Raw genomic sequence first — 57,671 nt, forward strand, 5'->3', positions numbered from 1 at the left:
ATCAGCCAATGACGAAAATAGGCAGCGAATGCTGCCTATTTTCCTGTTTAGTTTGGGTTATTGACCCGCTTTAAGCTTTAGGAAGTACTCTTCATACTTCACGGTTAAATCGCCTACCGAATCTTGCCACTCCACACGGTCCAGATCTTCTTGAGAAGGAAACAGTGGAGCAACATCTTTAAACTTCGCGTTAGATTCTGCTACAGCAGTCAGATAACCAGTATCACGAGAGATTTGCTCTGCAATTTCTGGGCTAAGTAGGAAATCGATCATCTTATGAGCCGCATCTACGTTCTTTGCACCCGAAGAGATGGCAAAGTTGTCAACCCAACCGATACCGCCTTCTTTAGGGAAGACAAGTTTTAGGTTCATACCTTCATTTTGAGCCGCAGCCGCACTGCCGTTCCAAAGCATACCTACGCCAACTTCACCAGACATATATGGAGCGCCTGGGTTGTCAGAGTTAAATACCAATACGTTTGGAATTAGCTTCTGTAGTTCTGCGTACGCTTCGTCGATCTGTTTCGGATCGGTTGAGTTACCAGAGTAACCCAGTTTACGCAAAGCGATGTGGAACACTTCGCGGGTGTCGTCCATCAACATTAGCTGACCTTCAAGTTCTGGGTTCCATAGATCAGCCCAGCTCGTAAAGTCGTTCGGATCGTACATGTCAGCGTTAACGGCAAGGCCAGTAATCGCAACTACGTGAGGAATCGAATAGTCGTTGTTTGGATCGTAAGGCTTGTCCAAGTAGTTCTTATCTAGGTTAGAGAAGTTACTCAGTTTCGACTTATCGATTTTTTGTAGCATTCCTTCATCGCGCATTTTTGCGACGAAGTAAGTTGACGGTACGACAAGATCATAACCTTGATTATGTGTTTTTAGCTTTGCATACAGTGTTTCATTCGACTCGTAAGTCGAGTAAATCACCTTGATGCCAGTTTCTTTTGTAAATTGCTCTAGGATATTACTGTTGATGTAAGGACCCCAGTTCATAAATACAAGTTCTTTGTTTTCGTCCGCTGCAACTGATCCTGAGAACAGAGAAAGCGCACATGCACTACCAGCTAATAAAGTAGCCCATTTTTTCATTGACGTTAGCTCCAAACCAAACGTATCTCCACAATGGAGATTGGATAGAAAAACAGAATGGCGACATGCCATTCTGTTTCGTGTTTTTCGATGCGGATTCTACTTCACTTTTTCTCTGGCTAGCAACTGAGATGTTACAACCAAAATTAGTGAGACAATCAGCATCACGGTTGCGAGGGCATTCACTTCAGGTGAAATGCCGACTTTCACCATTGAATAGATCTTCAACGGTAAGATTTCATATGTTGGGCCTGTCACGAACGAGCTGATAATCACGTCGTCTAGTGATAGGGTGAAACTCAGTAGCCAGCCTGCTGCAACTGCTGGTTTAGCAAGAGGCAAAATAATTTGCTTCAAGATAACCCATTCGCTTGCACCCAAATCTTTGGCCGCTTCGAGCATCTTGACGTCAAAGCCATTTAAGCGGCTGTATACGCTCACGACCACAAACGGCAGACAGAATGTAATGTGAGCAACCAACAAGGTGAAGAATCCTAGTTGCGCTCCCATCACCAAAAACAGCGCGAGCAGCGAAATCGCCATTACGATGTCCGGAGACATCATCACGACAAAAAGCATCCCGTTGACCACACCCTTACCCTTAAAGGTATAACGAAATAGGGCAACAGCCGTTAAGCTACCAATTATGGTTGCTGCTGTTGCTGAAAAAATCGCAACATTTAACGAGTGCCACGCGGCTTGCATCAGGCTGTCGTTGTTGATCAAGGTTTCGTACCACTTTGTGGTAAAACCGCCCCATTTCATGCCAAATTTGTTGGCGTTAAATGAGTTAACAATCAAGACAATAATTGGTAGATACAAAAATGCGTACACCAATGTCATAAAGCTAAATCTAACTGTACGGCCCATCAGTCTAGCTCCACTTTCTTATTCAATAATTTGCCCGCTCTGTAGTAGGCGTAAAGCATGATTGCCATCGCAATGGTTAGGGCGATACTGGTCGCGGCACCAAATGGCCAATCACGTGCGTTCAATACTTGGCTCTTAATGACGTTACCAATCAATAAGTTTTTCGCTCCGCCGAGTAAGTCAGAAATGTAGAACATACCCAGTGCAGGCAGTAGCACCAATAAACAGCCTCCAATAATGCCAGGCATGGTCAGAGGGAGCGTTACTTTGGTAAATATCTGGAACTTGTTTGCCCCTAAGTCTTGCGCCGCTTCCGTGTAGGTATGGTCTAACTTCTCAATCGCTGAGTAGAGCGGAAGTATCATAAACGGCAGCAGAATATAGACCAGACCAATCATTACCGCAGTTTCGGTGTACATCAATCGAATCGGTTTATCGATGATTTCCATCGCCATCAGCGATTTGTTCAAGATGCCCTGAGTACCCAATACGATTTTAAGGCCGTACGTACGAATCAGCGAGTTAGTCCAGAAAGGAACAATTACCAGAAACAGCATGATTGGTCGCCATTTCTCAGGCATTTTTGCCACGATGTAGGCAAATGGATAACCAATGACCAAACAGATCAGCGTCGCGACAATCGCCATGTAGAATGAGTGCCACAGTACCTTGGCGTACAGTGGGTCCATCAAGCGCACATAGTTGTCTAATGTGAACGTCATTTCGATTAGGTTAGCTTCATCACGCGTGAGGAAACTGGTACCAATAATCATGACGTTAGGGATTAGCACAAACAGTGTTAACCAACCAACAATTAGGGCAATGATGGCGTTTTGTAGATTAAGCTTCTTGCTTATCATTGAGTACCACCTCCCAGCTCTCAACCCAAGTGATTGCGACTTTTTGTCCAAGAGAGTGGTCCACATCGGGATCGTCTTCATTGAAGAATTCGCTAACCATCACACGCATACCTGATTCGAGCTCGATGACCGAGTCTAAGGTCATACCTTTGTAGGTTCGTTCAGTAACGTGACCAACAATACCTTTTTGCTCAGACTCTTTGATCTCTTCGATACGTAAGTCTTCAGGGCGAAGAAGCACTTGTAGCTTGTCACCCGATTGCGCGTCTTGATCGTAGTACACAACAGATTCAACACCTTCGATGTCAGCACGAATGCGCTTGTCATCTAAACGCTCGAGCATGGTCGCGTTGAACACATTGATTTCGCCGATAAAGCGAGCGACGAACAAGTTCTTCGGTTCTTCATAGATCTCACGTGGAGAACCATCTTGCTCTATTACACCGTCACGCATAACGATAATGCGGTCAGACATAGAGAGTGCTTCTTCCTGATCATGTGTCACGAAGATGAAGGTAATGCCTAACTGGCGCTGAAGCTGTTTCAATTCGATCTGCATTTGCTTACGCAGTTTGTAATCAAGCGCAGAGAGAGATTCATCCAACAACAGGACTTTAGGTTTGTTCACAACTGCGCGCGCGATAGCGATACGTTGTTGCTGGCCACCAGATAGCTGATGGGGTTTACGCTGCGCCATTTTCTCTAGGCGAACCATGCGCAATGCTTCCATGACGCGAGGTTCGATATCCGCAGCCGGTGTTTTTTGCATACGCAGACCAAATGCTACGTTCTCAAACACGGTCATATGTGGGAAGAGTGCGTAACTTTGGAATACAGTGTTGACATGCCTTTGTTCTGCAGGGACTGAGGTTACATTCTGATTATCAAGAATAATGTCACCTTGGTCAGCGGTTTCGAAACCAGCAATCATTCTAAGAACGGTTGTTTTACCACAACCCGATGGACCAAGAATGGTAAGGAATTCACCATGGTTCACATCTAAATTCAGATTACCGATGATTTCCTTACCATCGAAACTTTTACTGATACCAGTTAGACGAATAACTGGTTGTCCTGCTTTTTGTTTAGCGTTCAACGTCTGTTTTTCTCCCACAATGGTCATTATGTCGCGAGTTTTAGCGAAGACCCGTAGTTACACAAAATAGAGGCGCGCATCATAATCACCAAAATTGTGAAATCAAAGCATTTTCTTATCCTGAAACCGAAATATTTTTGCAGGTAAAAGTAAACTTTTCTTACCATACTCTCTCTATACCTTTTACACGCTTTGGAGTAGGGTATTTTTCTCTCTGAATCAGGAATCTAGGCTTTGTAAATGCGTTTAGTGGTCAATTATCAACCATAAAGTCAAGAAAGCAAGTAATTGGCATGGATCTGATTTTGGAGTTTGAGGGGTTTCAGTATAATGTCTCTCACTTGCAACAAAGCATTAATCAACCAGTTTGCCTTGTCAGTTGATGAGGCATCGGACTTAGTAATGAATAACGACATAGAGAAAGATTTTAATTTAGGTGGAAGTATTGAGCGTGCGCTTGAAGGTAACTATGAGCTCAACGCTGGCGATGTTCTTAAAGAGGCATGGAATCACACGATAAAGAACTTCTTGTCCTTTTCACCTGCCATTGTGTTGCTCATCGCGATTCAAGTCGCCATATTCGTCATCGCGTTAAAGCTACAACTTGGTGACCCATCGGTGATTTTTGATGCTGTTTTAGATCCTGAGTCATTCGACCCGAGCATCTTCAGCGCGATCATGATTGCTAATTTCAGCTTTGAGGTCATCAGCGCCCCAATCTATGCGGGGATTAGCCTTATGGCAATGAGTCACGCTGCCGGGCTATCAACCAAACCTCGACATATTGGTAAAGGATTGCAGTTCACCATTCCTGTGATCATTGCGACGCTAGCCAGTCTTGTTTTACAAGGAATTGCGGGAACATTGCTGCCGTTTCTTTCTTTGTACTTTTCTCTCGCGTTCAGTAATTCGATGTTACTCATTTGCGAAAAGAAAGTGCCACCAATGCAGTCTTTACTGCTATCGCTTCGTGCAGTGAACAAGAAATTATTCCCGCTGCTAGGCATTTATTTCTTCATCGTGATTATGTTCATGGTTGGCGTAATGCTTTATGGCATTGGTTTGATTTTTGTTTTGCCTTTCTTCTTCCACGTAAAAGGCATTATTTATCGCAACATGTTTGGTATTAAACTGAAGATCATCGCTTCAGACCGTCCGAAAAATGGGGATGACAACGACAATGATTCACAAGTGTTCAATGCGTAAAAGTGAATTTATTGCTATTGCTGCAGCTGGCCTATTAGCCAGCTGTAGTTTTTATGGCTACGAGAAAAACCGAATAGAAGAAGAGCGCCAAACTGCCTATCAAACCGAGAACAACAGTAAAGCAAAGGCTTTGGGGGCTGCGCCTGACTTCTCTGCAATTACTGAAACGCGCTTAAAAAAACAGACGTTTTTCGATTATTTAAGGCCGGGGATTGCGCTAGAGAATGAACGCGTTAAAAAGGAACGCAAACGACTTGAAGCTATCCAAACGTCGTTTGATGTCGGTAATTTGACCTCGTCTGAACTCAGCGATGCGAAACGCTTAGGGCGTCTCTACAACCTCAGTTTGACCGAAGAAGGCATTACTCAGAGTTGGCTGGATAAAATGCGCCACCGCGTTGATGTCATACCCGAAGCGCTCGTGTTGGTCCAAGCTGCTAATGAGTCAGCGTGGGGGACATCTCGCTTTGCAACTAAGGCAAATAACTACTTTGGTCAGTGGTGTTATAGCAAGGGATGTGGGCTTGTTCCCCTGAAACGTTCAGAAGGAATGACACATGAAGTGGCTAAGTTCGCCTCAGCCCAGCAGTCTATTCATGGGTATTTCATGAATGTAAACCGAAACAAAGCCTATCATGAGCTAAGAGAAATTCGATACCAGCGCCATACACAAGGGGAAAGTCTCATAGACACAGAGGCGGCGATGGCACTTGCGAATGGTCTATTGAAATACTCTGAGCGAGGTGAGGCATACGTCAACGACTTGCAAAGCATGATTCGTCATAATAAGCAGTTCTGGGAAGGCAATTCTCAATCCAGTGCGAGTCGGTAGACCTTATAAGCACTGCCCGTTATCCAACTAAAACAGCAAGACTATAAATTCAATGAAGAAACTATCGTTAGCCCTTTTGACCGCTGCAGTAGGTATTACCGCAGCGATGCCAAGTTACGCTCAAGAATATATGTTCACCTATTCAAAACTGTTTTCTCATATGAAGCAGAATGCGAAAGAAGGGCATGATGATGTAAAAGTGGGCTTCTTTTTCTTAAATGCCAATACCAAGCAGTTGTGCAATATTGAAAAAGCTTGGATGGAAAAAGAAGAGCATTATGAGGAGCTGACGATTTCTCCTTATAACGAAGTGATTGTCCCGTTAGACAACAATCTACGCTCAGCCAATCCATTGGTGTTTGTCCACACGCCGAGGGATATGCGCTGTGACTTCTCTATGGTTGTTATGACAAAAGAGCCAATGAACGGAGAGGTCAGCTACGATGACGTTAAAGTACTGTTACCGCAAATGCAGGTTATTCTAGAGCAATTAGGTGGCATGTTCGCGAGCTGGTTTACGCCTGATGTAGAAGGGGTAACGTTAGAGTTTCCAAATAAGCTAAATTCAACCATCCAGTTTTCTAATGGAACCACGAAACCTATCGTAGATGGTAAGGCTCAAGTGTCGTTAGCAGAGATTGGTGAAGGTGGCACGATGACACTTCCGGCTGAAACGGCGAGAGTTCTTCCTTATCTACCCAAAGCAAACTAACCAAAAGGCTGCCCACGCGGCCTTTTTTGACTCTATTCCAATGAGTTTCCTCGTTCTTCATTTATTTCCCATCAAATGGAATCGAATTTTGCTTACCTATTTAACCGCAGACGTTTAATCCTCTCCAAAAAGCTCGTATAATCCACGCCCCGAATATGACACGTTAGGAAGTCCTACTGTTGGCCTAGCCGACGATGTGAGAGCTCGCAATGACACAATTAGATACAAGAAAAGAAACCCTAGAATTCAACAAACTTCAAAAGCGCCTAAGAAGAAACGTTGGAAATGCTATTACCGATTACAACATGATTGAAGAAGGCGATGTTGTGATGGCATGTATCAGTGGTGGTAAAGATTCATTCGCGATGCTGGATATCCTATTGAATCTACAAAAAGCGGCGCCAATTAAGTTTGACGTTGTTGCGGTTAACCTAGATCAAAAGCAGCCAGGATTCCCTGAACACATTCTTCCAGACTACTTTGAAACGTTAAACATCCCATATTACATCGTGGATAAAGATACGTACTCGGTTGTAAAAGAGAAGGTGCCAGAAGGAAAAACGACGTGTGGTCTTTGTTCACGTTTACGCCGTGGTACGCTTTACTCGTTTGCTGAGAAGATCGGTGCTACGAAGCTTGCTCTTGGTCACCATATGGACGACATCGTCGAAACCATGTTCTTGAATATGTTCCATGGCTCTCGTCTTAAAGCAATGCCGCCAAAACTGCGTTCAGATGATGGCCGCAATGTGGTAATCCGCCCGCTGACTTACTGTCGTGAGAAAGATCTTATCAAGTACGCAGAACATAAAGCGTTCCCGATCATCCCTTGTAACCTTTGTGGTTCACAAGAAAACCTGCAACGACAAGCAATCAAAGCGATGTTGATTGATTGGGATAAAAAAACACCTGGTCGCGTTGAAGCGATCTTTAAGTCCATTCAAAACGTCAGCCCTAGCCAACTGGCAGACAAAAACCTGTTTGACTTTGAAAACTTGCCGCTTGATCGTGATGGAGATCGAGAAGAGTATGAGTTTAATGAAGCCATCGTTTCGTCAACCAACATTGACGAGTCCATGTTTATCGATGTGACAAACATCTAATTACAGATAAGCAAAGAAAAGGAAGATAATGATTATCTTCCTTTTTTGTTTCTGATGATTAAATTGCGGTTCTTGGATCAAGCGGGCTAATGTAACCCTGAGGCTTCAATGCCAAGACATCACAGTTAATTTTATCGATGACGTGCTCAGCGGTATTGCCGATAAACACGGCAGACAACCCAGTGCGTCCCGTTGTTCCAATGATTACCATCGCGGCATTTAAGCGCTGGGCGACTTCAGGAATGATATCTTCTGGCAGCCCTTGTTCAACCACAGTCTGTTCATCATCATAACCGTGTTTTTGGCGTAGCGCTTTCATGGCGGTTAGGTGATGCCCACGCACAGCATCTGTATATGTTGCGGGGTCGAATTCGGGTAATTCAATCGTGATGTTAGCCGGTGTGACAGGGTAGGCGTTAACCAAATATGGTTTGGCGTCCAAACGTTCGGTTAGGCTATTGAGCTGTTCAACCATGCTATCGTTGAGGTTAAGGTGCGTTTCATTCTCCGAACCAACGTGAACCGAAGCGATGATGCTTGCATCCTCAGGCCAATCTTGGTTTTTAACTAATAGAACAGGGCATGGACACTTACGAAGTAAATGCCAATCCGTCGGAGTGAAGATTACCGACTCAAGAACATCGTGTTTGCGAGTTCCTTTGATCACGATGTCGTGCTCACCACCAAACACCTCGGCGATGATCGCTTCATATGGACGATTGTGCCAGACGACTCTTACATCGAACTCAACACCGTCGAGGAGATAATCTTGAGCAATCTTACGCATCCATTGCTCTCGTTGCCCGATAACGCCTCGACGCATTGCGTCACGCTCATCAATGGACAGCATGGATGTCATGTCATAGGAAAAATCATAAATGGATAGGAAAAAAGTCACCTGACTTGGTGAGCGACTTTTCGCAGCAAGCTGCATAGCGCGGGCTAATGCGGGTTGTTCATCTTTATTGATGTCAGCAACAACTAATATTTTATTATAAATGCTCATACGAACTCCTTTAGAAAGAGGAGGAACATATGATTAATGTAGCTTAGTTAGCGAAAGAGTTTTAGGAAAAAATGCAGGAATATGAGAGAAGTATGATGTAGCTCTATATCGAAAGGAGTAGAGCTACATCATTGAAGTTATTAAGATTCTGTAGAAACGCCAGCCAATTCCATCAACGCGTCGTGATCGAGAATGGTGATATATTTGCCTTTCACACTCAGAATTTCTGACTTTTGGAAGCGTCCAAGGAGTCGAGAAATCGTCTCAACGGTCAAGCCAAGGTAGTTACCAATATCGCCACGAGTCATGGTTAAGCGGAACTCACGTGGGCTGAATCCACGTTGAGAAAAGCGAGTAGAAAGGTTGTATAGGAATGCCGCTAGACGTTCTTCAGCATTCTTTTTCGAGAGCAAAAGGATCATCTCTTGATCGCCTTTAATCTCGTTACTCATCAAACGCATAATTTGCTGACGAAGCTTCGGCATTTTCCCTGATAGGTCATCCAAGATCTCATAGGGAATCTCACACACCATAGAAGTCTCTAGCGCTTGAGCAAAACTAGGATGCGCGTCATCAGTGATTGCATCAAAACCAACCAAGTCACCTGCTAGGTGAAAGGCGGTTATCTGCTCGTCACCTTGTTCTGTGATCGTGTAGCTTTTGATAGTGCCTGAACGAATAGCGTAAAGCGATTTCAGCTCATCACCCGCTTTGAACAGTTCTTGTCCTTTCTGGATTGGCTTTTTACGCTCGATAATTTGATCAAGCTGATCAAGCTCAGATTCATTCAGAGTAAAGGGGATACAAAGCTGGCTGATACTGCAGTCTTGGCAATGGATGGCACAACCACCCGACTGGATTCGCTTTGTTGCAGGTTTTTCAGAAATCATAACAACCTTTCACTATTTGATATACATCAATATTTTAGCATTCCTTAACACTAATGGGTAGTGGAAAAAGACGCATAAAAACAGTGATCTAAAAAGTAATTGATAAGAGACTTAGTGCACCATAGCCGGTATATAAGCCATAAATTAACAGCATAACTGCGACTATGTGACGGAATATGACGGAATTTTGCAGCCTATGTAACACACTTGCACTGTGCCCAACAGCAAGCATCGCGGGGAGAGTGCCCAGTCCAAACATGAGCATCACAAGTGCACCGCTTGCAGCGCTACCGGAGACGGCAGACCATGTGAGAGTGGAGTAGACAAGCCCACATGGCAACCAACCCCAGATGAAGCCGAAAGGGAGTGCATGTATTGGACTTTTGAGCGGCAACAAAGATTTTCCTGCGGGAGAAATACGCTTCCACAGTAATTGGCCAAGTTTTTCAATGTACAAAAGGCCATGCCACCAACGCCCTATGTAGCAGGCAAGCAGTACCATAAAGAGTGCCGCAAACAATCTTAACCAAGCAAGTGCATCATTGAGTTGGCTGACTTGGGAGATGGACGAAACAGCACCTCCAACCAGCGCACCAATCACAGCGTAACTAGTTATACGACCAAGATTGTAGAACAGAGGGGTGAGCTTGGAAGGTGCATTTTGGCCAATAGACAACATGGAGGCTATGCCCCCACACATCCCCATGCAGTGGCCGGCACCAACTAAACCAATAACAAAAGCACCAATCCAATCAGGGGTCATTGAGGCTTCTTCTCGTTACTCTGCTTCTCGTCTTCATCGAACAGTATGTTGTGGCCTTGTCTTTCAAGGTCTTCAAACTGTTCACTTCGCACTGCCCACAAGAATACCGCGACAGCGACGCAGACCAGTACAATGGCGATCGGAATGAGGATATATATGCTTTCCATCTATTTACCTTGTTCTTTGAGCAAGCGAAGAGAGTTCGATACTACAATAATTGAGCTCGCAGACATACCGACAACTGCAAAATATGGAGCAACCAGTCCTGCCACAGCTAAAGGCAGAATCAGTAAGTTGTACCCTAGAGACCATGCCAGATTTTCGCGGATGATTTTTCGTGTTTGCAGGGCAAGTTGGCGCGCTTCAAGAATACGTTCTAGATGATCGCCAAGGAGCACCATATCGGCAGACGCTTTTGCTACATCGGCACCGCCACCCATAGCCACAGACAGATGAGCTCCTGCTAATGTTGGGGCATCATTTATACCATCACCAATCATCATGGTAATGTCTCGCTCATCTACCCGTTTGAGGTAGTCCAGTTTGTCTTGCGGTTTCGCTCCGGCAATCACTGTTTCTATACCTATTTCTTTAGCGACGACATCTGCGTTGGCCTGAGAATCTCCTGTCAGCAAGGTGATTTTTATGCCTGATTTATTAAATCGTTCAATAAAGGATTGAGCTTCCTTACGAATCGGGTCTTGGTAGCGGAAGGTGGCGATGTGGGCGCCATCAATAGAGAGGTAGACTGAATTAGGCTCAGCAAAAGCACTTTCACCAAGAATAAAACTGGCGCTGCCAATTTTTACTTGCTTGCCTTGATAGGTACCTTCAATACCCGAACCAATTACATTCTCGACATTATCAACAACCGTTTGTTTGTCACCGTAGCGCTTGAACGCTCGAGCAATTGGGTGATTTGCATGGGCTTCGAGTGCTGCTGCTATCGCGAGCGCTTTTGATTCAGTCACATCGGCGATGAGGTCAACTTTACTGATCACAATATCGCCGTGAGTCAGCGTCCCTGTTTTATCTACAATAAGGTGATTCACCTTACACAGTGTTTCAAAGACATGGCTTTTACGCAGCAAGATACCGTAGTTACCCATTCTCGAGGTCGCACATGTAAGTGCTGTCGGCGTCGCTAAAGATAGAGCGCAAGGACAAGTAGCGACAAGCACAGAGAGCATGATCCAAAAAGCGTCATCTGGGTTTGCTTGATGCCAGTAATACCAAGTTCCTGCTGCAATCACCAAAATGATGGCAACAAAGTAACGAGCAACAATATCTGCAATTTCAGCAATCTTTGGCTTGGAGAGTTGCGCCTCATCCTGCAAGCGAACAATGTTAGAAATCATTGAATCTGCTTTTGAAGAGGTAACTTCCAGTTCGAAAGATTCTTCTCCGTTCAATGTACCCGCATATACATGATCATCAATCGTTTTAACAACGGGGACAGACTCTCCAGTCAACATTGATTCATCAATATGGACTCGTCCGGAAATAATCTTTCCATCTGCAGGTACGTGCTCTCCGGGTAGAACTCGAATTCGGTCTCCCAACTTAAGCGTTTTGACAGGAACTTGATCGCCATCCAACTTGGTTGCAATTGCAGGTATCAACTTTAGCAAGTTGCCACTGGCTGCCGCCGCTTTTCTGCGCGCGCGCATTTCTAGGAAGCGTCCAACCAGCAAGAAAAACGCAAACATTGAAATTGACTCAAAGAAGACTTCGCCTTTCTCTGTAACGGTTGCCACCAAACTGGCGAAATAGGCAAAGATCATAGCGATCGAAACAGGAACATCCATGCCCAATGTTCGACTTCGAATACTTCGCCAAGCATTGATATAAAAAGGTAGGGCAGAGTAGAGCATCACTGGAGTCGCAAAGATTAAGCTCACCCAACGAAAGTAGTTTTTAAATTCGGGTTCAAGATCGCCAAACACTTCGAGATAAAGCGCGACAGCAAGCATCATAACTTGCATGGTCGCAAGCCCAGCTATACCTAAACGATACAGGTACTGCTTCATTTGCTGATGATAAGCTGCCTCTTGTTTGTCGGCTTCAAAAGGCGCCGCTTTATATCCCAATTGGTGAATAGCAGACAACAGTTCACTAAGGCGAGTCTTGCTTTTATCCCAGGCAAGAATCGCACGGTTAGTCGTTGTATTAACGCGAATCGATAGGACGCCAGATTTGTTAGAGACTTGTTTTTCAATTAACCACGCACAAGCAGCACAAGAAACGCCATCAAGTGAAAGAGTGACTTCTACTCTGTCATCGGCATTTCGGACAAACTCTGATTGGACATCTTCATTGTCGTAGTGGATAAGTGCTTGTAACTGCTCAGGTACTAGCTCCGCTTTTTCAGCTGGAGCCGTCCGATATTGGTAGTAGGAGACGAGACCGCTATCAACGATCGTCTGCGCGACCGTCTCACAGCCAGGGCAACACATTTCTCTGATTTCACCAAGGATTTCTACTTTAAAATCCGTGTTGACTGGTACTTCTTCACCGCAGTGATAACAGGATTTACACATAGACACCGACTAGTTTTCTAAATAAACAGGGGTTGATGATGGGAAAGTGACACGACCTTGTACTAGCCATTTCTTATCGTGGCCAGTTAGCTCAATAAACCATGGACCTTGAAGTTCAGCGTCCAAGTTTAGTCGGTAGAATCCTTGTGCATCAGAGGTAAGAAGTTGTGAGAAGTCTCGATCTGGCAATGTTCGATGAGCAAACATCGCAGTAAGTGCTGGATAATGCTCTAGCTGACCTTTTTCAAATTGAATAATAACAGTGTTGCCTTCTGAGGAGACTGAAGCACTTAAGCCGAGATCTTTGGCGACATTGATTTTAGAAATATCAATGTTGATGCCTTTTCCTTTTTTATAGTAATCCTCAGTGACCAATGACACAGAGTTCTGAGAAAAAACGATGACCGTGATGATCGTCCATACAACAACAGTGAGTGGCAGAATAATAAGAAACCACGGCCAAAACTGCTTATACCAAGGCTTTACCATAAAAAAGTTCTCAATTAATAAAATAGAATCAGGGATTTAACTCTAAAGGAAAGACAGCCCCTTTGCCATCGATAGAAAGTAAGGGGCTGTTATTGAAATGTAACTTATTGTTCCGAGTTGCTTAGACTCCAAACATAAGCTGAAACAAGCTGAACTTTGTCTTCACCTAGAATGTCCTTCCAAGCAGGCATTACGCCTGAGCGACCGTTCATCACAGTTTCGGTTACGTCCGCACGTGAACCACCAAATAGCCAGTCTTGGTCAGTTAGGTCAGGAGCACCCACTGCTGGGTTACCTTTACCGTCTGTACCATGACATGCTGCACACACAACGAAACGAGCTTTACCAGCCTCTGCTTCTCTTGCGTTAACAGAACGACCAGATAGGCTTAGTGTGTAGCTTACTACTTCTTTCACACCTTGCTCACCAAGTGCGTCTTTCCAAGCTGGCATTTGACCAATGCGGCCCTGCATAACAGTCGTTACGATAGCTTGCGGCTCACCACCATATAGCCATGCATCGTCAGTTAGGTTAGGGAAGCCCTTAAGACCGCGAGCATCAGAACCGTGACATTGAGAACAGTTTTGTAGGAACAGACGTTGACCTACTTTAACTGCTTCCGAGTCAGCTGCGATCTCTGGGATAGGACGAAGCTCGTCAGTACCGTTTACGTGCGCAAGCTTTTTGAATGCCTCGCCGAAGTAAGCATCAGCATCGTCAAGCTCTTTAGCGAACTGGTTAAGTTGCTTGTTGCTTTGCGCTGCAGCAATCGACGCCTTTGATTCTTCAACAGTGCGTACAGTTTGGTCTGAACTTGTCCAGCCTAGTACACCTTTGAAGCTACCTAAACCTGGGTAAAGGGTTAGATAGATTGCAGCGAAAATAAACGTACCAACGAAAAGGTAAGTCCACCACTTAGGTAGTGGGTTATTCAGTTCACGAATCCCATCGTATTCGTGCCCCATATCTGCACCTTCTTCAACGCCCATTTTATCTTTAAGGCACCAGAAAAGTAGTGCAGCACAGCCGACAAGTGTCCCGACTGTAATGATGATTATCCAAAGACTCCAAAATGTCGTCATTGCTTAGTCACTCCTTGTTCTTTTGAAGGCGCTTGCTCTTCATCAGCGAAAACAAGGTTTGCAGCTTCGTCAAATCGAGCTTTTCGACTCTTGCCGTAAGCCCACCAAACTACACCTAAAAAGCTAACGAATAGCACTATGGTCCAAATACTGTGAATAGTACCGATATCCATAACTACCTCCTTATTTACTTCATCGCGTGACCAAGAGACTGAAGATAAGCGATGATGGCATCCATCTCTGTCTTACCTTCTACTTCTTTAGACGCATTTGCGATCTGTTCATCAGTGTACGGAACACCAAATTGATCACGGAAAATAGTCAGTTTCTTCTGAGTGTCCTTACCATCAAGAACATTTTCCTCAAGCCATGGGAAACCTGGCATGTTTGACTCAGGAACCAACTCGCGTGGATCGATTAAGTGAACGCGGTGCCACTCATCAGAGTAACGACCACCTACGCGTGCTAGGTCTGGACCTGTACGCTTAGAACCCCATAAGAACGGGTGTTCGTATACACTTTCACCAGCAACAGAGTAGTGACCGTAACGCTCCGTTTCAGAACGGAATGGACGAATCATTTGGCTGTGACAAACGTTACAACCTTCACGGATGTAGACATCACGACCTTCCATTTCAAGCGCTGTATAAGGACGTAGGTTCTCAACAGGCTCTGTGGTTTGTTTTTGGAAAATCAGCGGCGTGATTTCTACAAGAGCACCCAAACTGATTGCAAAAACGATAAGAATCGCTAGTAAACCGACATTGCGTTCTACAATTTCGTGGCGATTGTTAGAATTAGAACTCATTCTTTAATCTCCTTATGCCGGTTGTGGGATAGCTTTTAGGCTATCTTTAGGCGCTGTTACCGTCTTGTACGTGTTGTATGCCATTAGGAACATACCAGCTAGGAAGATGAAACCACCTAGGAAACGTACAAAGTAGAACGGGTAAGACGCTTGTACAGATTCGACAAAGCTGTACGTCAACGTACCGTCTGAGTTGACCGCACGCCACATTAGGCCTTGCATTACACCAGAGATCCACATCGCAACGATGTATAGAACGGTACCGATTGTTGCCAACCAGAAGTGCGTATTGATCATGCTAACAGAGTACATGCGCTCTTGGCCGAACAAGCGAGGGACTAAGTGGTATACCGAACCGATAGATACCATAGCAACCCAGCCTAATGCACCAGAGTGTACGTGGCCGATAGTCCAGTCGGTGTAGTGAGACAGCGCGTTAACTGTCTTGATAGACATCATTGGACCTTCAAACGTAGACATACCGTAGAACGATAGAGAAACGATTAGGAAACGAAGGATTGGGTCATAACGCAACTTATGCCAAGCACCAGAAAGCGTCATAATACCGTTGATCATACCACCCCAAGACGGCGCGAATAGAACCAGTGACATCACCATACCTAGCGACTGAGTCCAATCTGGAAGCGCAGTGTAATGTAGGTGGTGAGGACCAGCCCAAATGTATAGAGATACTAATGCCCAGAAGTGAACGATAGACAAACGGTATGAATAAACAGGACGTTCAGCTTGCTTAGGAACGAAGTAGTACATCATGCCTAGGAAACCAGCTGTCAGTAGGAAACCTACTGCGTTGTGTCCGTACCACCACTGAACCATCGCATCCACTGCACCAGAGTAGATCGAATACGATTTACCCATAGAGACAGGAATAGCCATGCTGTTCACGATATGAAGAACCGCGACAGTGATAATAAAGGCACCGAAGAACCAGTTTGCTACGTAGATGTGGGAGGTCTTACGAGTAATCAATGTTCCGAAGAACACGATAGCGTAAGAGACCCATACTACCGCAATGGCAATATCGATAGGCCATTCTAGTTCAGCGTACTCTTTACCTGAGGTAAAACCCAACGGTAAAGTAATCGCGGCTGCTAGGATGATTGCCTGCCAACCCCAGAAGGTGAAGGCGACAAGAGGGCCACCAAATAGACGAGTTTGACAGGTACGCTGTACAACGTAATAAGACGTTGCGAACAGGGCACTTGTACCAAACGCAAAAATAACCGCATTAGTATGCAGAGGACGTAAGCGACTGTACGTCAACCACGGCGTATCAAAGTTTAGCTGTGGCCAAACTAATTGAGCGGCAATCAAAACACCAACAGCCATACCGACAATACCCCACAAAATAGTAACCAGGGTAAATTGACGGACGACCGTATAGTTGTAGTTTTGTTCAAGCTGCTTTTCTTGGCTCATTTGCATGCTTCCAATTTCTAATTAACTACACTTTACTTCCAACACGACACATGTCGTAATGCCACCCAAATCATTAAGGAAATTCGCACCGATAACTTCGGTTAAATCTTCTTGCTGATTTTTAAAAAAAGTGGCATTTTCAGCCGCCAACTATACTGCATTTAACAATTCAATGACAGAGTAGTAACCTTACAGTCGGTCAGGTTTTGGCCTTTTATTTTAAAACTTTGAAGTTTGTTACACGGAGAACCCCACAGTATGGCTGCCGAAAAACTCACAAGAGGCCGTTTTGTTCAAATAATCATCATGTTAACCATACTTATTGCGGCGTTTATTTGGCGTACTGTTGACCACCCAAAAGTGATAAATGTGGCTTGTAGCATCGACGAAAAATGTACTTTTTTTGTAAATGACTTTCGTTTCTATGCGACTCTTTCAAAGCAAAATATAAAACTGGAAACGGACGAAAACGATTGGCGGGTGCAACTAATCGATAGCGACGAAATATTGCCAAGAAATGGAAACATATATCTCATCAATTTAAGTCCAGAAATTGATGAAATAACATTCCAACTATCTTTAAAAAATGCGAATATCGACCGTTACGTCAGTATTAAAAGTAGATAAATGGATTTTAAGACCCACATTACTCATCGGCTTAATGAGCAAGAGGCCATAGAGGAACTGAGCAACAAAATTTGCCGAACTAACTTAGTAAGCATAATTTGCTACTTCACACAGAATTATGGCGCTGAGAAACTCAGATTGGCTTTTAAAAATTACTTTCCTCAAGTTTCAATCACTGGGTGCTCTACATGTAAGGGGTTGATGACAGAGCGGGGACTACACTTTGGCTCAGTTATTGGCGTAATAGCAATCTATGATTCTAATTCAACCGCCTATGGAAGCGGCGTAGTCTCTATTGAAGATACGTCGGTCATAGAAGAAGCCACAAGGGCAGCGATAGATGTGGCTCTCCGTAAAGCTGAACGAGTGGGAGAAGTGCCCAGTTTCGCGATCATTCATAGCACGCCGGGCATTGAAGAAAAGTTAATCAGCGCATTTGATAATGTATTCAAAACGCCTATCCCTATTATCGGTGCTACGGCGGCAGACAACGCTATCAAGGGTCAATGGTCAATATTTAACGAAGACGAATCAACAAGCCAAGGCATTTCAATTCAGCTACTTTTCCCTTCCAAACCGCTCACCACAGGCTTCAGCGCGGGTTACTCCCCGACGAAGTACCAAGGCTTGATTACCAAGTGTAAAGACAGAGAAATCATAGAAATTGACCATATGCCTGCACAAGAAAGGTATCGTGGCTGGATTTCAGAGCATTCAGGTGAAGACATTCCCGAATGGTTTAAGTTTCAGGTTGTGACTCAATACCCGCTAGGAAGAATAGCAGGCACGTTATACAACCAACCTTATTTTAAGCTATCACATCCGATAAATGTTACGGATGAACAAGGCATTCTCTTATTTACTAATGTGAACCAAGGTGACGTTGTCACACTTATGTCTGGTGATAGACAACAGTTAATCTCTCGACCTGCAAGAGTGATTCGAGAAGCAAGACGTCAGTCAGAGCTCAATACGCAACTTACGGGCGCTATTTGTGTGATTTGTGCCGGAGCAATGCTTCATTTAGAGGAAGATATGGGCAAGGTCTATGACAAAATAAAGCACGAAATGGGTGATATCCCATTTATTTGTCCGTTCACGTTTGGTGAACAAGGCCGCTTTATCAATGGTGACAATGGTCATGGGAATCTAATGATTTCGGCAGCAACTTTTTACTCAGATTAGAACAAATTTATGAGTCTAAAATTACAAGAACAGCTACAAGAAGCGCTAATTGAACTAAAGCAAAGCCAAGTGCGAGAGGCAAAACTAGCCGAAGAGAACCGCGCTATTTTAGACGCAATATCAAGCATTACCGTCGCATCAGACAAGCAACAAATATTCACAGAACTCCAAAAAGTCTTATCACTCTATATCAACTTTTCCGACTTTTTGGTGTTGAGCAAACCAAGTAAAAACGAACACGCTTATCATACTTTACTAGCGTCGAGTTCGTGCTTTCAAAATCTAGCCTGGCAGGATCAAAGCCGCTTCAAACGCGCATTATCTGGTGAAAGCATCATTCTATACGAACCAAGTAATGCACAAGAATTCAGCCATTTGGTCGGTAATACAGACTACGACATCAATTCCGCGTTGATAACTGGGGCACAGGGCACCATTACCGATTCCATCATCGTACTGTTGGGAGAAGAAGTAGGGCAGTTCACACTTGAATCGCGTGACACCCTGTCACGTTTTAGGCCTTTGCTGGAGCGTGCTCTTATAGATATCGAAAGAACTGAGCAGCTCCAGCAGCTTGTTGACATTAAAACGCGTCAATTAAAATCGGCACAAGTTCGAGCAGAACAAGCGAACCAAGCAAAATCACGCTTTCTTGCCATGATGAGCCATGAACTCAGAACGCCGCTCAGTGCAGTCCTAGGATATGTCGACGTCCTTTTGGCTGATTCAAAGTGCGATCATCAAATAGAAATCTTGGAAAAGATGGAATCATCAGCAGAGCTTTTGTTGGTGCTAATTAATGACATTTTGGAGTTGTCTAGAATTGAAAGTGGTGAGTTTCGAATCAAATGTCAGTGGGTAAATTTGAAAAACGAACTCGAGTTTATGCTAGAGCATTTTTACGCACTATCAGACGCTAAAGGTCTTAAACTAAATGTAAATCTTGACATTGACTCTCATCATTCTGTTTGGGTTGATCCGGCAAGAATCTTACAGATAGTTTTCAACTTGCTAGGCAATGCAATCAAATTTACTCATGCTGGCCATGTATCTTTGCACGCAAAAGTCACTAGCCAAGAACTTATCATCGAAGTGGAAGATACTGGTATTGGTATTGACCCTTCTCGTATCGAGACAGTGTTTAACCAGTTTAAACAAGCCGATGACTCCATCACTAGGCGCTATGGTGGCAGTGGACTTGGCTTAACTATTTCAAAACACTTGGTCACTTTAATGAACGGAAGCATACGCGTTGAAAGTGAAAAAGGGAAAGGTTCTAGGTTTAAAATAAAATTACCTGTATCGGTTAAATCTGGGCATGAGTTGACGCAGCCGCGACTTTCAAAGAGCCAAGGGACACGCCCATTGTCAGTGTTGGTAGTAGAAGATACAGAGACAAACCAAATGGTTTTAAAATTACTACTAGAGCGGCTCGGACACAAAGTAGCTATCGTCAACGATGGCAAAAAATCAGTCAAATACATCAAAGATAACATGGCAGCAGTAGATCTGATTTTTATGGACGTTTCGATGCCTGTCATGGATGGACTTACCGCAACCAAAGAAATCCGAAAGTTTTGTCGACATACGCCCATTATCGCTTTGACAGCCCACGCGATGGAGCAAGATAAACAGGCATGTTTGAACTCGGGAATGAACGCATTTGTCTCGAAGCCTATAAGAGGTAAAGAAATACAACGTTCCATAGAATCTGTTTTAGGGAGATCCTAATAAACACGGACATTAATCTTGATTAATTGTTTGTGTTTATTAGGTATTTTATGGTAAATGCAGTTATGTTTAATCGGATACTATAGCGACAATATTGTAGGGCATCACGGTGCTCTATTTATTAATAAATATCATTTAACATAATATACATAATGCGCACTTGGCTGTGGCTTCATTAGGGCTGCCAATCCACATAGCTAAACCCACGCAAGCTATTGATATTCCGTGTAAATTCAGCCCGTTAAACTTTTTTGCAATGCTGTTCCAAAGCGTTTGTGCCTCGTAGCTCTTTGCTTTATCGGCTGCTAGGTACACTAAAACCATTTCTTTATCTGCACCGGCTTCATCCGCTAGATAAAGTGCTTCATTTTCAGTTAGATAGCGTCGTCCTTTTCTAATATCAGACAACTTTTTCACGCTTATCCCTAAACCATGTGCAATGGACATAACTTTTAGTCGCTTTATAGGCGTCTATTAGTTGGTTGATGTACATACCCGCAATCCTCATTTACGCGAATTAACTTCATTCTAGTTGAGATTTACGTTGCGGTTTTGCAGACTTCATCTGCTTTATTATAGCGACCATGCACGTTGGCTCTGCTTGTTGATAATTAAAGTAAACAAACAGCTGGCCTTTACCCAATACCGCTCGCTCGCGTTAACAAATCTTAGGCTAATGTTACCGCCAAGCCATCAAACGAAACTCAATATTGTGATTGAACTCCATGACCGTCTCTATAACTGGAAGAACTGAGTTGTGTTCTATCAAAGCGCCATCGTTTAGTTCGTTTCAAATTTCACATAGGAAATGGCCTTGCGCCGAACACAGTTATCTGCAGTGAGCAAAGCTGATCAAGTGACCGTGTCACAATGCTTATGTCATATTACTAATATTGTCTCGCTACGAGATAAGTCTTTATCTGAATTTTGTTATGCTTTTGATTCGGTTATTTAATTTAGCGACCATGTTTTATATCGTTTGTAAGTTGAAATTTAGTTATAGTGCATTATGGCATATTCCCAATATAGTCTGAGTGAAAAAACGTGTTTAACTATTTGCGTTAGATAAGCCAATTCGACCCGGATGTTTAGCTCGCAGTTCGTTAAGAGCGCTTGGTGGCATTTGAACATGAGCAAACCAAAAGGGTTTATGCTTTTCTAAAAACGCATCACTTCGATCAAGCATATCAAAAATGGCATATGCTTGGCCTTGTGCAAGCGCTACACCAAACTCACTTCGCTCTAAGATTGGGCGTTCTTCAAGATCATCCAAGAGCGCATTTTTTAAGTGTACTGTATTTGGGCCCCACTCTATTTCCTCTATGACTTTTCGAGTAATCGCATTATCCAAATTAACTAATAGCTTGGGCAAAAGATTCAAATTAGGAGTAACCTCTGCGCAGGCGTAGTATTCGTCTCTTAGGTTGTTTTCACGGTAATAACGCATCTTCTCGACCAATGCATCCTCGAACAATTGGGGAAACTGATTCACTACTGCGAAGTTCCCTATCGTTCTTAGAACCCCGAGCAAGACCCCCTGTTCCGGATTTTTAATTCCTGCCATATCCAAACGCATTCGCGTCACGTTTGCAGTTAAAATCATGTGTTGCCATAGCTTAGGAGCAATGTTTTTTGTTAACGGATTGTGCCAACGCAAAATAGGTTTCACCATTAAGATGGGCAAAAGTACTCGGCAATTTTCAGTACCTAAAGTGCCTATCGCGACTTGAGGCTCGTTAATTCCGCGAGCCATCTTGCCAATTCGGGCACAAAACTTGGGATCGTTAACCAACATCAGTAGATTGTTTCGTAACTGGTTATCATTAGTTGGGAGTACGGTTAGTTTGCTGTAACTGGCAGATGGAGAATAGGCAATACTTGAGAAGTACGAAAAATCTGGAAAACGTCCAAAAAGTTTAATTGCCGGCATATTTAAGAGCGTATCGGTAATCAGTTGCTCCGCATGTTTCGTAACATCATCAACGACATTACCCAGGATTCGTTGCTTATCTTCAGCCGCTTGCCTTCTTTCCTGGACTCGCTCGCTTTCACACTCCAAGAGCAAACGTTGGTTGTTCGTGATACGTTCTTCTTCTTTTAAAATTACACTGTCACAAAACTCGCTTTGACGACTGAGTGTCGCGTCCACATCAGACTGATCAAGAATATATTTGAGACTAACCAACCACTTCGCGTGACGCTCTCGCGTAAGGTGGTTAACTTTTTGGGCTATTGCTAACGCTTCGCTATTGTATTTCTTATTTGTTACTAACAAAGTGAGACTTCGGTTCAATAAACATATTAATAATTTAGCACACATTCTCTGTATCTATTCATTCGTTTGCAACATGAATTCTCAAATATTTCTCTGGTGTACGGTATCTGAACTTTTCTCCCTTCTTGATGAGATGCTTGCTTACTTTGCAAATTTTAAAATCTCCATTCGTGTTCACTCTAGTGACAATCGCATGATATTTAGAGTGTTTGAATTCGATGAAGACATTGCAATACCCAGGAAGACTATGTTTGGCTATTTTTGTTTCAATTCTGGCTTTAAGTTTTTTTGCAATGGCGTTCCATTCGGAATCATCTGCACAGTGTGCGTTAGTTGATAATAGCAGACTTAATATTAGGATATTTGTTTTCATACATTCACCTCAGAAACGAGTCTACCAAGTGTCTGAGATGAATGTGGGGTGAAGGAAATGGAACTGAAGGGAAAATTCTCTTATGTGTAATTGATAGGTTTATCACCCACGTTTTTTTGTACCTTTACTTTTAAATCCTTGATGCGGAAATACATTGCGGATTCTTTGCTGGACTTTTTTAGGGATTTCCTTGCTGAAAACCAGTTTGGTTCCCGTTCGAAGTTGGTACACTTTAAGCTCACCGGTGAAGGATTCACGCTCAGCTATATCAACAACGTTGTGCTTAAACGTTGGAGGGAAATGCCCCTTTTCGGTTACGATCTTCCCGTTTGAAAACTTCACCTTCAACACAGGTCTGTCGACTGCAACTAGCCAAAAAACAACCACTGCAGCAATCAAAATGACATACAGCATCCCTACTACTCCTTAATCCAATAACTTCGACAAATCTTCTTTAAGGCTACTCACCGTTTTACTTGCTTTCTCGCTTCTTGAAGCCTCTGACAGCAAGTATTCAATTGCGTCGGACAACGTACATCCTAGCTCGTTTGCTCGATAGGACAGTTTTTCCCAAACTCGATAGTCTAGATCGATCGATTTTTTCTTGGTGTGAATCTGTTCAGCGTTGAAGTGTCTTTTACGCTTCGCTCGAATGGCTTGTTTGAGTTTGTTGTCTAACTCAAGTGACATGTGGTTTTCAATCCATTCTAAAACTTGAGTTGGCTCATGCTCGATATTGCGAAGCTCATTGATAGCGGCTTCAGCTTCACTTGAATCAATGTGTCGAGTGATGGCTTCACCAGCCTTCCATTTGTTGATTAAATAGGTCCACTTCCATCCACATTCTAGATTTTCAAGCTGTTGATATTTCATGAGTAACAATGTTCCATTGAGTTTCTGGTGACAGCGTAACTGCATTAAGCGTTCGTTACAATCCCCATTGTAATCGAAAAGCGATCCAGATCATCAGATTAAATTACCAGTATCTCATCATTGGCTTTTTCTATATAATTTCGCGCATTTAGAGATTAATGAACCAATTTGATGAAGCAAGAAAGCTGGCGTTCAGTAACGCCTCAGTACTCCCAATATGACGGAATTCTAAAGCGATTTAATGAACTGGATCTTGTCAGATTTATCGACATTCAACCCCGACTCAAACAATCTATAGACACCTTATCTAGAGTCAACGGCTATACGCGCGCACTCATCATTAACTCGATTGACAATGCTTTCTACCGACACTTGGTAAAAGAAGCGATAGAGCAACATACACAAAATGATTGTGTTCATGTGACTGAATCACTCACAGCAGACTCTTTACTTGGTTCTTACTCATGCGACGACGGACAAATTACCGTTCGCCATAAGGGGCTACTTGATCAAGCAGATGGCGGGTTTCTCGTCATACCTGTTAACTTAATTCTAGCAAACCCCGCGAGTTGGCAAGCGCTCAAAACCGTTCTTTTAGGGCAACCTATCTCGCCGCTGAATGCAAATCCACGCAAGGTTGCCACCCTAGTCCCAAGCCAAACCTATGATGTAAAAGTAGTCATTGTCGGCGACCGACATCAAATCTCAGATCTTGAGTATTTAGATGACGAGCTATACAGCGGCCTAGCCATGTATACCGAAATCGAAAACGAGATAGCTTTTGGGGAAAAGTCATGTGAAAAGCTGCTGGGCTTCATTCGATGGATTCTTACTACCTATCAACTCCCTACGCTGACATTTGGCGCGTTGCATCGACTTTTGGTCGCAGGAGCTCGATATACCGAAGATCAGGAGTACATGCCTATCGAAATACTTTGGTATCTCGCTCTTTTCCAAGAGTCTTTGCTTTCATCGTCAGACAATGTCCTTGATGAAAATGACATCTCAAACGCTGTCAACAACAAGTACCATCGTGAGGCTTATCTTCCTGAACGCGCTCTTGCTGACATCACCGACGGGCAAGTTATCATAGAGACACAAGGCGAATGCGTTGGTCAAGTTAACGGGTTGACCGTCATCGATGTGCCTGGCCACCCAATGCCATATGGAGAGCCCGCTCGAATCTCTTGTGTTATCCATTTTGGTGACGGTGATATTTCAGACGTTGAACGCAAAGCGGAGCTTGGCGGTAATCTACACGCGAAAGGTATGATGATTATGCAAGCCTTCGTGAGTAGCGCATTGCAGTTAGAGGAACCGTTACCCTATTCTGCTTCTGTGGTGTTCGAACAGTCTTACAGTGAAGTCGATGGTGACAGTGCAACTCTCGCCGAGTTATGTACATTTGTCAGTGCTTTGTCTGAGATCCCAATCAATCAACAAATTGCAGTCACCGGCGCGGTAGACCAATTTGGACGAGTCCAAGCTGTAGGCGGCTTGAATGAAAAAATCGAAGGCTTCTATCACGTATGTAAACATCAAGGACTGACCGGCGAGCAAGGTGTGATTCTTCCAAAATCTAACCTAAAGCATCTTGCACTGAATCAGGATGTGGTCGATAGCATTAAACAGGATCAGTTTCACATCTGGTCTGTATCAACTGTCGATGAAGCTATCCCTCTCATCATGGGCAAACCTTTCCGCGGTGATGATGAAGAAAGTGTCATCAACAAAATCGCACAACGAATTGAAAACTTTGAAAAACACGAACACCCACAAGGAATTGTGGAACGCTTCAAAAACTGGTTTAGATAATGTAAATATTCATTAGATTCAGACTGGTTGGAGTTGTTTAGCGTACACGTGTTCACTAAGATGCGACTATCAAATATTGGAGTCATTGATAATGCAAAACAAACGTGAATCATATAACCGTGAAGATCTTCTAGCGTCGAGCCAAGGCGAGCTTTTTGGCCCTGGATATCCTCAACTGCCTGCACCAAACATGCTGATGATGGACCGCATCACCAAGATGTCTGAGACTGAAGGTGATTTTGGTAAAGGTCTTATCCTTGCGGAGTTAGATATCACACCTGACCTGTGGTTCTTTGATTGCCACTTCCCTGGCGACCCTGTAATGCCAGGTTGTTTAGGACTGGATGCAATGTGGCAGCTTGTTGGCTTCTTCCTTGGCTGGGTTGGCGGCAAAGGTAAAGGTCGAGCTCTAGGTGTTGGCGAAGTTAAGTTTACGGGCCAAATCCTACCGACAGCGAAAAAAGTGACTTATGAAATTCACATGAAACGCGTTGTTAACCGCAAGCTAGTTATGGGTTTAGCTGACGGTCGTGTTCTTGTGGACGGTAAAGAAATCTACGTAGCAAAAGATTTAAAAGTTGGTCTTTTCCAAGATACATCTGCGTTTTAATAGAATCCTTTTAAAGACGACTCTTCGGAGTCGTTTTTTATCCCCTGGCAATTTAGTTATAGTGCATTATACTACTATTTATTGTGCGCTAATAACGGTTAAAGCCCCTTTCGGGGCTTTATTCCTATATGTATGTGGATTTGAGTCGTTATTTGTAGAGACCAGATTGTTTATCTTCTCTGGCATCGCGCCAACCACCAAGCCAATAGGATCGAGCATCCATCTGTTGGTATGGACATGCGTCCATAGAACGGCCATTTAAGCCTGCCTTATAACCTTGAGATTGCGCTCTTTCCATGCGGTCACGCTTTTGTCTCTTCATAGTGTCGTCCTCATACAAGAAAGTGTTTTCTAACGTACTACTATTAAACTAATGTGGAGCTTTTGTGACTCCACAATTAAGAATCGATCAAAACAGAGCCTTTCTCAAGGTATAAAAAAAGCACAGATCCAAAAATGTGAACCTGTGCCCTAGATTAAAAAATCACCTATTTTCTACGGAACCCTATCAGGCCAAGTACTGTCAGAGCAAAAAGACCAAATCCAGCACCTTGTCGCTCAACCTTAGTCGTTTCGCGAGGACGCGATTGAATATCGCTAGAAGTCTTACCATTCATCGGGACCAACTTAACCGCTACGATTGAAGCGCCTGCTTTACAACTTGCATCAATGGCAGAACTATCAAAACCACCAGCACAATAGTAGGCAGTACCAGCAATAACACCAGCATCATTGATATCAGTCGCATCGATCACACGATAAGCATTATTGCTACTTAAACCATAGGTAAGATCGTCAAGATACCAAGCTTTATTGCCTAATGGAGCTTTTGCGTCTGTGGACAAAAGTGGTGCGATAAACGCTCGCTTAGCTCTCGGCTTACCACCGTTTGATTCCTGGTGGCGTTCAAAGTCAACCTGTCCAACTGCTTCACTGTTGTTGTTGATTGCGCCAGCAATGCCATTGGCACTAGTAAAGAAGATGTCACCAGGAAAATCTGCACCACCAAGTGAAGACTTCGTCACATCAGGTACATAGAACAAACGATTTGCGTATGCACCGTCAATTGGCTCACGGTATTTTACCGTGCCAATCGCAACGCCTTTGTCGTTGACTGACGTTAACAAGGAATTAAGGTATTTATTGTCGTCGTTGTATGTACCGACGTAGGTTTTGTTTACCGTGGTTCCATCGATCTTAAATACCGCAGCAAGAGGAATCTCGTCACTGTTGGAATCATAACCAACCGCGTAAACCCCTACTGGGTTATTGCTATTATCTTTAACTTCAGCGACGTCTCTTGCACTGCCTTGAGGGATTGAGCGGCTGCTAATGCTACCACCAGATGCTATCAAAGTTTGCGTAGCACCACTGTTGGTCCAAATCGCCGCTTGAGAGCGGAAATCGTTAGCGTTACTTGTCTCAAAAGAAACACTACCTACATATAGGTCTTGCCCTTCTAATTTAGAGAAGACCTTTCGTTGCACGCCATCAGCATCAGCAATGTCGACATCAGCGAAAGACTGCGTTCGCGCTTTAAGACTGTCGCCATAGTAAGTACCGATGGCTTTGTTATTCGCTGGATCAACAATTTGATTAATAATTACGTTGTCACGTGCACTTTCAATCGCTGTATCTTCAATATATGCATACGAGTTGTTCAACGATCCTTCTGTCGCATAACCCGCAGAATACTGTCTACTCGCCCAACGCTTACATAGCTCTTTAGAGTAATCTAAAAAGTTATCACAGTACTTACGAAAGCCATCGTAGCCATCTTCAAGATAGTCATAACCGTTTTCGAGCAAAAATGGCGCTTCGTTTCGGTAGTTGAAACCTTCTGGGTTTTGTTTTTCCTCAAAACCGATTTTTTGTTCATCCTCATGGAGAATATTACAATCCTTGCCGGGATCAATTGGAGCATTGATATCTGTCCAGCAATCTATAGATGAACTTTGAATCGCTGCACCAAACGTTTCACCACCATTCGCAGGTTGATAAGCATGGATCTGATAGATAGCGGCACTTGCGCTAAAAGATGCGGCAACCATTGCCGCAACCATTGAAATTTTAAAAATCTTACTACTCATTAGACGTTAACTTTCCTGTTGCATTGCTTCGAGCTCTTCCCAGCGCTCAAAAGCAACTTCAAGCTCCTGCTCGGTGGCAGCAAGCTTATCTAAAATGGGTTGTGTCTGCTCTACTGATTTTGAGAAAAACTCAGGATTGTTCACCTGCTCTTGCAGACTTTCAATCTCGGCTTCTAACTCTTCAAGCTTGGCTGGTAGTGCCTCTAACTCTCGCTGCAGTTTATAAGATAATTTCTTAGGCTTATTCTTAACAGGTGCAGTTTTGGGAGTTTCCTCAAGCTGTTTTTCATTTTTCGTTGGTTTTTCAACCGTACGTTGACTGTGCGCTTGAGCTCGTTGTTGCTGAGCGTCATGGTAGCCGCCGACAAACTCTTCAATAACGCCTTCACCTTCAAAGATCCAGCTCGTCGTTACCGTGTTATCAACAAATTGACGATCGTGGCTGACTAAAAGAAGCGTACCCTGATAATTGGCAAGCAAATCTTCTAAAAGTTCCAACGTTTCGATGTCTAAATCGTTAGTTGGTTCATCTAGCACCAATAAGTTGTTCGCACGGAGGAATATGCGCGCAAGAAGTAATCGGTTCTTCTCTCCTCCGGACAGAGCTTTAACTGGTGTACGCGCTCGCTTGGGCGCAAACAAAAAGTCTTGCAGGTAGCTCAACGCATGTCTCTGGCGCCCACCCACCATCACTTCTTGCTTGCCATCGGCCAAGTTGTCGATCACAGACTTCTCTGGGTCAAGCACTTCGCGATACTGATCAAAGTAGGCAACTTCCAGTTTGGTACCACAGTGTAAACGGCCGCTTTGCGGTTCAAGCTCGTTAAGCAGTAGTTTCAGCAGCGTACTCTTACCGCAACCATTCGGACCGATAAGTGCGATCCGATCGCCGCGCATGATGTTGAAAGAGAAATCTTTGACAATACTCTTTCCTTCAATGGAGTAATTGATGTTTTGCGCTTCAAACACAATCTTGCCTGAACGAGATGCATCATCGATTTGGATGTTCGCTTTACCTTGGACTTCGCGTCTGTCTGAACGCTCTTCACGGAGCTTTTTGAGCGCGCGAACTCGGCCTTCGTTACGTGTACGGCGCGCTTTAATCCCTTGGCGAATCCACACCTCTTCCTGAGCCAGTTTTTTATCAAACTCTGCGTTTTGCATCTCTTCGACGCGTAGCATCTCCTCTTTTTCAACCAAGTAGTTCTCATAATCACCAGGAAAAGAAGAGAGCTTACCGCGATCTAAGTCAACAATGCGTGTCGCCATCGATTTAATGAATGCACGGTCATGGGAGATAAAAATGATCGAGCCGCGGAAGTCTTTCAGGAAGTTCTCCAACCACTCGATAGTCGTAACGTCTAGGTGGTTAGTTGGTTCGTCAAGCAGCAGAACATCCGGATCGCATACCAACGCACGCGCTAACGCAGCCTTACGCTGCCAACCGCCAGAAAGGTCGGTCAATTGGGTATGCCCATCAAGCTTAAGAGCCGTAAGGACGTTTTTAATGCGATCTTCAAAACGCCAAGCGCCTGAGTGTTCGAGCTGCTCTTGAATTCGGGCGAGCTTGTTGATGTTTTGCTCTGAAGGGTCGATGGCAATCAGATCAAGCTGATCTTGGTAGATCTTAAGCTGCTCGCCGACTTCGGCTAATCCACCAGCGACGTATTCAAGAACAGTTCCCTCTTGATTTCGGGGCGGATCTTGTTCGAGACGAGAGACAATGACATCTTGCGTAACGGTCAGTTTACCATCATCAAGTAATACATCGCCTGCTAGGACTTTCATCAGCGTGGATTTACCCGCGCCATTGCGACCAACTAAACAGACTCGTTCGTTTTCTTGTAATGCAAAATCTGCATGGTCAAGTAGAGGGTGATCACCGTAAGCCAGCAATCCATTATTGATGGTAAGTAATGCCATTTTTATCTAACCAAAGTTTCAATTCTTGTAAGTCGAAAGGCCAGTTAAGCTCGGTATCGTTGAAATTGAGCACTGGAATAGTGACGCCGTAACGAGAAAATAGCTCATCGTCAAAGGCAATATCGATGATACGTATGTGCTCTGCAATACCTGCTTGCTGACACAATTGAAAAGCCATCTCACAGAGATGGCACCCTTCTGTACTATATAAAGTGATCACGAAACCAACTTATTCCTTGTGGGTTAAGATCCAGCAGTTATGAATATGCTTGTTGCGAGAAAAATCAAGCGGCAGAGTTTGATTTGAAATGTTTTTCGCCTCTAGCCCCAACTCATTCAATGCGTCCAAGTCCATTTTAAAGTGGCGTTTGTTGTTTGAAAAAACAATGGTTCCACCGGCACGAAGGAGTCGCTTAAGATCTTTCATCAATTGAATGTGGTCACGCTGGACATCAAATGACTGTTCCATACGTTTCGAGTTAGAAAACGTCGGTGGGTCAATAAAGATTAAATCAAACTTCTCTGTAGAGTTTGCCAACCACTGCAAGCAATCTGCCTGCTCGTACCGATGTTGTCTGCCAACCTGCCCGTTGAGCTTCATGTTCTCTTTCGCCCACTCCAAGTAGGTTTTAGACATGTCGACCGTGGTCGTGGACTTTGCACCGCCACATGCGGCGTGAACTGTGCCTGACCCAGTGTAAGCAAATAGGTTTAAGAAATCTTTACCTTGCGAGAGTTCACCCAATTTACGACGGGTGATTTTATGATCAAGGAACAATCCAGTATCTAGGTAGTCGTGAAGGTTAACGAGCAGCTTCACGCCATACTCGTTGACTTGCATTGTTTCTGACTCCTGAGAGAGCTTTTGATACTGAGAGCGCCCTTTTTGCTTCTCACGCACTTTCAGCACAACTTTGTTAGCCTCAGTACCAGTCACCTGAATTGCTGCGCGAATAATATCTGTAAGACGACGCTTTGCTTTCTCTTCAGGGATATTCTTTGGAGCCGCGTATTCCTGAATCACTAGGTGATCAAGGTAGACATCGATAGCCACGTTGTACTCTGGTAAATCTGCATCATAAATACGGTAGCAATCGAGCTGCTCTTTGCGCGCCCATTTACCAATCTTACCAATGTTCTTCTTTAGACGGTTGGCAAAATCTGGTGCGATTAAAGATTCAGTGACAGCGTCACCTCTAGATTCTGCAGGGCGATCTGAAATGGAGTAGTTTTTTTGATGACAAGGCAACGCGCCATTGTTCAATTTGAACTGCTTATCAGCTCGCATACGCAGGCAACTGAGCAGCTCATCAGAGCTTGAGAAGATAGACGCTTGGCATCCGCCGAACTGGTCTTTGAGCTGTGCACCAAAGGCTGTATATAGAGCAATCAGACCAGGATGAGTACCTAAGCGTTCACCATAAGGTGGGTTTGACACGATGACGCCATGCTCAAAACCAGCAGGTCGCATAACCTTAGCTGCATCCCCTTCTTGGAACTCAATAAGCGACTCAACACCTGCACGGCGCGCATTGTCTTTCGCGGTTTTAAGTACACGAGCATCGTTGTCAAAGCCGTAGAACTTAGCGTCAACTTTTTTGACACCACGACGAGCCTGCACTGAAGCTTCAGACTTTATCTCAGCCCAAAGCTCTGGCTCAAAGTCTTCAAGGGATTCGAAGCCCCACTTTTTACGATTCACACCTGGCGCCATATTCGCAGCCATCATCGCAGCTTCAATCAAGAGCGTTCCTGAACCACACATAGGGTCTAACATCGACTTACTCTCATCCCAGCCACTGCGAAGAATAATAGCCGCCGCTAACGTCTCACGCAGAGGCGCACGGCCTGATTCTGGGCGATAGCCACGTTGATGTAGGCCTCCACCGACCATATCGATACCAAGTAACGCTTTATCTTTATGTAAGCGAACGTGGATACGAAGATCGGCACGATCTTTACTGATCGACGGTCGTGGGAGGTTCTTCTTCTCATAACAGTCCACTACCGCATCTTTGACTTTCATCGCTCCGTACTGACTGTTACGAATCTCTCGGTTCGTACCATTAAAGTCAACGACGAACTTTTTCGAACTATGGAAATGGTTGACCCAGTTTACTGATGATGTCGCAAGGTATAGATCCATATCGTCGTTACAAGTGAACTCTGATAGAACGCGAACAAAGCGAGAAGCCAAACGGCTCCATAGACAGCAGCGATAAATCTGCTCAATTGATGCTTTAAAACGGACACCTGCTTGTACAGGTTTTGCGTCGTTAATCCCTAGCTTTGTTAACTCTTCTACTAACAGGTTCTCCAAACCATTGGATGTAACCGCAAGATATTGATGCATAGTGAACTTATTATTCTGTTGAAAATGACCTCTCATTATACCTGACAACCGAGCAACATCGTTAATCCAAATAGCGTTATTCAGCCTTTCCGCTGCTGTCTGATGAAATAACCATCAACTCTCATCTAGTCAGAGAGTTACCAACCTTTCTAATAAATCGTCAATTTCCTATCGAATTTCTTGGCCTAAGGAGATAGTGAATACTTATTTACTTTATAATTGGTCTATACCAACCAACAAAAAAGACGTAAGTTTATTACCAAATAATACCAAAAGGGGGAATTTTGCATATTGATGGAAGCGATTAAGCCAAAATTGCCGATGAAAGTGACTCAAATTATTGTCTGAAAACCGAACGATTCTCACATTCAATAATCAGTTCTCCGTGAGGATACGAAGGAATTTAGATGGAATAAGATGGGTTTTAGGCAAAAAAAATCGGCCATAGGGCCGATGGGAAATCATAAAAGGAACGAAAAATTAGCCAACCAAAGCGATTGGTTGAGCTTGGAACTGGTGGTTTATAAGCAGCATTCGGTCATGCATCACTTTGATTGCCTCACCAAACGACAACGACTTAATGCCATTCAACTGGAATTCGTCAAGTGAGACAGACACACATAAGCTGGCGTACTCCCCGACTTCGATGACAATAAAAGAGCTCGAACCGCTTGACGTCGACAACTGAACAAAGTCACCTTCCTCAAGCGCTAGATTTCCATCCGATAGTGAATCAAAAAACCAGCTCTTGGGTTGCACAGGTTTGTGAAAGCGTTTCGCTGCCACACAGTACAAGGCTAATTCGGCTTGACGTGGCTCAGAGAGCCCAAGCAGCGCAATTTGTTCTTTGTAGGTTTGATAAGCGGATGCATCATCGACAGAAAACTCGTTGATGCCAATCGCACACTCGACGATTAGTTTGCGAGGAAGGTTGGTCTTAAACAGCATACCATCACCCAGATCGAGCATCAGGTGCCCTTCTGAGTCATCGTAGTACCAAGTCCATTTGTCACTGGGTTTAAGCATCATTCCAATCTCTATGTCGTTTGAATTTAGGTAAACGCTTAATTACCTGTCCAAGCAATGATTTGAATTTTATTCGCTATACCAATAAAAAAAAGAGGAAATGAAAACTCATTTCCTCTTCAAATTCGGTGTTTGAAACCCATCTAGCTCAGTGTGACAATGTCACGCCAATCAATATGTTAGGCGTAAAGCTACAGGTTTTTGACAATGTCTTTTACAAGACCCGGGCCGTGATAAATGAAGCCAGAGTAAACCTGAACAAGTTTTGCTCCTGCCATCAGTTTCTCTTTCGCGGCAACATAAGAGTCAACGCCACCTACCCCGATTACTGGGATCTGGTCACCAAGCTCTTCGTGCAAACGACGAACCACTTCAGTACTGCGCGATTGCACCGGACGACCGCTTAAACCACCAGCCTCGTTTGCGTGCTTCATGCCTTCTACTATGGTTCTGTCTAGCGTCGTGTTGGTTGCGATAACGCCATCAATCTTGTTTTTAAGTAACGATTCACAGATCTGTTTGATCTCATCGTCACTTAGATCCGGAGCGATCTTCAGAGCAAGCGGTACGTACTTGCCGTGCTTCTCTGCCAATTCAGCTTGCTTCGCTTTTAGCTCAGATAGAAGATCATCCAGCGCTTCACCATATTGAAGAGAGCGAAGCCCTGGTGTATTTGGAGAAGAAATGTTTACCGCGATGTAGCCAGCATACTCGTATACCTTTTCCATACAGATAAGGTAATCTTCAGCACCCTTTTCAATCGGAGTGTCTTTGTTCTTACCGATATTGATCCCCAGCACGCAAGAATATTTGGAGTTCTTAACATTCTCGACAAGGTTATCAACACCTAGGTTGTTAAAGCCCATACGGTTGATGATGCCTTCCGCTTCAACAAGACGGAACAAACGTGGTTTGTCGTTTCCGGATTGTGGACGAGGCGTAACAGTCCCCACTTCAACAAAGCCAAAACCCATTGCATCGAACGCTTCGATACACTCACCATTTTTATCTAGCCCAGCCGCAAGGCCAACTGGATTTCGGAATGTCAGACCCATGCATTCGACTGGGCGATGTGGGAGTTGTTGACGGTAAAGAAGATCGACTGGAGTGCCGGTGAAACGTTTGAAGTTCTGAATTGCAAGATCATGTGCCTTTTCGGCATCAAGTTGGAAAAAGCCAGCTCTGGCTAGACGGTAAAGCATTGTGCCTCCGAAAGAAAAAAGCCCCGTGTAAACGGGGCTGTATTATTAATGGTTTTACCGAACAATTCAATCTATTATGGCAAACGTTTACTCATTTGCTGAACAATTCAGATTTAGCAGCATCAGTTCGCGCAGAGCTACAGAAAACTTGGCAAACTCATGAACTGAACCAATCTTGAATTCGTTCAAGATATTCTCCCAACGATGAAGAGATGTTTCGTTCGTTGAAATCCAATCCTCTAGCGCTTTCATAACATCAAGCTCTTCAGGCGCACAGCTACAACTCAACACTTGTCCAGTCAATTGACGCTGCTGCCAATCTAGATCTTCACGGAACGCTGCTCGAGCGAGAGCCTGCCAATGGTTGTCAACAGCCTGAGTATTGATTTGCTTCAAGAACCAATGTAGCGACAATCGATCGCCTAGGTTGTAGTACAACTTAGCACTTTGCTCGACTGATTTACCTTTTTCACGGGATACTGTGGATATATCCAGTGCCGAGTATAGGCTAGATAAGCGAGACACATAACTCGCCAATTCTGGCGTAATACCCTGCTCGATCCACGCTTTCGCCATCTCGTTGTGTTCTTCCACTTCTGACGGTACCAACATGTCATCAAGGTTTGACTTAATCACTTCAACGTCAGACTGGTAAAGGTCAATCAAGGCTTTAACGCATTGACGGCCATTACGGTTACGCAATAACCAACGAGATAAACGACGTAACGTACGGCGAACATAGAACATCATGTCGTACTGAGCTTCAGTTGTTGCTTGGTTGTCTAGCGAGCGTACCTCTTCAAAGACTTTGCCTAAGCCGAATATCTCTCTCGCAGCAACATACGCATTTGCGATGTCCACAACATGAGCGCCAGTCTCTTCTTGCAAACGGGTCACGAAATTACAACCCATCTCGTTAACCATTTGGTTCGCAAGTGCCGTCGCAATAATTTCTGCACGTAGTGGATGATTGTCCATTTGTGTAGAATAGTTACGGCGTAACTCAGTTGGGAAGTATTGTACTAACTGCTGTGCATGGAATGCATCATTAGCAATGTCATCATGGACAAGCTCTTCTTTAAGAACCATCTTTCCGTAAGCAACGAGCACAGACAGCTCTGGGCGAGTCAATGCCTGGCCTTGTTTCTCACGTTCAATCAAGGTCTCATCGTCTGGGATGTACTCAAGAGCGCGATCAAGATGACCTGATTTTTCCATCGTATGGATGAAACGGATTTGTTCTTTAACCAGCGAAGTGCCCTGCTGCTCTGTCACAGAAATAGACTCTGATTGACAGTAGGCATCATCCAGTACGATCTCTCCTACCTCATCTTCCATCGATTCTAGGATTTGGTTACGTTGCTTGACCGTAAGGTCACCATTTGCGACCAAACCATTTAGGAAGATTTTGATATTTACTTCGTTATCCGAACAATCCACACCACCAACGTTGTCAACAAAGTCAGTGTTGACGCGACCACCTGTTAGCGCGTATTCAACGCGGCCAAGCTGGGTCATACCTAAGTTACCGCCTTCGCCGACAACTTTGGCACGCAATTCACGTCCATCGATACGTAACACATCGTTTGCTCGGTCGCCGACATCTGTATGTGTCTCCGATGAGGCTTTAACATAAGTACCGATCCCGCCATTCCATAGAAGATCAACTTCCATTTTTAGGATCATCTTGATGAGTTCGTTTGGTGCTAGAGACGCTTTTTTGGTGCCCAGCATTTTTTGAATCTCAGGAGTCAGTGAGATTGACTTCGCACGGCGAGAGAAAATGCCACCACCTTTAGAGATAAGCTCGGCGTTGTAGTCTTCCCAGCTTGAACGCGGTAAGTTGAATAAGCGATTGCGCTCTTCCCACCCCGTAGCCGAGTCAGGGTTTGGATCAATAAAGATATGCATGTGGTTAAACGCCGCTTGCAAACGAATATGCTTAGATAGAAGCATACCGTTACCAAACACGTCTCCAGCCATATCACCAACACCAATCGCAGTAAAATCGGTTGTTTGACAATCAATGCCCATCTCACGGAAGTGGCGTTTCACCGACTCCCAACCGCCCTTCGCGGTAATCCCCATCGCCTTATGGTCATAACCGTTAGAGCCGCCTGATGCAAACGCATCACCTAGCCAGAAGTTGTACTCCTCAGATACTGAGTTAGCCAAATCTGAGAACGTTGCAGTGCCTTTATCAGCCGCTACAACCAAATACGGGTCATCTTCATCATGACGAACCACGCTCTTCGGTGGAATAACTTCGCCTTCAATGATGTTATCAGAGACATCCAATAACGCTCGGATAAAGCGTTTGTAGCAACGCTGGCCTTCAGCGAAAATTTCATCACGGCCACTAAAGTTGTGCTGACGTTTACAAACAAAGCCACCTTTCGCACCAACCGGTACGATTACGGTGTTCTTAACTTGCTGCGCTTTCACAAGACCAAGAATTTCTGTACGGAAATCCTCTTGACGATCTGACCAACGCAGACCACCACGTGCTACCTTACCACCACGTAGGTGTACACCTTCAATATCAGGTGCGTAGACAAAGATCTCAAATGCCGGCACAGGCTGCGGGATTTCTGGAATCTCACTTGGCTTCATCTTGAGTGATAACCAAGGCTTAGGTTGTTTATCTGCGTCAAGTTGATAGTAGTTCGTACGCAGCGTTGCCGAGATCATTTCTACATAACGACGAATAATACGGTCGTCATCGAGACTTTCGACGTGATCAAGTTGCTCAGTAATCTTCTTAACAAGATCCGCCTGTCCTTTTTGGCTGCCTTTGAACTTAGGATCAAAACGTTTAGCGAATAGATCAACCAGAGCTTTCGCCAAATCAGGATAATGGCTGAGCGTATCTTCAATGTACTGTTGACTGAATGGGAAACCGACTTGACGCATGTAACGCGCGTAAGCACGTAAAATGGAAATCTCGCGACCAGTCAACGAAGCACCAAGAACTAAACGGTTAAAACCATCGCTTTCTAGATCACCAGCCCAAATCGCAGCAAAGGCTTGTTGAAAACGATCTCTCGCTTCACGCAAGTCGACGGTTTTCTCACTCTTATGCAGCATTGAGAAATCAAGTATCCAATAAACTTGTCCATTCGCCTTACGCACTTCATAAGGAGACTCTCCGATCACTCGCAATCCTAAGTTTTCGAGCATCGGCATGACATCAGAAAGGTGGATAGGTTCATCGCGGTGATACAGTTTCAGGCGCACTGCTTTAGAATCGGAACCAAGCTCTTGCGGACGGTAGAACAGCATTCCTAGCTTGTTGTCATCGCTAAGTGCTTCTAATCGCTCGATATCAGCCACCGCCGAGCCAGGCATAACATCTTCTTTGTATGAACGTGGGAACGCGCGGTTGTAATCTTTTGATAAAGGTAAGCCTTTACTCTCACCAAAGTTCGCAACGATCGCATCTGACAAACGATCATCCCAAGTCGAAGATGCTTCCATTAAGTTTTGCTCAATCGTTTTGACATTAATATCTGAGTTGTTGTTGTCCACACGAACAATGTAGTGTGTACGGGCAAGTGGGCTTTCGGAGAAATAGGTAGTGAACTCAACCTCTTTATCACAACCGAAATACTGTTTGAGAATTCGTTGCGTCTGACGGCGAAGCTCGGTGTTGTAACGATCTTTTGTCACATAAACCATGCAGCTGAAGAAACGGCCAAACGGGTCTTTACGCACGAACAAACGCAGTAAATCGCGGTCCTGCATTTGAACCACACCCATACCGACTTCAAGCAACTCTTCTTCTTTTGCCTGAAGCAGTTCATCACGTGGGTAGTTTTCTAGAATGTTATGCAGCGCTTTGTAGGAGTATGACCCTTCACGGTATCGACTCGCTTCTAGGATACGTTCGACTTTTTCACGAATTAGAGGAATGCTTTCTACGCTTTGGTTGTAAACTGCGGAGGTGTAAAGACCTGTGAAACGGTGTTCGCCGATCACTTTGCCATTCTTATCGAATTTCTTAATGCCGATGTAGTCGGTGTATGCTGGTCTGTGGATCCGCGAAGGCGTATTGCCTTTGGTGAGGATCAGTAAGAATGGTTTTTTCGCTTCAAGTCTTGCCGAATCAGGGAAGTCTGACAGTTTAACGCTTCGAACACGGTCGCGATTCGCAAAAAGACCCAAGCCTTTGTCTGGCGTTGGACGCAACTCCGTATCACCATCGACGGAAACAAGATCGTATTCCTTGTATCCCATAAAGGTAAAGTTGTGTCTTCCTAACCAACGCAGGAAGTTAATCGTTTCATCGTAACGATCGCGCTCAACGGTGACTGTCTCTTGCTGAGCTTCGACTTGATTGGTGACTTCTTCAAGTTTTTCAACCATCAGTAACCAATCCTGAACAACAAGGCCGGTGTCTTTCAGAATACTCAGCAACTCTTCCTTCAAAGAAGCCATTGCGCCTTTGTCACTTAAGCGGTCAACTTCGATATGGAAAAGTGACTGCAGCGCCCCTTCACCTTCGTTGATACCGGTAATCTCACCTTTGGCATTGCGAGCAACTTGCGTAGGACCATGCAGCATCAGGTGTGATGCAAGATCCAAACGACTCAATGCCATCTTAATCGAATCGACCAAGAACGGGCTGTCTTGTACGACGATTTCAACAATAGTGTGTGTGGATTGCCAGCCTTGACGACTAACAGTTGGGTTGAAGACTCGGACAGATACGTCATCGGCTTTCTTTTCGCTGATGTGATGCCAAAGGCTCACCACTGCACCGTAAAGATCGGATTCGTTGCGTTCGACTAAGTCGTCCTGAGAGATATTGCTAAATAAATGTTGAGCAAGTTGAGTGACTAAAGGTTGATGAGCAAGCTCGAGTTTGTCTTGAATCAGTTGGTACACTTTTTCAAGCAGAACCGGCATCAATGTTTCACGCGCGGTCATAATCACACTCCACTATTATAGAATTGTATGTTTTTGTAGGGATGTTGTAAGCATAGTGCTTAACACGGGTAATGCCGCTTTATTGTAAAAGCTTTATTGATAAATAGTTAATTCTTTTAGGAGTGGTAAGAGGTGAAATGTTTGAGAATGTGATTGAGGTTCTATTTAAACTTCTAAGAAATCAGTCGCTCACAGAACTTCTAACTTGAGAAACTTATTATTTTGGTCAGTTGTTAAACGAAACCGCCCTTTTACACCAATTTGACTAAGAAATGGTCTGAACTTGGTTGCAGGTAATTGTAGACGTAACCCGTTGTCAGTAACGACTAAAACACTGCTTGCAGCACCATTGTAGTGAGCAAGGAAAGTTTGATATGAGATGTTTAAGGAGAAGTAATAGTAGTTCATGGTCAATAAAGTAACACTTTTGGTACCAACCGAAAAATACTGTATAAATAAACAGTAGCACATAATTGTGCTACTGTTTTAACCCGTCGATTAAGCTTCGAGCGCTTTTGTTACTTTTTCGAACAGGTCTTTTGCCAAGTTGTCCATTGATTTAAGCGCTTCAAGCTCAGCTTTTATCAAGGCTTGACGCTCTTCATCGTATTTACGGAACTTCAGCAACGGATCAATCAATCGAGAGGCGACTTGCGGGTTACTGCTGTTCATCTCTTTGAGGATCTCACCTGCAAACTTGTACCCTTCGCCCGTTTTCGCATGGAAACGCACTGGGTTCATGTTTAGGAACGAGCCAATCAAGCTACGAGTACGGTTTGGATTCTTAAGACTGAACGCTTCATGATTCATTGTCTCTTTAATCACTTCCAACACGTTCTCTGCCGGATTACAGCCTTGTAGCGCAAACCACTTGTCCATAACCAGACCATCGTGCTTCCATTTATCGCTGTAATCAGCCATTAAGGCTTCACGACAAGGGAGTTGTGCGCTGTTTGCTGCTGACATCGCCGCCACAGTATCGGTCATATTATTGGCTTCGAAGTACTGTTTTTCTGCCAGTTGATTACCTTGCTCTGTGTACGCCAGATACGCTAACGCTGTATTACGCAACGAGCGCTTGCCAATTGCAGGGTGATCCACTGTGTACTCCGCTTGATTCAAACTGTGGTACAACGCTGTCAACTCGTCTTCAAGTTCTGTCGCCAGTTTCACCTTAATTGCTTTTAGAACGCTCGCCACCGCGTCAACGTCTACGGTTTTGTACCAGCCAGACACTTCGTTGTGACTCGGAACTGACATCATTTCCGCAATGAAGGCAGGTTCAAGAGAATCAGAAAGCAGAACACCTCGGAACGCATCGATCAGTGATTCAGGCAAGGCGACTTCCTCACCATTTTGCACAGCCGTCACATTACTACGAATGTATTTCGCAAGCAGCATCTGCCCTGCATCCCAGCGTGCAAACTCATTGCGCGCGTGAACCATCAAAAAGATCAGTTCTTCATCACTGTAATCGTATTCTAGAATAACAGGTGCTGAGAACTCTCTTAGCAATGACGGAATCGGCTCTTCATTCACGTTTTCAAACACAAACGTCTGCTTGTCTTCTGTTACGTCTAGGACGTTATGAACTTTTTCACCGTTACGGCGTAACTCAATAACATCACCATTCGCGGCATACAGTTCCACATCGAAAGGAATGTGTAACGCTTGCTTCTCTTTTTGTTCGTGTGTCGCCTCTGTCGATTGAGAAATTGTTAGTGCATAAGTTTTCTGCTCTGCATCGTAAGTGCTTTCCACAGAAACGGTTGGTGTACCTGACTGGCTGTACCACAAGCGGAACTGTTTCAAGTCTACGCCAGAGGCATCTTCCATTGCCGCAACAAAGTCTTCACAAGTTGCAGCAGTACCGTCATGACGCTCAAAGTACAGCTTCATGCCCGCTTGGAAACCTTCTTCGCCTAATAAAGTGTGCATCATACGAATAACTTCACTGCCCTTTTCATAAACGGTTAGGGTGTAGAAGTTATTCATCTCGATCACTTTTTCAGGGCGAATCGGATGAGACATCGGACTTGCATCTTCAGCAAACTGAGGGCCACGAATGATTCGGACATTGTTGATTCGGTTTACTGCACGAGAACCTAAATCAGAGGAGAACTCCTGATCGCGGAAGACGGTTAAACCTTCTTTTAAGCTCAGTTGGAACCAATCGCGACATGTCACTCGGTTGCCCGTCCAGTTGTGGAAGTATTCGTGACCAATAACCGCTTCGATACCTAGGTAGTCTGTGTCTGTCGCTGTTTTCTCATTGGCTAAAACATATTTAGAGTTGAAGATGTTTAAACCTTTGTTCTCCATTGCGCCCATGTTGAAGAAATCAACCGCCACAATCATGTAGATGTCTAGGTCGTACTCTAAGCCAAAGCGCTCCTCATCCCACTTCATGGAATTGATGAGCGAGGTCATCGCATGGGGTGCACGATCAAGGTTGCCTTTATCAACGAAGATTTCTAGCTCAACATTGCGACCAGATTGCGTCACATATTGGTCGCGCAGAACATCAAAGTCACCCGCGACAAGTGCAAACAAGTAGGCTGGTTTTGGGTGCGGATCTTGCCACTGAACCCAGTGACGGCCGCCTTCAAGATCCCCTTCTGCAATACGGTTACCGTTGCTCAACAAGTATGGGTATTGCGCTTTTTCTGCGATAACCTTGGTGGTGTACTTGGCCAACACATCTGGTCGGTCTAGATAGTAGGTAATGCGACGGAAGCCTTCAGCTTCACATTGCGTACAAAATGCACCGCCCGACTTGTACAAACCTTCTAACGCAGTGTTCGCTTCCGGATCAATTTCAGTGACAATGGTGAGTTCGAATTGTGCAGGAAGTGCGTTAAGCACCAGCGCGCCTTCCACTTCTTGATAATCTTCCCAAGCAGTGCCATTTACAGAGACACTCACCAGTTTGAGGCTTTCACCATCAAGGCGCAGTGATGCCTCGTCTCTGAGTTGTTTTACTTGTGAAACGGCGGTAACGATCGTTTCTTTGTCATGCAAATCAAACGTCAAATCCAATTCAGTAATGGTGTGTGACGGTGATAAATAATCTTTACGATACTTGGCTTGTGGAGTCTGAGCCATGTCGAAATCCTTCTGACTGATACTAATGAAGACACTCACATTCTATGAGTGGGGCGAACGATAAAAGATTCTCATCCGCAAAGTGGCAGTTAGCTTACAACTCTATGTGCAAAAAAACGAGGTATTCTCTACAAATACCTCGTTTTTTGCCTATTGTTCAAACATAAATCAAACTATATGGCTACAAAAGCGTCGTTCGTCATATAAAATGACTGTCATATCCTTGGTGATCACCGTATTCTATTGAGCACTGCGTACATACCGCCTTCTTCACCTTCTAAAGTCAGGACGTCTCGATTGAGTGTGTAACGTGTATCGTGTTCACCATCTTCGTATAAAAGAACCAGTTGATCCCCTTCGGTATAGTAGACACCTTGATGAATAGCCTCATCACCATCTTCGTTAGCCACGCGGAAAGTAAAAACAAAATCGGGCTGAAGGACCAGATCCATTCTTCGAACGTCACTAGCAAGTAAATCATCACCAGCAAGATGCTCACTAGACCACATACCGGCAAGAGAATTAGACAGCGCTTTGGTAAAGGTCACACCATTTAGGTTAAGCAGATTGTGATTAGCTGAATACTGGTAGACTTGAGGCTCAGATGTATTGAGACCAAGAATAATGGTGTCATTGTTAGCGTTGTATAACCCTTCCCAGTGATCTACCGAGTAGTCCTTTTTCTGTATATCAATAACGAAACTGTAGTTTGAGTTGAGTGAGAGCTTAATCGCTAGAAAGTTTTCTTGAGAGTTTTCTGGGTTAGGATTGATTAAATACCAGTCCCCTAATAAAAAAGGCTGATCAAATTGGGTAAGATCCGCATTGTCTTTGTTTTGATTTGCAGACGCAGTTAGGCTAAAAAGCAAGCAAAAAAGTCCGAACCATTTCATAACATACCCTCACTCTTTTTCTTTAAGCTTAGGCAGATTCGTTCTATTTGGCTAAAAAATTGATCTAAATCACATTAATTATTGACATAAAAAAAGCGAGCCACGTGGGCTCGCCTTTCTAAGCTGTTGAAACTACGATTTAATCATGTCTACCGTAATCGCGACAGCTTCATTCAAGTAAGCGTCTGGCGCTTCATAATCTTTAGGGATATCGTCCAAAGATTTGAATTCTGCTTCACCTTTTGCTTTCTGACGTTGGTTAATTCGTGCTAGACGATCAGCGTCAGCTTTATCTGCTTCGGCTTTGCGAACTTTTTCATTCAAAGAAAGCGTGTTGTCATCTTTCTCTGCCTTGTACTTTTCAATGTCCTCGGCAATGAAACGAAACTCCAAGTCTTCCGCAATTCTAGCTTGGTGCTTGACGCTTAACTCACTGATAAGCTTTTCGTTACGGCGTAACACATCATATTTTGCCTTGTCGATACTATCCCACGGCAACGCATTGTCTTCTACGCTCTCGCCTGTTTCACTTGGATCGACTGCCGTTGGAAAAGCAATATCCGGTGCAACACCTCGATTTTGCGTACTACCGCCATCTATTCGATAAAACTTTTGGATTGTGTATTGCACATAACCCAACTCTTTGTCGAACAAATCATAGATGTGATTTAACGAGCGGTGCTGCTGCACTGTACCTTTACCAAAAGAGTTTTCGCCTAAAACTACGGCACGGCCATAATCTTGCATCGCCGCGGCAAAAATTTCAGAAGCTGATGCACTGTAGCGGTTAACTAAAACAGTCAACGGTCCTTCGTAGCTAATCTTACCGTCGGTATCGCTATTAACATTCACTCTACCATAGCTGTCTCTAACCTGTACCACAGGGCCACTGGTAATAAACAACCCAGACAACGCCGTCGCTTCCGTTAACGCACCACCACCATTGTTACGCAAATCAACAACAATACCGGCAACGCCTTTCTGTTTGAGTTCACTAATCAACTTGTCCGTATCTTTTGCAAGACCAACGTAGAAACTTGGAACTTCAAGCACCCCAATTTTCTTGCCATCTTGCTCGATAACTTCCGCTTTCACTGCACGATCTTCAAGTCGAATCTTATCTCGTACGATGGTGATCACTTCCGCTTTGCTATCCTTACCTTCTGGGAGAATTTGCAAGTTAACTTTGGTGCCTTTCGGGCCTTTGATCAGTTGCACGACGTCATCTAAGCGCCAGCCAATCACATCAACGACCTCTTCACCATCTTGTCCGACACCGATAATCCTGTCACCTTCGGCAAGTTGCTTGCTATTGGAAGCAGGTCCACCAGCAACTAACGAGCGAATGACCGTGTAATCATCTGTCATTTGCAAAACGGCGCCAATGCCCTCAAGAGACAGGTTCATTTCAGTCTGGAATTGATCGGCACTTCGCGGAGAAAGGTAACTTGTATGAGGATCGACTTCACGAGCAAACGCGTTCATGTAAAGTTGAAACGCATCTTCGTTGTGAGTTTGACTAAGACGTTTAAGCGCATTGTTGTAACGCTTGCCGAGAACATCTTTGATCTCATCCCAGTCTTTACCCGTCATCTTCAAGTTGAGCGCGTCATACTTAACACGTTTGCGCCACAACTCGTTTAGCTCAGCGGTGTCTTTAGGCCAAGCAGACTCACTGCGATCAAGCTCGATAGTCTCGTCGGTATCGAACGTCATCTCTTTGTCTAACAAAGACAAAGCGTATTGGAAGCGTTCATAACGACGTTTCATGGATAGATTGTACGCATCAAAGGCAATCTGGTTTTCACCCGACTTCAACTGATCATCAATGCCCAGGGCCAATTTATCTAGTTGGTCAATGTCAGATTGAGTGAACACATTACGATTGTAATCAAGCATCCCAATATAGCGGTCAAAAATCGCTTTTGAGAACTGATCATTCAACGTGAAGTGTTTGTAATGGGAACGAGTAAAGCGAGAGGTCACACGCTTACTTGCTGTGGCGTGCTGAGCTTCCGGTGCTAATGTGGGTAAATCTTCTAGACCAATCTTTGCTTCTAGAGCTTGGGCTGAAGACGCTGCTAGCCATAAGCTAGCAGCAATCAGCGACAGTTTTGAACGGCATTTCATGCGTAGGAGACTCTCCTTTATGCGCGTAGGTGCTCCGCTTTCACAACCATTTGTAGGCCGTTAGACAGTTGAACACGCACATCTTCCTTATTGATTTCAACGATAGTCGCAGCCATATTTCCTTTGCCCATGTTCACGTTTACTGCGTTGCCAACTTTCACTTCGTCAGCAGTCAGAGCGCGTGTTTCCACTGGCTTCTTGGCTTTTTGCGGCTTGTTTTGTTGTGGGCGACGGCTTTGAGGCTTCTTCGCAGCCGGCTTAGCTTTCGCCTTACCCTCTTCGCGCGCTTTTTGAGCTTGCTCTTTACGACGAGCTTGAACTTTCGCTTTACTTTCAGCTAATGCTGTTTTTGCATGTTCTACGTGTTCTTCTTCAAGTTCACCCGCTGGGTTACCATCTAAATCAACACGTACTGCACCAGGTTTTACACCGTGTAGGTAACGCCATGATGAAGTGTACTGTCTTAACGCTGCACGAAGTTGTGTTTTACTCACTTTTGGATCGTCACTTAGACGTTCCGCAAGATCTTGAAAAATACCAATTTTAAGTGGCTTTGCTTCACCTTCTAAAGTAAAGCACTTAGGGAAACATTCAGCAATGTATGCAATGATTTCTTTGCTGTTTTTTAACTTTTCAGTGTTTTCCATGTGGGTTCCTGGTTATTGCGGACTGTCCGCGAGCATTAAGATAAATATTTCAGGTATTATAGTGACCTGCATGGGAAAAACCACAGTGAAAAGCCAATTTATGCCTTGATAGCGTGTGAATTGAGCAGCTTTTCTACTTCTGCCATTAAAAACGTCAGTCCTTCTTCGTCGATCTCACTAAAACGACCAACCACAGGGCTATCGATATCTAATACGCCAGCAACCTCACCCGAGATCGAAAATGGAATCACGATTTCAGAGTTACTTGCCGCATCACACGCAATGTGCCCTTCAAATTGATGAACATCATAGACACGCTGAACACTGTTCGTTGCAACTGATGTCCCGCACACCCCGCGCCCTACTGGGATTCGGACACATGCTGGGTTCCCTTGAAAAGGACCGAGCACCAACTCTTCCTCTTTCATCAAATAGAATCCGACCCAGTTGATGTTATCGAGTTCCATGTTAAGCAAGGCGCTCAAGTTGGCTAAGTTAGCAATCAGGTCTTGCTCGCCTTCAAGTAGTGCGACGGCTTGTTTGGTTAAACGTTGATACTGTTCTAATGTCATAGTGACTGCTGTTCCGTTTGAATTTAGAGACTTCGTTAATGAATTTACGTACAATTCCATAAACCATTAAATAGTAAGCATTCTCATTATAATGAATCCTAGTAACAACACTATTAGCCGTTCTTGGTTGATAAGACAAGTAAAATTACACAAGTCTAAACTCGTGTTTGCCAACATCATCGCCATCATAGCGACGTTAATCAGTGTCCCGATCCCACTTTTAATGCCTCTGATGGTTGATGAGGTACTTCTCAATCAACCTGCAAATGGCGTTGCAGCCATGAACTCGGTGCTGCCGTCTTCATGGCAAACGCCAACAGGCTATATTTTCCTAACTCTTGCGTTAGTGATTGTAATGCGAAGCGCGAGCCAAGCGTTGAACATCCTGCAAAGTCGCCAGTTTACTTTGGTGTCAAAAACCATCACGTTTCAAATGCGAAGTAAGATGATCGATAAGCTCGGTCGCATAAGCATTCGTCAATATGAAACCCGCGGTAGTGGCGGCATCAATGCTCATCTCGTCACTGACGTCGAGACAATTGATCAATTCATAGGCTCTACACTGAGCAAGTTTTTAATCAGCCTGTTCACTGTTATCGGTACCGCTGGCGTGCTGCTGTGGTTAGATTGGCGCCTGGGTCTGTTCATTTTGCTGGTCAACCCCATTGTTATCTATTTTTCTCGCAAGTTAGGGAGCAAAGTTAAGCACCTAAAAAAGAAAGAAAACCAGTCATTTGAACATTTTCAAAATCGACTCGTCGAAACATTGGATGGTATCTATCAGCTTAGGGCCGCCAACAGAGAGCGCGAGTTTCTTGATGAACTAAAGCAACAGGCTAATGCTATCCGTATTGATGCAGATAAATACGCTTGGCAGTCTGAGGCAGCAGGAAGAGTATCTTTTTTGCTGTTCTTGCTAGGATTTGAACTGTTCCGCGCCGTTGCCATGTTAATGGTGCTGTTTAGTGACCTCACTATCGGGCAAATCTTCGCTGTATTTGGTTATCTTTGGTTTATGTTAAGTCCCGTACAGGAGCTGCTCGGCATCCAATTCTCTTGGTACAGTGCAAAAGCAGCGCTTGGCCGAATCAATCAATTGCTTGAGCTTGAGGAGGAGCACCGCCCTGTAAGTAAAGTAAATCCATTTAACAAAGAGTCCGATGTAGATATCAAGCTCGAGAACATTTGCTTTTCATACAACGAAGAAAATGAAGTGTTAAGAAGTCTGAGCTTGCACATTCCAGCGGGTAAAAAAGTAGCTTTAGTCGGAGCGAGCGGAGGCGGAAAATCAACCTTAATTCAATTACTCATTGGAGTATATCGTGCCAACTCTGGAACCATTCGCTTCAATGATGAAACGGTTGAAGATATCAGTTTTGAGGTTATCCGCGATCAGATTGCTGTGGTTTTACAACAACCTATACTCTTTAATGACACTTTAAGGCATAATCTAACGCTCGGCGCACATTACGATGACTTGAAGTTATGGCATGCGTTGGAAGTGGCACAGCTACACGATGTCATTGAACAGCTCAGTGATGGGTTAGAAACACAGATAGGGCGAAGCGGCATTCGTTTATCTGGAGGGCAGCGCCAGCGACTAGCAATTGCTCGGATGATATTGAGCGATCCAAAATTTGTGATTCTCGATGAAGCCACGTCAGCGCTAGATACAGCAACAGAAGCGGCCTTGCATAAAGCATTGACCGAGTTCTTACAAGGACGCACGACGTTGATTGTCGCTCATCGACTTTCTGCAGTTAAACAAGCTGACCTCATTTATGTTTTGGAAGATGGTCAGGTGACACAAACGGGTACACATGGTGAGTTGGTTGAACAACAAGGCTTATATCAAACCCTGTATGGCAGCGTACAATCGCACGCCTAAAACTCAACTCGCCACTATTAATAGAGGGTGGTTATGAATCACCCTCCTCGAATAAAACCGCAATATCACCAAACTCAAGTGAAATCACTTCGCCTTTGCCAAGGGTGTGAGTTACCCGTTGATACTTTCGCCCTCGAAAAGGGTAAAAACGCATACTGCCCCCGCTGCGGAACCCAGCTGTACCGAGGAGGCAACCCTTCTCTTTCTGGCAATTTGGCGATCGCGGTAACTTGTCTACTGCTTTTTATACCCTCACACTTTTTCAACTTCATCAGTATTCGCCTGTTTGGTGTCATGATTCCTGCAACGCTCCCTCATGGAGTATGGACCTTGATGCAGGAAGGGTTTGTCATGCTGGCTTTACTGATTTTTTTCTGCAGTTCCATTGCCCCACTGATTCTATCCGCCTCGGTTGTTGTCGCTCATGTCGCGGTTCAGCAGCGAGCGTTCCGTGCACTTAAGTATTCGCTCGCCCTTATTCAGCATCTTAAAGTCTGGGTAATGATTGACGTTTTCCTTATTAGCGTGGCTATTTCGTGTTTTAAACTTCAAGATTATTCAGACATTTTTGTTGGCCCCGGTCTGATCGGATTGGTTTTGCTTCAGGTAGCAACGGTATTACTAGTGACTCGAGTTAGCGTACGTCGTTACTGGGAAGAATATATGCCAGAGCGTACGCTGCCAATGAAGAACAAAACGCTACACTGTCACAGTTGTCACCTCTCTCAACCAGAAGGTGAGCACTGTATTCGTTGCCATAACCCGATCCATCATCGCAAACCCAACTCTATCCAAAAGACTTGGGCCTATTTGTTTGCTGCTTCTATCGCCATATTCCCAGCAAATTTTATCCCGATTTCAATCTTGATGACCAACGGAAAACGATTAGAGGACACCATTTTTTCTGGTGTTGCTGGTCTGGTTAAAAATGGAATGCCTGGTATCGCCGCGATTATTTTTATTGCCAGCATTGTGGTACCTGTGGCTAAGATTCTTGGCCTGAGTTACATCCTTCTCGCGATCAAGTTCAAGCGAAGCATCTTCCACAGACAACGGATGATCATCTATTTCGTCGTCAAATGGATTGGTCGTTGGTCGATGATGGACCTGTTTGTTATTTCCATCATGATGACTCTCGTAGACCGTGGGCAAATTCTTGATTTCACCCCAGGCTTTGGCGCAGTTGCGTTTGGCTTGGTGGTAATATTTACTATGCTGGCAGCAGAAAGCCTCGATCCCCGCTTGATTTGGGACAACTATAAGCAACCATCGAACAATAGAGAATCGATAAATGAGTAACCCTTCCCCGTCACAAAATTCGTACTCACCCGACGTCAAGAAGAGTCGCGGTATATCCCCTTTATGGTTGTTGCCTATTCTCACCGTCATCTTAGCCGGATGGTTGGTTTTCAAGGCCATTCAAGATGCGGGCGAGCGGGTTCAAATCTACTTCTCGGAAGCCTCTGGTTTGATCGCGGGAAGAACCACGATTCGCTATCAAGGTCTTGAAGTGGGTATGGTCAGAGACATCAACTTAGCGAAAGATCTTCAAAGCATCTATGTCGAAGCGGATATCTACCCTGAAGCAACCAAACTGCTTAACGAAAACACTCGTTTTTGGATGGTCAAGCCAACCGCTAGCCTTTCTGGCATCTCAGGTCTAGATGCATTAGTTTCGGGTAACTATATCGCGATTTCTCCGAGTGACGAGCCCGGCGATCCCGAGACTGTTTTCCGTGCGTTAGATAGAGCACCTGCGGATTTGCTAGCAGAGCAAGGATTGTCAGTAACTCTACGTGCCCGAGACTTAGGTGGCGTTTCCATAGGGTCGAAGATTGTCTATCGGAAGATTCCTATCGGTGAAGTCTACAGCTATCAACTTGATGACAAGGCAAAAAATGTACTTATCAAAGCCGCCATCAAAGAAGAGTATCGCCACATTATCACCGGTGATAGCCGTTTTTGGAATGTCAGTGGCATCGGCACAAAAATTGGTTTCGACGGTGTCGATGTTCGATTGGAAAGCATGAGCGCGCTTATTGGCGGCGCTATTGCCGTTGACTCTCCTGAAGGGGGCGAGCCCATTGGTGATGACACGGTATTTCGCCTCTACCCAGACTTAAAAACGGCCGGACGCGGTATCGCAGTTAAGATCCAATTACCGGATGACAATAACATCAGTGCATCAGGTGCCCCGATCATGTATCGCGGCATTGAAATCGGCCAAGTCACCGACCTACAGCTTAGAGATGAACGGAAAAACATTGTTGCATTTGCGGCGATCCAGCCTGCTTTCAGCGATATGCTGACATCAGGGTCGCGTTTCATTCTAGAGGAAGCGACCGTGTCACTTTCTGAAGTTAAAAATCTATCCAACTTGGTAAAAGGCAACTTCCTGACCATCGTGCCCGGTGAAGGCAAACGCACAAGAAACTTCACCGCAATTCGTCAGAATGATTTTGACCGCCAGCAAGCCCGTTCAATCGAGGTTAAGCTGCTTGCCGACAACTCATTTGGCTTAGATAAAGGCGCGAACATCCTATACAAAGGTATATCGGTCGGCTCTGTTGCTGGCGTGAAGCTCGTGGATGACAAAATCCATATCGACACCTTAGTGGATGCCGAATACGCTCACCTCATCAAATCTAAAAACCGCTTCTTCGTAACAGGCAGTGCAAGCGCAGAGCTTACTGAATCTGGCTTAAACATCAATGTTCCACCCGCCAAGCAACTACTAACAGGCTCGATTAGCTTTGTCAGCGAAGGGGAAAACTCAGCCAAAGAGAGCTATCAGCTTTATCAAAGTAAATCATTAGCTGAGTTGGCTAAATATAACTTGTCAGGTTCTTCGAAGTTAACACTCTTTGCTCCAGAACTTCCTCCCGTAAGCAAGGGAAGCCCTCTGCTCTATCGCAACCTACAAGTGGGCTCAATTGCCGACTTCCATCTTGTCGATGGTGGCGTGGTGATTTCTGCCAGTATAGAGAACCAATACAAGCACTTGGTTACTGAACAAACCGTTTTCTGGAACCGCTCTGGCATCGAGGTCGACGCGGGATTGTCTGGCGTGAGCGTTAAAGCTGCACCATTAAAATCTCTTATCCAAGGTGGCATCGCCTTTGATTCATTACCCGGCGTAGACAACAAACAAAACGGCAAGTGGGTACTCTACAAAGATTTCAAAACAGCACGTAAGTTTGGTCAGGTTATTACCCTCTCTCTTAGCGGAGAAAATTCGCTCACTCAAGGAACCGACATTAAATACAACGGAGTAAAAGTCGGTGAAGTTACACTGGTGACGCCTCGATTCAATAGCAATAAAGTGGATATCAAAGCGCGTATTTTGCCCGAATATGCGAGCAAAATAGCGGTCAGCGGATCTTACTTTTGGTTAGCCAAAGCAGAGGTCAGCTTAAGCGGTGTACGTAATCTAGAAAACTTGATCAGTCAGACCATTAGCGTCAGCCCAGGTAAAGGTAAGGCAGCCACTCAATTTGCCTTACACACGCAAGAGCCAGCGCTAAAAGGAGTGACATTCACTCTTCAAAGCGAAACACGCGGCTCGATTGCCAAGGGGACGCCTGTACTCTATCGAGAAATTGAAGTGGGCAGCGTGACTGGAGTTGAGCTTGGAGAGTTCGCTGACCGAGTCATCACAGAGATTTCCATTCATCCTCAATACGCCTACTTGGTGCGTCAAAACAGTATTTTTTGGAATACCTCAGGACTTGACGTGTCAATTGGCATTAGCGGTGCCAACATTAAGGCAGGAACAGTAGATAGCTTGGTTCGTGGTGGTATCACGTTCGCAACGCCTCAAGATAAGCAGCTTCGTCCGGTAGCGAAACAAGGCCAATCATTCTTCCTACACGCACAAGGTGAAGAACAATGGAAACAGTGGCGCACACCGATACCTAAACCCTAACAAGACTTTTAAAACGCAGCCAACCGCTGCGTTTTTTGTTTTGATTGGTTATAATCCCTGCCCCTTTACCTCCTCAGAGATAGAACATTGCACTCTAACGTTTATCTGCCCCAAGAATTCCTTGATGAAATGGCGGCCATCATTCCAACATCATCAACTTTGGAAGAGTTTGTTGCCGCTTGCCAACGCCCCCTTCGCAAGAGCATTCGCGTCAACACATTGAAAACTACGGTTGCCGACTTTCTCACTCGCGCGAACGAAAAAGGCTGGCAACTGTACCCTGTGCCATGGTGTGACGAAGGGTTCTGGATTGAAGCAGATGAGAGTGTAGTTCCACTGGGCAATACAGCTGAACACATGTCCGGGCTATTTTACATACAAGAAGCGAGCTCAATGATGCCTGTTTCCGCGCTGTTTAAATCAGACACTGATGTGTATGACGCGGTTCTCGACATGGCTGCCGCTCCAGGTTCTAAAACAACGCAAATAGCCGCTAAAATGGCCAATGAAGGCGTATTAGTGGCCAACGAATATTCGTCTAGCCGCGTAAAAGTGCTTCATGCCAACATTGAACGTTGTGGAGTACGAAATGCCGCATTAAGCAACTATGATGGCAGAGTGTTCGGTGGGTGGTTGCCAGAACAATTTGAAGCGGTGTTGATCGATGCCCCTTGCTCCGGTGAAGGCACTGTTCGTAAAGACGCAGATGCGATGAAGAATTGGAGTAAAGCGTCGGTTATTGAAATCTCTAACACTCAGAAAGATCTTATCGAAAGCGCATTTCACGCCCTCAAAGTTGGTGGCCATCTTGTATACTCAACCTGTACCTTGAGCGTTGAAGAAAACCAGCAAGTGTGTCATCACTTAAAGGAGACTTTTGGTGAAGCGGTAGAGTTCGACAGCCTTGAAGATCTATTTCCAAATGCGGACAAATCACTTACGCCTGAAGGCTTTTTACATATATTCCCCCAAACCTATGATTGTGAGGGATTTTTTGTCGCACGGCTGCGCAAAGTAAGCTCGGTCGAAGCACCAAACGTTAAAAAACGCCTCGGCAAATTTCCTTTCGAGAAAGCTTCAGCCAAGGTCCAACAAGATATTGAGAAGCAACTGGCCCAAACGCTTGATGTTCGGTTACCGAGTGACAGTTCAGTCTGGCTACGTGATAACGATGTATGGCTTTTTCCTAACGCGCTTGAAGCCATGCTCGGTGAGTTTAAGTTCTCACGTATGGGAATCAAGATTGCTGAAGCCCACAAGAAAGGCTATCGCTGGCAACATCAGGTTGCGACCGCACTGGCAACAGGAAACGAGCGCCAATGTGTAGTACTTAGTGTTGAAGAGGCTCGTGAATGGTATATGGGACGCGATGTAAGACCAGAAGGTCAATCGGGTAAAGGGGAAGTATTCGTCAAGCTAGGTAACGATGTGATTGGACTAGGGAAATGGGTTGGAAACAGAGTTAAAAATGGCCTACCGCGCGAATTGGTTAGAGACAAAAACTTATTTTAGTGTCTAAACCAATAGTATGAAATTCTAGCTAAGCCTCGCGAACTGACTACGATGCACTACACTAAAAGATAAGAATTGTTATGTATTACACTCATTAGCGCAGGCTCTGTAGGAGCCATTCCCCTAGGCCCAAAGCAGGATAAGCTTTGGGCCATTTTTTGTCGATTGGGTTATTGCTCAATCGACAAACGTTAAGCGAGTCGAATGCCTTCTTTCTCGATAACGATTTTACCTTGTTTGTACAAACCACCGATCGACTTTTTAAATGTCCCTTTGCTAGTACGGAAAGCCGAGAAGATCGCTTCAGGTGAAGATTTATCATTCAGTGGCAAAAATCCGCCTTTCTTCTCGAGCAACTCAATAATCTTCTCGCTCAAGTCGTCCATCTTAGCGACACCAATCTTTTGCAGGGAAAGATCGATCTTGCCATCTTCACGAACTGACTTGATGTAGCCTTTCAACTTTTTACCGATAAACAGCTTTCCAAATACGTCAGACTTAAAAATCATTCCCCAGTGTTGGCCTTCCACAATCGCTTTGTAGCCCAAGTCACTGCGTTCAGCGATAATAAGATCAACCTGTTGATTTCGTTTATAGTTGGCGGGCGTTTTATCGAGCAGTTTGTTGAACTTCGTGGTTCCAACAATACGCCCAGACGCTTTGTCGGTGTAGACATAAACAAGAACGTTTTGACCCGCACTGAAACGCGTACGTTGCTCGCTAAATGGGATCAGCAGATCTTTCTCTTTAATGCCCCAACTCGCGAATGCACCTGTGCTATTGACACCTTCAATGGTCATCAATCCCCACTCACCAACTTGAGCAATAGGTGTTTCAGTTGTTGCGACTAACTGGCTGTCAGAATCAAAGTACAAAAAAGCGTCAACGAAATCGCCAACCTTGAGCCCTTCTGGGACATAGCGATTTGGAAGTAAGGTCGTGCCGTAATCTCCGGCATCAAGAAATACCCCAAAATCTGCCTTTTTTACTACTTCTAAGTGGTTAATCTGACCAACTTTAATCATTTCAACTGTCTCTTGTTAAATTTGCGGTGATTATAGCGAATCTCTGATATGCTTTCGCCAGTTATTGTTACTTTTTTTAGGAGCTTTCCTTGATCACCGTTGATAAGCAGGACGGCATCACTTTAAAAGTCTCTCATGCGATGGCGTCTACCAAGAAATCGACTCTCGATCTCTACTTTTTTGTTCCAGGTGAACTCGGTCTATCCTCAGATGTACTTAAAGAAAGCGAGTTTTACTACGAGTCTTTGATTCAAAAGCGCGCCTATTACAGTGACAAAACCCTTCTTCCACTCGTGCACAGCCGCTTAGCAAAACGAGGCCGACTCTCTTCTACCCAGTATCGCGTTAGTTTGAGTTTGTTCGCCTACCAATATGTTATTGCATTAGACAAAGCGGTAAACCAACTCAATAAAAACAATACCGACAGTGTCACCACAGATGAAGTGGATGAAGTCATTGACCTCGCACTAGACATCCTAAAGAAGCTACGTAGAGGCGCACCATACGAAGAGAACTTAAAACGCTACTACGCGAATATAGACAACTATCTCTCTTGGTACACAGGCCAACGTTTGATGTCGCTGGTGGCACACATGCCTCGTGACGGTGACTACAAAGCCGTCAAAGAGAGTTTGCTCGCCATTGTCGAAAAAGAAGCGGCGCATCGTAAGCTGAACAATTACAACTCGAAAAATGTACGTGACGACGTAACGCGTTTAAGTAATAAGATGCGTTTGCTGCGCCGATTGATCGAGCACCCCGTGGTATTGCAAGAGAAAACCCAATCCCTTGGCAGTAATATGCAGCGAATGGTCAAAGGCGGCGCGACTGGTTTTGTGATGGTGTTCGTAACGATTGCAGCGATTTTAGCCAGAGATTACTGGGGAGAGATCACCGTCTCTTTCATCGTATTAATGTCCTTTGTTTACGCATTACGTGAGATTTTTAAAGACGACTTGAGAGACGTGCTCTGGCGTTGGCTTCGCAAAGGGCGACCAAAGTGGCGCAAGCTCTACTTAGACCCAACCACTAAGAAAGCCGTCGGTCAGAAACTAGAGTGGCTCGACTACAAAAACTTAGAGAAACTGCCCGACCGAATTAAGAACATTCGTAAAAAGCGAGTCGTACAAAGAGAAGAAACCATCCTCCACTATCGCGCGGGGGTTGAAATGTCGACCTCTAAGTTTATGAGTGGTTATGAAGAAACCCGAGAATCACTGCTCATAAGCATGAGACCCCTAATGCGGCTCATGGATAAAGGCTCAAACAAGGTGTATGTGCTGAACAATAATCAAGTCAGCAAGGAGTCAGTGGAAAAACGCCACCTAGTCAATTTGATCGCCAAAGAAGACAATCACGATGGCGAACCGAAGTATTATCGTTGGAAGATTGTCCTCAATCGAAGCAAAATTGTTGCCGTTGAACAGATCGAGGTGGAAGCGGCTATCCACCCTTTTTCTTCAGTGAAAGAGTAAGAAGAAATTCCGCCATGGGTTCATCTCCGTGCAGAGATGGGCATATGGCGGTTATCTTGACCGCCTGGTTTACGCGCTCGCCAGTCTTGAAGGTTTCATCAAGCATGTCGTCAATTAATTTGCCATCATGACACACAAAATGAACGTCAGCTTCCGGTCTTTTGAGAAACTTCCCTTCGACTTCCTTAAACGCCAAAGAAACACGCTCCCCTCGCTCCTGCGCTTTACTCATCGCCATGAAACCGCCCGCCACATCAGCGCCCACCGCGAGCACACCGAAATACATGCTGTTTAGGTGATTTTTTGTTCGTCGTTTCAGGGGAATTTTGATTTCAACGCTTTGATCATCCAACCTTAGGATCTTCGGTCTGCACAACCATATAAACGGTACTTTGAAAAATCCAAACCAATTGAGGTACATATTGGCTTTTGCGATTGAAGTGATCATGAACTGGTCCGATTAGTTAAAATAGTCGCTTTAGTTCATAACGAACAAAGCTCAATGTCAACATTTTGTTAACATTGAGCTTTACAAAAGGTGATGTTGCTACGCTGCTAGTTACAGCGTCACTACACAATCAATCGAGCCTCGCTCCAAAATATACTCTTGTATTTTGGGATATTGCGTAAGGTTAGACGAAGTGAGTAAGACCGGCTTATTGCTCGTTGTTGCAGATTTAACCACAATATCGAGAAGT

General features: G+C 44.5%; 49 protein-coding genes and 1 pseudogene (1 of these 50 cut by a window edge). 14 read left to right on the forward strand and 36 right to left on the reverse strand.

Going from position 1 to position 57,671, the window contains the following annotated elements; translation table 11 throughout:
- Nucleotides 1-57: 57 nt before the first annotated feature.
- The 4 genes from RJ47_RS18495 to potA all read right to left on the reverse strand — a co-directional run bounded on the left by RJ47_RS18495 (nucleotide 58) and on the right by potA (nucleotide 3,936).
- Complete coding sequence (locus RJ47_RS18495; protein ID WP_039486118.1) at nucleotides 58-1,092, reverse strand: extracellular solute-binding protein; 1,035 nt, start codon at nucleotides 1,090-1,092, stop codon at nucleotides 58-60.
- 99 nt (nucleotides 1,093-1,191) lie between these two features.
- The gene (gene potC, locus RJ47_RS18500) at nucleotides 1,192-1,962 is read right to left on the reverse strand and encodes a spermidine/putrescine ABC transporter permease PotC (protein ID WP_038134645.1); all 771 of its coding nucleotides are present in this window, start codon (nucleotides 1,960-1,962) and stop codon (nucleotides 1,192-1,194) included.
- Nucleotides 1,962-2,822 carry a spermidine/putrescine ABC transporter permease PotB gene (gene potB, locus RJ47_RS18505; protein WP_038134647.1) on the reverse strand — a complete coding sequence of 287 codons (861 nt, stop codon included), beginning with the start codon at nucleotides 2,820-2,822 and terminating at the stop codon, nucleotides 1,962-1,964. The genes potC and potB overlap by 1 nt, the downstream gene beginning before the upstream one ends.
- Nucleotides 2,803-3,936: a spermidine/putrescine ABC transporter ATP-binding protein PotA gene (gene potA, locus RJ47_RS18510; RefSeq protein ID WP_150114021.1), complete on the reverse strand. Its 1,134-nt coding sequence runs from the start codon at nucleotides 3,934-3,936 to the stop codon at nucleotides 2,803-2,805. The genes potB and potA overlap by 20 nt, the downstream gene beginning before the upstream one ends.
- Nucleotides 3,937-4,320: 384 nt before the next feature.
- Here potA and RJ47_RS18515 point away from each other — a divergent pair, with 384 nt between their 5' ends.
- The 4 genes from RJ47_RS18515 (at nucleotide 4,321) to ttcA (ending at nucleotide 7,771) form a co-directional block, all read left to right on the forward strand.
- Nucleotides 4,321-5,124 (forward strand): membrane protein, encoded by an 804-nt coding sequence (locus RJ47_RS18515; protein WP_038134759.1) that lies wholly within the window; start codon nucleotides 4,321-4,323, stop codon nucleotides 5,122-5,124.
- Nucleotides 5,117-5,956, forward strand: coding sequence for a glucosaminidase domain-containing protein (locus RJ47_RS18520; protein WP_039486121.1), 840 nt, complete (start codon nucleotides 5,117-5,119; stop codon nucleotides 5,954-5,956). The genes RJ47_RS18515 and RJ47_RS18520 overlap by 8 nt, the downstream gene beginning before the upstream one ends.
- A 52-nt stretch (nucleotides 5,957-6,008) precedes the next feature.
- Nucleotides 6,009-6,668, forward strand: a complete 660-nt coding sequence (locus tag RJ47_RS18525) for a DUF2987 domain-containing protein (protein ID WP_039486122.1) — start codon at nucleotides 6,009-6,011, stop codon at nucleotides 6,666-6,668.
- A 209-nt stretch (nucleotides 6,669-6,877) separates the two neighbouring features.
- A complete protein-coding gene (gene ttcA / locus RJ47_RS18530; protein WP_039486124.1) occupies nucleotides 6,878-7,771 on the forward strand; it encodes a tRNA 2-thiocytidine(32) synthetase TtcA in 894 nt (297 codons plus the stop codon).
- 58 nt (nucleotides 7,772-7,829) lie between these two features.
- Here ttcA and uspE read toward each other — a convergent pair whose 3' ends face one another.
- From uspE to ccoN, 10 genes are all read right to left on the reverse strand, one after another.
- Nucleotides 7,830-8,777 carry a universal stress protein UspE gene (gene uspE, locus RJ47_RS18535; protein WP_039486126.1) on the reverse strand — a complete coding sequence of 316 codons (948 nt, stop codon included), beginning with the start codon at nucleotides 8,775-8,777 and terminating at the stop codon, nucleotides 7,830-7,832.
- Between the two features lie 140 nt (nucleotides 8,778-8,917).
- Nucleotides 8,918-9,667: an FNR family transcription factor gene (locus tag RJ47_RS18540; RefSeq protein WP_005476583.1), complete on the reverse strand. Its 750-nt coding sequence runs from the start codon at nucleotides 9,665-9,667 to the stop codon at nucleotides 8,918-8,920.
- A gap of 88 nt (nucleotides 9,668-9,755) precedes the next feature.
- Nucleotides 9,756-10,430 (reverse strand): sulfite exporter TauE/SafE family protein, encoded by a 675-nt coding sequence (locus RJ47_RS18545; protein ID WP_005476577.1) that lies wholly within the window; start codon nucleotides 10,428-10,430, stop codon nucleotides 9,756-9,758.
- A complete protein-coding gene (ccoS, locus tag RJ47_RS18550; RefSeq protein WP_038134660.1) occupies nucleotides 10,427-10,597 on the reverse strand; it encodes a cbb3-type cytochrome oxidase assembly protein CcoS in 171 nt (56 codons plus the stop codon). The genes RJ47_RS18545 and ccoS overlap by 4 nt, the downstream gene beginning before the upstream one ends.
- Complete coding sequence (locus tag RJ47_RS18555) at nucleotides 10,598-12,970, reverse strand: heavy metal translocating P-type ATPase (protein WP_039486128.1); 2,373 nt, start codon at nucleotides 12,968-12,970, stop codon at nucleotides 10,598-10,600.
- 9 nt (nucleotides 12,971-12,979) lie between these two features.
- The gene (locus tag RJ47_RS18560; protein WP_005476564.1) at nucleotides 12,980-13,459 is read right to left on the reverse strand and encodes a FixH family protein; all 480 of its coding nucleotides are present in this window, start codon (nucleotides 13,457-13,459) and stop codon (nucleotides 12,980-12,982) included.
- A 104-nt stretch (nucleotides 13,460-13,563) separates the two neighbouring features.
- Complete coding sequence (ccoP, locus tag RJ47_RS18565; protein WP_038134664.1) at nucleotides 13,564-14,541, reverse strand: cytochrome-c oxidase, cbb3-type subunit III; 978 nt, start codon at nucleotides 14,539-14,541, stop codon at nucleotides 13,564-13,566.
- Nucleotides 14,538-14,714, reverse strand: coding sequence for a CcoQ/FixQ family Cbb3-type cytochrome c oxidase assembly chaperone (locus RJ47_RS18570; RefSeq protein WP_005476581.1), 177 nt, complete (start codon nucleotides 14,712-14,714; stop codon nucleotides 14,538-14,540). Before RJ47_RS18570 ends, ccoP begins: the two co-directional genes overlap by 4 nt.
- Before the next feature lie 14 nt (nucleotides 14,715-14,728).
- Complete coding sequence (ccoO, locus tag RJ47_RS18575) at nucleotides 14,729-15,349, reverse strand: cytochrome-c oxidase, cbb3-type subunit II (RefSeq protein ID WP_005476573.1); 621 nt, start codon at nucleotides 15,347-15,349, stop codon at nucleotides 14,729-14,731.
- 12 nt (nucleotides 15,350-15,361) lie between these two features.
- A complete protein-coding gene (gene ccoN / locus RJ47_RS18580) occupies nucleotides 15,362-16,789 on the reverse strand; it encodes a cytochrome-c oxidase, cbb3-type subunit I (RefSeq protein ID WP_038134667.1) in 1,428 nt (475 codons plus the stop codon).
- Nucleotides 16,790-17,047: 258 nt separating this feature from the next.
- On the opposite strand from ccoN, the gene RJ47_RS18585 reads away from it, so the two are divergent.
- Genes RJ47_RS18585 through RJ47_RS18595 form a run of 3 tightly spaced genes read left to right on the forward strand, consistent with a single transcriptional unit; the run spans nucleotide 17,048 to nucleotide 20,332 of the window.
- Entirely contained in the window at nucleotides 17,048-17,416 is a 369-nt protein-coding gene (locus RJ47_RS18585; protein WP_039486130.1) for a hypothetical protein, read from the forward strand.
- Nucleotides 17,417-18,601, forward strand: coding sequence for an FIST signal transduction protein (locus tag RJ47_RS18590; protein WP_072036377.1), 1,185 nt, complete (start codon nucleotides 17,417-17,419; stop codon nucleotides 18,599-18,601). It abuts the gene before it with no gap.
- A 9-nt stretch (nucleotides 18,602-18,610) separates the two neighbouring features.
- Nucleotides 18,611-20,332, forward strand: coding sequence for an ATP-binding protein (locus RJ47_RS18595; RefSeq protein WP_039486132.1), 1,722 nt, complete (start codon nucleotides 18,611-18,613; stop codon nucleotides 20,330-20,332).
- A 135-nt stretch (nucleotides 20,333-20,467) separates the two neighbouring features.
- On the opposite strand, the pseudogene RJ47_RS18600 reads toward RJ47_RS18595, so the two are convergent.
- The 5 genes and pseudogenes from RJ47_RS18600 to matP all read right to left on the reverse strand — a co-directional run bounded on the left by RJ47_RS18600 (nucleotide 20,468) and on the right by matP (nucleotide 23,853).
- Nucleotides 20,468-20,825, reverse strand: a pseudogene (locus tag RJ47_RS18600) (DUF3693 domain-containing protein).
- Nucleotides 20,826-21,380: 555 nt separating this feature from the next.
- Nucleotides 21,381-22,652, reverse strand: a complete 1,272-nt coding sequence (locus RJ47_RS18605) for an HDOD domain-containing protein (RefSeq protein ID WP_052237991.1) — start codon at nucleotides 22,650-22,652, stop codon at nucleotides 21,381-21,383.
- A 13-nt stretch (nucleotides 22,653-22,665) separates the two neighbouring features.
- On the reverse strand, nucleotides 22,666-22,980 hold the full coding sequence (locus RJ47_RS18610) for a hypothetical protein (RefSeq protein ID WP_039486134.1): 315 nt from the start codon (nucleotides 22,978-22,980) through the stop codon (nucleotides 22,666-22,668).
- 102 nt (nucleotides 22,981-23,082) lie between these two features.
- On the reverse strand, nucleotides 23,083-23,394 hold the full coding sequence (locus tag RJ47_RS18615) for a DUF3634 family protein (protein WP_039486137.1): 312 nt from the start codon (nucleotides 23,392-23,394) through the stop codon (nucleotides 23,083-23,085).
- Nucleotides 23,395-23,406: 12 nt separating this feature from the next.
- Entirely contained in the window at nucleotides 23,407-23,853 is a 447-nt protein-coding gene (gene matP, locus RJ47_RS18620) for a macrodomain Ter protein MatP (RefSeq protein WP_038141497.1), read from the reverse strand.
- Nucleotides 23,854-24,024: 171 nt separating this feature from the next.
- Here matP and RJ47_RS18625 point away from each other — a divergent pair, with 171 nt between their 5' ends.
- Nucleotides 24,025-25,668 carry a S16 family serine protease gene (locus tag RJ47_RS18625; protein WP_039486139.1) on the forward strand — a complete coding sequence of 548 codons (1,644 nt, stop codon included), beginning with the start codon at nucleotides 24,025-24,027 and terminating at the stop codon, nucleotides 25,666-25,668.
- Nucleotides 25,669-25,759: 91 nt separating this feature from the next.
- Complete coding sequence (gene fabA / locus RJ47_RS18630) at nucleotides 25,760-26,278, forward strand: bifunctional 3-hydroxydecanoyl-ACP dehydratase/trans-2-decenoyl-ACP isomerase (protein WP_038141483.1); 519 nt, start codon at nucleotides 25,760-25,762, stop codon at nucleotides 26,276-26,278.
- A gap of 148 nt (nucleotides 26,279-26,426) precedes the next feature.
- Here fabA and rmf read toward each other — a convergent pair whose 3' ends face one another.
- The 14 genes from rmf to RJ47_RS18695 form a co-directional block, all read right to left on the reverse strand.
- Nucleotides 26,427-26,600 (reverse strand): ribosome modulation factor, encoded by a 174-nt coding sequence (rmf, locus tag RJ47_RS18635; protein WP_008078149.1) that lies wholly within the window; start codon nucleotides 26,598-26,600, stop codon nucleotides 26,427-26,429.
- A 166-nt stretch (nucleotides 26,601-26,766) separates the two neighbouring features.
- On the reverse strand, nucleotides 26,767-28,368 hold the full coding sequence (locus RJ47_RS18640) for a DUF3466 family protein (RefSeq protein ID WP_039486142.1): 1,602 nt from the start codon (nucleotides 28,366-28,368) through the stop codon (nucleotides 26,767-26,769).
- 6 nt (nucleotides 28,369-28,374) lie between these two features.
- Entirely contained in the window at nucleotides 28,375-30,291 is a 1,917-nt protein-coding gene (locus RJ47_RS18645) for an ABC transporter ATP-binding protein (RefSeq protein WP_039486144.1), read from the reverse strand.
- Complete coding sequence (locus RJ47_RS18650) at nucleotides 30,269-30,511, reverse strand: glutaredoxin family protein (RefSeq protein ID WP_072016616.1); 243 nt, start codon at nucleotides 30,509-30,511, stop codon at nucleotides 30,269-30,271. The genes RJ47_RS18645 and RJ47_RS18650 overlap by 23 nt, the downstream gene beginning before the upstream one ends.
- Nucleotides 30,512-30,520: 9 nt before the next feature.
- Complete coding sequence (rlmKL, locus tag RJ47_RS18655; protein WP_039486146.1) at nucleotides 30,521-32,644, reverse strand: bifunctional 23S rRNA (guanine(2069)-N(7))-methyltransferase RlmK/23S rRNA (guanine(2445)-N(2))-methyltransferase RlmL; 2,124 nt, start codon at nucleotides 32,642-32,644, stop codon at nucleotides 30,521-30,523.
- Between the two features lie 480 nt (nucleotides 32,645-33,124).
- Complete coding sequence (locus RJ47_RS18660; protein WP_082016366.1) at nucleotides 33,125-33,673, reverse strand: cell division protein ZapC; 549 nt, start codon at nucleotides 33,671-33,673, stop codon at nucleotides 33,125-33,127.
- A 188-nt stretch (nucleotides 33,674-33,861) separates the two neighbouring features.
- Entirely contained in the window at nucleotides 33,862-34,872 is a 1,011-nt protein-coding gene (gene pyrD, locus RJ47_RS18665) for a quinone-dependent dihydroorotate dehydrogenase (protein WP_039486149.1), read from the reverse strand.
- A gap of 87 nt (nucleotides 34,873-34,959) precedes the next feature.
- Nucleotides 34,960-39,801, reverse strand: coding sequence for an NAD-glutamate dehydrogenase (locus tag RJ47_RS18670; protein ID WP_039486151.1), 4,842 nt, complete (start codon nucleotides 39,799-39,801; stop codon nucleotides 34,960-34,962).
- Between the two features lie 189 nt (nucleotides 39,802-39,990).
- On the reverse strand, nucleotides 39,991-40,209 hold the full coding sequence (locus RJ47_RS21100) for a DUF2835 domain-containing protein (protein ID WP_038141471.1): 219 nt from the start codon (nucleotides 40,207-40,209) through the stop codon (nucleotides 39,991-39,993).
- A 90-nt stretch (nucleotides 40,210-40,299) separates the two neighbouring features.
- Complete coding sequence (pepN, locus tag RJ47_RS18675; RefSeq protein WP_039486153.1) at nucleotides 40,300-42,906, reverse strand: aminopeptidase N; 2,607 nt, start codon at nucleotides 42,904-42,906, stop codon at nucleotides 40,300-40,302.
- A 230-nt stretch (nucleotides 42,907-43,136) separates the two neighbouring features.
- Entirely contained in the window at nucleotides 43,137-43,799 is a 663-nt protein-coding gene (locus RJ47_RS18680; RefSeq protein WP_039486155.1) for a hypothetical protein, read from the reverse strand.
- A gap of 132 nt (nucleotides 43,800-43,931) precedes the next feature.
- The gene (gene prc, locus RJ47_RS18685; protein ID WP_039486157.1) at nucleotides 43,932-45,929 is read right to left on the reverse strand and encodes a carboxy terminal-processing peptidase; all 1,998 of its coding nucleotides are present in this window, start codon (nucleotides 45,927-45,929) and stop codon (nucleotides 43,932-43,934) included.
- 17 nt (nucleotides 45,930-45,946) lie between these two features.
- The gene (gene proQ, locus RJ47_RS18690) at nucleotides 45,947-46,576 is read right to left on the reverse strand and encodes an RNA chaperone ProQ (protein ID WP_038141462.1); all 630 of its coding nucleotides are present in this window, start codon (nucleotides 46,574-46,576) and stop codon (nucleotides 45,947-45,949) included.
- A gap of 98 nt (nucleotides 46,577-46,674) precedes the next feature.
- A complete protein-coding gene (locus RJ47_RS18695; RefSeq protein ID WP_039479338.1) occupies nucleotides 46,675-47,148 on the reverse strand; it encodes a GAF domain-containing protein in 474 nt (157 codons plus the stop codon).
- Nucleotides 47,149-47,239: 91 nt separating this feature from the next.
- On the opposite strand from RJ47_RS18695, the gene RJ47_RS18700 reads away from it, so the two are divergent.
- From RJ47_RS18700 to rsmF, 4 genes are all read left to right on the forward strand, one after another.
- A complete protein-coding gene (locus RJ47_RS18700) occupies nucleotides 47,240-49,036 on the forward strand; it encodes an ABC transporter ATP-binding protein (RefSeq protein WP_039486159.1) in 1,797 nt (598 codons plus the stop codon).
- Between the two features lie 33 nt (nucleotides 49,037-49,069).
- Nucleotides 49,070-50,335, forward strand: coding sequence for a paraquat-inducible protein A (locus RJ47_RS18705; RefSeq protein ID WP_038186834.1), 1,266 nt, complete (start codon nucleotides 49,070-49,072; stop codon nucleotides 50,333-50,335).
- A complete protein-coding gene (locus RJ47_RS18710; protein ID WP_039486161.1) occupies nucleotides 50,328-52,961 on the forward strand; it encodes a PqiB family protein in 2,634 nt (877 codons plus the stop codon). The genes RJ47_RS18705 and RJ47_RS18710 overlap by 8 nt, the downstream gene beginning before the upstream one ends.
- 87 nt (nucleotides 52,962-53,048) lie before the next feature.
- Complete coding sequence (gene rsmF, locus RJ47_RS18715) at nucleotides 53,049-54,473, forward strand: 16S rRNA (cytosine(1407)-C(5))-methyltransferase RsmF (protein WP_072036378.1); 1,425 nt, start codon at nucleotides 53,049-53,051, stop codon at nucleotides 54,471-54,473.
- A 191-nt stretch (nucleotides 54,474-54,664) separates the two neighbouring features.
- Here the strand turns inward: rsmF and RJ47_RS18720 are convergent, their stop codons facing one another.
- On the reverse strand, nucleotides 54,665-55,498 hold the full coding sequence (locus RJ47_RS18720; protein WP_039486164.1) for a S1 RNA-binding domain-containing protein: 834 nt from the start codon (nucleotides 55,496-55,498) through the stop codon (nucleotides 54,665-54,667).
- Between the two features lie 89 nt (nucleotides 55,499-55,587).
- On the opposite strand from RJ47_RS18720, the gene RJ47_RS18725 reads away from it, so the two are divergent.
- Nucleotides 55,588-56,973, forward strand: a complete 1,386-nt coding sequence (locus RJ47_RS18725) for a hypothetical protein (RefSeq protein WP_039486166.1) — start codon at nucleotides 55,588-55,590, stop codon at nucleotides 56,971-56,973.
- On the opposite strand, the gene RJ47_RS18730 is transcribed toward RJ47_RS18725, so the two are convergent.
- Nucleotides 56,942-57,421, reverse strand: coding sequence for a PaaI family thioesterase (locus tag RJ47_RS18730; protein ID WP_038186821.1), 480 nt, complete (start codon nucleotides 57,419-57,421; stop codon nucleotides 56,942-56,944). The genes RJ47_RS18725 and RJ47_RS18730 overlap by 32 nt on opposite strands.
- Nucleotides 57,422-57,532: 111 nt before the next feature.
- Nucleotides 57,533-57,671 carry the final stretch of a putative PEP-binding protein gene (locus RJ47_RS18735; RefSeq protein WP_039486168.1) on the reverse strand. 749 nt of this gene lie beyond the right edge of the window, so 139 of the gene's 888 nt are visible here — the last part of the coding sequence; its start codon lies off the right edge, out of view; it ends in the stop codon at nucleotides 57,533-57,535.

Origin of the sequence: Vibrio sinaloensis, from assembly GCF_000808535.1 — a bacterium.
Classification (GTDB): domain Bacteria; phylum Pseudomonadota; class Gammaproteobacteria; order Enterobacterales; family Vibrionaceae; genus Vibrio; species Vibrio sinaloensis_D.

What these genes read in the sequence shown, in the direction of transcription:
- RJ47_RS18495 (WP_039486118.1), bottom strand. Translation starts at nt 1,092, where the DNA reads ATGAAAAAATGGGCTACTTTATTAGCTGGTAGTGCATGTGCGCTTTCT.
- potC (WP_038134645.1), bottom strand. Translation starts at nt 1,962, where the DNA reads ATGGGCCGTACAGTTAGATTTAGCTTTATGACATTGGTGTACGCATTT.
- potB (WP_038134647.1), bottom strand. Translation starts at nt 2,822, where the DNA reads ATGATAAGCAAGAAGCTTAATCTACAAAACGCCATCATTGCCCTAATT.
- RJ47_RS18515 (WP_038134759.1), top strand. Translation starts at nt 4,321, where the DNA reads ATGAATAACGACATAGAGAAAGATTTTAATTTAGGTGGAAGTATTGAG.
- RJ47_RS18520 (WP_039486121.1), top strand. Translation starts at nt 5,117, where the DNA reads ATGCGTAAAAGTGAATTTATTGCTATTGCTGCAGCTGGCCTATTAGCC.
- RJ47_RS18525 (WP_039486122.1), top strand. Translation starts at nt 6,009, where the DNA reads ATGAAGAAACTATCGTTAGCCCTTTTGACCGCTGCAGTAGGTATTACC.
- ttcA (WP_039486124.1), top strand. Translation starts at nt 6,878, where the DNA reads ATGACACAATTAGATACAAGAAAAGAAACCCTAGAATTCAACAAACTT.
- uspE (WP_039486126.1), bottom strand. Translation starts at nt 8,777, where the DNA reads ATGAGCATTTATAATAAAATATTAGTTGTTGCTGACATCAATAAAGAT.
- RJ47_RS18540 (WP_005476583.1), bottom strand. Translation starts at nt 9,667, where the DNA reads ATGATTTCTGAAAAACCTGCAACAAAGCGAATCCAGTCGGGTGGTTGT.
- RJ47_RS18545 (WP_005476577.1), bottom strand. Translation starts at nt 10,430, where the DNA reads ATGACCCCTGATTGGATTGGTGCTTTTGTTATTGGTTTAGTTGGTGCC.
- ccoS (WP_038134660.1), bottom strand. Translation starts at nt 10,597, where the DNA reads ATGGAAAGCATATATATCCTCATTCCGATCGCCATTGTACTGGTCTGC.
- RJ47_RS18555 (WP_039486128.1), bottom strand. Translation starts at nt 12,970, where the DNA reads ATGTGTAAATCCTGTTATCACTGCGGTGAAGAAGTACCAGTCAACACG.
- RJ47_RS18560 (WP_005476564.1), bottom strand. Translation starts at nt 13,459, where the DNA reads ATGGTAAAGCCTTGGTATAAGCAGTTTTGGCCGTGGTTTCTTATTATT.
- ccoP (WP_038134664.1), bottom strand. Translation starts at nt 14,541, where the DNA reads ATGACGACATTTTGGAGTCTTTGGATAATCATCATTACAGTCGGGACA.
- RJ47_RS18570 (WP_005476581.1), bottom strand. Translation starts at nt 14,714, where the DNA reads ATGGATATCGGTACTATTCACAGTATTTGGACCATAGTGCTATTCGTT.
- ccoO (WP_005476573.1), bottom strand. Translation starts at nt 15,349, where the DNA reads ATGAGTTCTAATTCTAACAATCGCCACGAAATTGTAGAACGCAATGTC.
- ccoN (WP_038134667.1), bottom strand. Translation starts at nt 16,789, where the DNA reads ATGAGCCAAGAAAAGCAGCTTGAACAAAACTACAACTATACGGTCGTC.
- RJ47_RS18585 (WP_039486130.1), top strand. Translation starts at nt 17,048, where the DNA reads ATGGCTGCCGAAAAACTCACAAGAGGCCGTTTTGTTCAAATAATCATC.
- RJ47_RS18590 (WP_072036377.1), top strand. Translation starts at nt 17,417, where the DNA reads ATGGATTTTAAGACCCACATTACTCATCGGCTTAATGAGCAAGAGGCC.
- RJ47_RS18595 (WP_039486132.1), top strand. Translation starts at nt 18,611, where the DNA reads ATGAGTCTAAAATTACAAGAACAGCTACAAGAAGCGCTAATTGAACTA.
- RJ47_RS18605 (WP_052237991.1), bottom strand. Translation starts at nt 22,652, where the DNA reads ATGTGTGCTAAATTATTAATATGTTTATTGAACCGAAGTCTCACTTTG.
- RJ47_RS18610 (WP_039486134.1), bottom strand. Translation starts at nt 22,980, where the DNA reads ATGAAAACAAATATCCTAATATTAAGTCTGCTATTATCAACTAACGCA.
- RJ47_RS18615 (WP_039486137.1), bottom strand. Translation starts at nt 23,394, where the DNA reads ATGCTGTATGTCATTTTGATTGCTGCAGTGGTTGTTTTTTGGCTAGTT.
- matP (WP_038141497.1), bottom strand. Translation starts at nt 23,853, where the DNA reads ATGAAATATCAACAGCTTGAAAATCTAGAATGTGGATGGAAGTGGACC.
- RJ47_RS18625 (WP_039486139.1), top strand. Translation starts at nt 24,025, where the DNA reads ATGAAGCAAGAAAGCTGGCGTTCAGTAACGCCTCAGTACTCCCAATAT.
- fabA (WP_038141483.1), top strand. Translation starts at nt 25,760, where the DNA reads ATGCAAAACAAACGTGAATCATATAACCGTGAAGATCTTCTAGCGTCG.
- rmf (WP_008078149.1), bottom strand. Translation starts at nt 26,600, where the DNA reads ATGAAGAGACAAAAGCGTGACCGCATGGAAAGAGCGCAATCTCAAGGT.
- RJ47_RS18640 (WP_039486142.1), bottom strand. Translation starts at nt 28,368, where the DNA reads ATGAGTAGTAAGATTTTTAAAATTTCAATGGTTGCGGCAATGGTTGCC.
- RJ47_RS18645 (WP_039486144.1), bottom strand. Translation starts at nt 30,291, where the DNA reads ATGGCATTACTTACCATCAATAATGGATTGCTGGCTTACGGTGATCAC.
- rlmKL (WP_039486146.1), bottom strand. Translation starts at nt 32,644, where the DNA reads ATGCATCAATATCTTGCGGTTACATCCAATGGTTTGGAGAACCTGTTA.
- RJ47_RS18660 (WP_082016366.1), bottom strand. Translation starts at nt 33,673, where the DNA reads ATGATGCTTAAACCCAGTGACAAATGGACTTGGTACTACGATGACTCA.
- pyrD (WP_039486149.1), bottom strand. Translation starts at nt 34,872, where the DNA reads ATGCTTTACCGTCTAGCCAGAGCTGGCTTTTTCCAACTTGATGCCGAA.
- RJ47_RS18670 (WP_039486151.1), bottom strand. Translation starts at nt 39,801, where the DNA reads ATGACCGCGCGTGAAACATTGATGCCGGTTCTGCTTGAAAAAGTGTAC.
- RJ47_RS21100 (WP_038141471.1), bottom strand. Translation starts at nt 40,209, where the DNA reads ATGAACTACTATTACTTCTCCTTAAACATCTCATATCAAACTTTCCTT.
- pepN (WP_039486153.1), bottom strand. Translation starts at nt 42,906, where the DNA reads ATGGCTCAGACTCCACAAGCCAAGTATCGTAAAGATTATTTATCACCG.
- RJ47_RS18680 (WP_039486155.1), bottom strand. Translation starts at nt 43,799, where the DNA reads ATGAAATGGTTCGGACTTTTTTGCTTGCTTTTTAGCCTAACTGCGTCT.
- prc (WP_039486157.1), bottom strand. Translation starts at nt 45,929, where the DNA reads ATGAAATGCCGTTCAAAACTGTCGCTGATTGCTGCTAGCTTATGGCTA.
- proQ (WP_038141462.1), bottom strand. Translation starts at nt 46,576, where the DNA reads ATGGAAAACACTGAAAAGTTAAAAAACAGCAAAGAAATCATTGCATAC.
- RJ47_RS18695 (WP_039479338.1), bottom strand. Translation starts at nt 47,148, where the DNA reads ATGACATTAGAACAGTATCAACGTTTAACCAAACAAGCCGTCGCACTA.
- RJ47_RS18700 (WP_039486159.1), top strand. Translation starts at nt 47,240, where the DNA reads ATGAATCCTAGTAACAACACTATTAGCCGTTCTTGGTTGATAAGACAA.
- RJ47_RS18705 (WP_038186834.1), top strand. Translation starts at nt 49,070, where the DNA reads ATGAATCACCCTCCTCGAATAAAACCGCAATATCACCAAACTCAAGTG.
- RJ47_RS18710 (WP_039486161.1), top strand. Translation starts at nt 50,328, where the DNA reads ATGAGTAACCCTTCCCCGTCACAAAATTCGTACTCACCCGACGTCAAG.
- RJ47_RS18720 (WP_039486164.1), bottom strand. Translation starts at nt 55,498, where the DNA reads ATGATTAAAGTTGGTCAGATTAACCACTTAGAAGTAGTAAAAAAGGCA.
- RJ47_RS18730 (WP_038186821.1), bottom strand. Translation starts at nt 57,421, where the DNA reads ATGATCACTTCAATCGCAAAAGCCAATATGTACCTCAATTGGTTTGGA.